Below are 54752 nucleotides of genomic sequence, written 5' to 3'. Positions count from 1 at the left end.
TATTTGTTAAACCATTAGATACATCACATGAAAAAGACGTTTGATTTAATGCTTTTGCCATAATTGCATTTGAACGAGCATCATTTGTATTATTCGGCTGCCCATCAGATAAAATATATACCCCCTGCCCATCACACGTCGCAGCTGTTGTTGGTAAAGGACTATTGTAAACAGTCTGTCCAGCATTTTTACTCGTACTGATAGACTTTGCAAAACCAGAATCAGTGGCAGCGCTAATAATATCACTAGTGCCTTGATTTTTTTGATAAAGTCTTTTATTCCATCCTCCCTCACTATATGCTTTTAAATAAGTATATCCTGCAGGTACTGGCTGATATACAAATGCCCCCCAACTACTTAGACATGTTTCACCTTCAGCTTTATCACACAATCTATAAGCAGTATAAGAATTATTTGATGCTGAATACCAAGCTTCAATTAAGGGCTTATTTACAAAATTGTAGACTGGATTTGTCGTTGTTGTACCTAATAAATAAGCAGCAGCTTCAGCATAAGCATGTGAAGTTGGTGTTGACGAACCTGCAGATAATGCAGCAATCGCTTTTTTCAAATCTTTACGGTGGTTTGAGTTAATAGCCCCTAGTTCTTTTGCTGGAACTTTAATTACTCCTGATACATCATCTTCCGCAGAGTAATATCCCAAGCCAATATAGACTTTTTCTAATTTGGGATCTGTACTATTTAATAAGTCAAACATCCCATCTTTTAAACGTGTCATCCGATCAGAATAGAGTTTTGGATTACCATTCTTCTTACAGTAAATACGTTTATATGAGATATCAGGAAAAATTAGGTCGGTTTTTGTTTCTGTACTAAACTTGGTTCGATTTACAGAATTACCATTCTCATCCAAACCACTACTACAAGTTTGATAGGTAAATAAGTCTGGATAATCCGCAACAATGGAATGGTTTGCAGCATTATCTCGAATCACCCCCATACTTCCTGAACGGTCTAGCATCATAATTAATGTTTTTTGCCCTGCTGTACCAGGACCTGCGTAAATCTGTAAATCTGATGCTTGTACTTGCAGTAAAGACGGGGCTGTAAATAAAATACCACTACTCATCATCGCTTTTAATAAGTGGCTTAAATATGTTCTTTTCATTTTCATTCTCCATCTTACGATTATTGAGAAAATAAGTTGAATTAAAATTAGGTTTAATCAGGTTTAGCTTCTTCAATCAGTGTATTTGCTAATGTAAATTCTTGCGTTTGCGCGACCACAGGAATTCCATAATCTGATATACAATCTTTTAAAGTTCTTAATGTTGGATGCTCAGTATTGTCATTTAATCTTGGTTTTGATGTACTTAAACATTCACTTTGGACCGTGCTGATTGAGGCTGTCGAATATGCAGGTAACATTGCGGTTGTAGTAACCCTTATACGTTGACTCCCTGTAAGTTTTGCCCCTAAATGAGCTGCCCCACTTGAATCTGTCCCTTCAGGTAAATATTCACCTTTTTCTGTATCACCAGCACTATCAGTAATTAATGACACTGCTACTTGAGTTACTACACCTGCTCGTGCACTTCCAAAATCAGCATTTAAATCACAAAAAGTATTATTAGTACCTGATATTAAGCGCATAACATCACTCGTGATCGCTGTTCCTGTAGTGCTATAAGGTGAAATCTCTGCAACATTATTGATAGGTGCAAAATTTTTCTGTGATTGAGGGCGATAACAAAATACATATTCTCGATCTGGTAAATTATTATTAATGACTAAACCAACGACATTATCTAAACGTCGTAACTCTATAGGTGACTTATTACGAATAATATATAAAGGTAAATCTGCTGACTGAGTCATTAATTGACGCACTTGACTATTACTTGCTATTCTTAGATTCATTACAGAATACTTTACTGCCAATGCACCGATTCCTGTGACTAAAAGTAAAATAATCAAAATTGTAATAAGTGTCATACCTTTTTGTTGTGCTAATGATTGGGTAATTTTCATCATTTATCTCCCAAAGCATTACGCAAAGCAATTGTAGTAACATATACATTGCGTACAAATTTATTCGTTACACCTGTTGTAGCTGGTGTATTTAAAGTGACTGTTCTTCCTAAAATTTCATATGTAGATAATGTAATAGGTGCTGTTCTAACTTCATTTTGTGACCGAATTAAAACAGCCATTTTAATCATTTCAATCGAAGGAACTTCCTGAGCAGGAATTGCATTTCTTGCTGCAGTCACTGCTGCTGTATATTCATCTACTGTATAATAACGATAATTGTTGCCTGTACGTGCGCCTAATAAAAAACCAAAATAATCAACATTAGGAATAATAATTTCACCAGTAATATTCGGCGCAAATCGTGTTAAAAACCTAGGATTTGAATTTGGATTATTTAAAGGTGAATTTGCTACACATGCTAAACCTAAGCTTGTAATATTTGTATCATGGTTAGTTTTATTATTTTCTGCACGTAAAAAATATCTTTGTACAACTCGATCCCCTTTTTGAACATTTTCGCCTACGCAATTTTGCATATCTGTTGGTGCAATAAATTGTATTGTTAACTGATCACTGGCTAAATTTACATTACTTAAACCACTAGATCTCGTTACAATAGTATTTGCAAAAGCAGTCGTAGCATTTGCATCTCCCATAGCTAAATTAATATTCGTTTGAGTTGGCAGTCCTGTTGTCAGAACAATTCCACCCATTGGAGTTTGGTCATTTAAACTGCGATTTTCAACATTACCATAATTAGCCAATCTCACTTGACTAGCTATATAATCTAAACCAAAAATCCCCCCATCCTGAACTTGTGAAACTCCTTCTTGTAAGCGAGAGTTTTTCAAACTGTTTAAAAAAATAGCTAAACCAGCCGCTACAATTAATAAACCTAATGCAATACCAATCATCAACTCAATTAGTGTAAAACCTTTTTGTTTTTTAGTTATCATTTAATAGCTCTCCATCATCAAACAGTTTGAAGAAGCAACATATATACCTGTATTACTCATACAGTTTGCTACGTTTAAGCTTGCTACAGTTCCAGTCAGCGATGTATTGTTCCAAACACTAAAAATACATAATCGTTTATCTGCTACAGGTGTACTTGCAGAAATTCCTGGGCAAATTGCCACACCAAGACTCAAACCTTGTATTGCCGCTTGTCGAGCTATTGCATAAGATTCAAAAGTTGCAAGCTGTGCTGGCGTACAAACTGTAGTATTACAATTAATTGTTGCTGTTGGCTTTGAAGATGCCAAAAGATAAGTATTTATATTAGTTGCATAATTTGCTTTAGCTGTATTGTTTACACGAATACTTTCTGATAACGATTGCATGAAATGTACAGCTTGGGTTTTAAAAACTGAATCTTGAGAAGCTTCAATAGCTCTAACTTGCAATGCGACAAAACCCAAAACAGCAATAACCAAAATAAATAAAGCGACCATTACTTCAATTAACCCTGCCCCTTTTTGTATTTGTAAGTTCATCAACATGTCCCCTCAGCAAGTATAGTAATCGTTCCCAAACGACTCAGTTGTAAACGCCTAGAAATCCCCAAATCTGAATGACAAATAGAAAAAACCATCGTAGTCTGATTAAAACTTTTCACGTTTCCCATTGGTTCAAAAACAATATTCGTTACACTCCCATTTTCTAGGACGACATTGCTTGTCTTAGATCTCCAATTCAGCACAGTTTCTGTATTCGCAGCAGTAGAATTAAGGTTTAACTCCACCTCTTGTCTTATATTAACTGCCTGACTTCTTGCATTTATCATTGCGATAGAAAGTTCCCTAAATGCAGTATCTAGTTGTCGCTGGTTAATGGTATTGATAAAAGACGGAGCTGCCATGGCGGCAATAACTCCAAAAACTGCAATCGTCACCATGAGTTCAATCAGTGTGAAGCCCCTATTTTTTTTATTCATTTTGGTTCCTAAAACAAAACCTATTTATTAATATTCTATTAACAATTTATACAAAACCAATACATAGTAGATAAGAGGCATAAAAAAACCGATAACTGATTAACAGTTATCGGCATAAAATGTTAAGAAATATTTAAGCTTGCGTGACTTGTATTCTTAATTCTTTAGGTAAGCTAAAAGTTATATTTTCTTCACGTCCATCTAATTCTTGTGGTGCTTCTGCTCCCCAATCCTGTAAACGCTGTATCACTTGCTTAATTAGAATCTCTGGTGCAGATGCCCCTGCGGTTACACCAATTTTTTCAACATCCGTAAACCATTCTTTTTGTAATTCATCTGCATTGTCAACTAAATACGCATGTTTACCCATACGTTCTGCTAACTCACGTAAACGATTAGAGTTTGATGAGTTTGGTGACCCTACAACAAGAACAATGTCACATTGCGTTGCTAAATCTCTCACTGCATCTTGACGATTTTGAGTTGCATAACAAATATCGTCTTTACGCGGTCCCTGAATCTTTGGAAACTTCTGACGCAAAGCATCAATAACTTTCGCTGTATCATCAATGGACAACGTTGTTTGTGTGACAAAAGCAACCTTTTCAATATCATTAATTTTTAAAGAATCAACATCTTCTTCATCTTCAACTAAATAAATTTGACCACCATTTTTAGTGTCATATTGCCCCATTGTACCTTCAACTTCTGGATGACCTTCATGTCCAATTAAAATGGCTTCGATGCCCTCACGAGCATATTTGGTCACTTCAATATGAACTTTAGTAACCAAAGGACAAGTAGCATCAAATACTTTTAAGCCACGACGTTCAGCTTCTTGTTGTACTTGTTTTGAAACACCATGCGCGCTAAAAATTACAATATTATCATCAGGCACTTCATCAAGCTCATCAACAAAAATTGCACCACGTTGACGTAAATCATCAACTACAAATTTATTATGTACCACTTCATGACGAACATAAATGGGAGGATTAAAACACTCAAGTGCGCGATTGACGATTGCAATTGCACGGTCTACGCCTGCACAAAAACCACGTGGATTAGCCAATACAATTTTCATAACACCCTCAAGGCTCACTTAAATTTATTTAGAAAATGACAAACAATCTATAAAAGCTATTTTGTTTGTTCGCACTCTACTCTAAAATAGAGAAGATATTTTATCATATCAGGAAAAATATCATGTCGGGTCTATTGTTTGTCGTTTCTGCTGCATCAGGAACAGGCAAAACATCTCTCGTTAAAGCCCTGCTAGAACGTGTAAGTAATTTACATGTTTCTGTTTCTCATACTACACGTGGTCAACGTGTTGGTGAACTTGAAGGCGTTCACTATCATTTCACCACAAAAGAAATTTTTCTTGAACAAGTGAATCAAGGTGGATTCATTGAATTTGCTGAGGTTTTTGGTAATTATTATGGTACTTCACAAAGTACTGTAAGAGAACAATTAGCGAAAGGACATGATGTTTTACTCGAAATTGATTGGCAAGGCGCTGAACAAGTTCGCAAACTTTTCCCTGAATCTAAACAAATCTTTATTTTACCACCTACCCAGTTTGATTTACGCCAACGCTTATCAAATCGTGGTACAGATTCTGTTGAAGTGATTGAACATCGTTTAAGTTGTGCTGTTGAAGACATGCAACAATATGTCAATTTTGACTATATCATTATTAATGATGATTTTAATAAAGCATTGCATGACTTAGAATCTGTGATTAATGCAAATCGCTTAAAACTCAGCCAACAAGCAAACAGACATCAACTTTTAATTCAAAAATTAATTACGCCTCAAGACAAAGGAAGCGATGATTAAACTTGAGTATAAAGTTAAAGCATTTTATACTGCACAGTCTATTTAAAAATTTACATTCATACGAGAACTCTTATGGCACGCGTAACCGTTGAAGATTGTTTAGACCATGTAGACAACCGCTTTGAGCTTGTACTAGTGGCAAGCAAACGCGCGCGTCAATTGGCACGTCAAGGCATTGAACCAACTGTAGAGTGGGACAATGATAAACCAACTGTTGTTGCACTACGTGAAATTGCAGTCGGTCATGTAACCAAAGATATCTTGAAACAACGTGATCAAGATTACCAAACTTCAAGTCTTGACCTTGCGCTTTCAGTAAACAATTTAAATTTGGACGGTTTTTCTTTTCAATAAGTTGAACTTTCTTAAAAAGCCTAGTATTTACTAGGCTTTTTTATTGCAATTTATTTAGATAATCAATCGACAAAATTCAAAATATTTGTTAAAAAAATAGATACTTTTTAATTTTAAAATTGACAATTCATTCAATATGCTTTTCATTAGGGCATTAGTGAAATCTTTTTTAATTTTGTAACTCGGAAAATAGGTGTTCTATGCCAGGCCAAGAGGTCAGCCAAGCCAAGCGACAGCTCAATATTATTATCGACGCTTACTTAAAACCAAGCGAAGTCGAGCAAGTGCTTGCGGCATGTGATTATGCAGATATTGCACATGATGGCGTAACACGTAAAAGTGGTGAACCCTACATTTTGCACCCTATTGCTGTGAGCTGTATCTTAGCGCACATGCGAATGGATGCAGAAACATTGATGGCTGCCTTATTGCATGACGTCATTGAGGATACTGATTTTAGTAAAGACGATATCACTGATAAATTTGGTCGTATTGTGGCTGAGCTTGTAGATGGAGTGACTAAACTCAGCCATTCTAGTGATAAAGAATACAATAAAGCCGCTTCATTTCGAAAAATTCTACAAGCGACTCTACAAGACCCACGTGTCATTATTATTAAGCTTGCTGACCGTTATCATAATATGACAACTTTGGGCTCTCTACGCCCTGATAAACGTGCTCGTATTGCTCAAGAAACCTTTGATGTTTTTGTACCTATGGCACGTTTAGTCGGTATGAATGAAATGGCAGATAACCTTGAGCATCTGTGTTATCAAAACCTTGATTTAGATATGTATAATGATGTGCAAGAATCTTTGCTATCAACCAAACCTGAACGATGTCAATATCAGACTGTTTGGGAACAAAATCTTGCAGACTTATTACATACTTACAGTATTGAAGGTCGCATTAAAAAGAAAAATAACAATATTGAATTACTTCGTCACTTTGTAAAAAATGAAATTGATTTACAAGAACTTACCCATAGCCATGCCTTCGAAATTATTTTAAAAACGATTGCTGACTGTGACCGTTTAGTTGAAGCTTTACGTGAAAATTTCCAAGTTCTGCATTATGAAGATCACATTCGTTATCCACTGCCTGGTGGAAATCAATCCTTAATGATTCGCCTTAAAGGTGAAAAAACCACATTATCTTTAACCATTCAAACCGAGTTAATGCGTAAAGCTGCTCGCTTTGGCGTAGTCTTGGGTGAAAATGCGCCTCAAGCCTGCCGCTCAGCAATTCAAGCCTCCATGAAAAATTTAAATATTTTAGTGGATGGTGACTGTGCTAAAACGACCTTTAATGATCTGTTAGATTATTTACATCAAGAGAAAATTTGGGTCTACACACCACATGGTCAACTTCATGAACTTCCTCAGGGAGCAACAGCCGTAGATTTTGCCTATTCTGCAAGCTTGTTTTTAGGTAATCATGCTGTAGGTGCTAAAATTAATGGTGAAATCAAACCACTTTCCACTCCCCTACAAAGTGGTCAAGTCATTGAAGTAATTACCGATGTATTAGCAACGCCAAATCCTGATTGGCTAAGCTTCATCAATACACAAAAAGCACGCCGCGCGATTCAAAATATTTTAAAAGATCAAGATATTGAAGAACAACGTTTAGTTGGGCAACAAGCCTTAAATCGTGCTTTAAAATTATTTAATTTATCAGTAAAAGATTTATCTGAGTCTGATTGGGCTGATTTATTACAATGGCGACATGTCAGCACCAAAGAAGCACTATTTGAACAAATCGCTGTTGGTGATTTACTGCCACAACTGGTTGCTAACCATTTATTTGCGCAAGACCAAGATGAAAATAATGCGTCACAACGTTTGATTCAAGGCACAGAAGGCGTTGATGTAAAATATGCACATTGTTGTAACCCTGTTCTTGGTGACCCAATTCAAGGGCATATTTCACGTCGTGGCTTAATTGTGCATCGCGCACGTTGTCACAATTTACTGCATGAACAACATTTGCATCCTGAAAATATTATGCCTTTGCATTGGAATTCAGAAACTGAAGATGATATTAACTTTAGTGCATATTTAAGTATTGATTTAGTGCTCAGTGATGAACAGATTTCTGAACTTATTTATTTATGTCGTAAATTAAAAACAGGTGTTGAGTCTGTACAAAGCCGTGATGACAAAACTTTTGTTAACATTGTGGTGAAAGATCGTAAACAAATTGCACAAATCATTCGTGAGCTACGCATGCTTTTTGGTTTCCCTCGCGTAACACGTCTTGCTATGCCCATTGCAATAACACCTGTTTCCAAAGCGTGTTAATCAGATAAACCGATATGTCTTTGGAGAATACAATTCATCCGATATGATGAATCTAATTGAAAAATAGGAGAAATTGATGTCCCGCCAAGTGATTCATACCGAAAATGCCCCAGCCGCAATTGGTACTTATTCTCAAGCAATTTTAGTTGGAAATACGCTATATCTTTCGGGTCAAATTGGTTTAGATCCGTATAGTATGGAATTGGTCGAAGGCATTGAAGCTCAAATTCGTCGTGTTTTTGATAACTTAAAAGCTGTATGTGAAGCAGCGGGTGGTTCTCTAGCAGATATTGTAAAACTGAATATTTTCTTAACCGATTTATCTCACTTCCAACTTGTAAACCAAATTATGGGTGAATATTTTGCTCAACCTTATCCTGCTCGTGCAGCTTTAGGTGTTGCTAGTTTACCAAAATCGGCTTTAGTTGAAATGGATGGTATTGTTGTAATAAACCAATAACATTATATTTATTCAATACTTATTTTAATTATAAAATACCACCGATCAGGTGGTGTTTTTTTATCCAAAAATACGATAAATAATTTTTAGCTATTTAAATGAATTTCATTGACAAACGATAACAATTATCAATAATATCTATTATCGCATTTAACACTGTGGTTCATTCTCATGTACGTTTGCTTGTGTCGTGGTATTACAGATCAAGATATTAAAGATGCCATGGCTGATGGCGCTGAAAGCTATCGTGAAATTCGTGACTTACTCGACTTGGGTACATGTTGCGGACGTTGTGCCCCTGAAGCAAAAAGTATCATTAATGAAGAACTGGCTTTAATTGCAGCACGTCTTTCTGTTGCTGCTTAGCATCTTAAACTCACACCAGATAACAATAATACTCTATGATCCTAACAGATCATCTTCCTCTCCCGCTTCGACTCAAGGCGGGTTTCTTTTATCTAATGATCTAATCTTATTTTTAAAGATCGCTGTTCAGCAAAAAATATTGCTTAAGATGAAATGATCTTTTCTCATGATTTTGATTGCGATTTTCATTTGCCGTTCAATAAAGCCCTCGAAACTTTTGATAAATTTGATTAATATAAATTATGGATTGCCTTGAAATAATTTAAGGCACACGTTTTAAATGGAGCATTCACCATGAAAGGCAATCGTGACGTTATTAATCAACTTAACCAAGTGCTTTATCATCACTTAACAGCAATTAATCAATATTTTTTACACTCACGTATGTTTAATGATTGGGGTATTGAGCAATTAGGTTCAGCAGAATATAAAGAATCTATTCGCCAAATGAAACATGCAGATAAAATCATTGAACGTATCTTATTTTTAGAAGGCTTACCAAATTTACAACATTTAGGTAAATTATATATTGGTCAACATACGCTAGAAGTTCTCAATTGTGATGTTCGTAAAGTGAAAGAAAATATTGAGGCTTTACAAAAAACCGTTGCGCTTGCTGAACAGCATCTAGATTATGTAACACGTGATCTTGCCCAAGAAATTTTAGAAAAAGAAGAAGAGTATTGGGATTGGTTAACCACACAAATTGATTTAACAGATAGTGTTGGTATTGAAAATTATATTCAAAGCCAGCTCTAACCAAGACTTAAATAAAAATCCCTTTATCGATGTAAAGGGATTTTCTTATTATTATTGCTCAGATTTAGGGAGTAAATCCTGATAAGCATGTTTCTCTAGGTGTAATTCACCTAAGATCCAAAGCTGATGTTCTGCTTCTGCCTGCTTGCCATTAAAAGCTAAAACTTGAGCATATTTAAATAAATCATATTTAGAAGCTAAATTTGCCACCATACGATCAATATGCTGTAACTGCTCATCAGACAACTTAGTAAATGGATTTAATCCAATCCACCAAATACGTTCTTTAAATTGTGATAATAACCAAATCTGTTGATTCATTACGTCTTGCTGTGTGGCTGTTAATGGTTTTTTGATATTTACAAACACACTTTGTTGACGATATAACTGATAATCTCGATACACCACCGCACATAAAACAATGCAGATCAGCACTAAACCCAATGTAACTGCTGGTTTTAAATTTTTACTTGGTAAATAAGAATATTGTGCCTGAATAATACCAAGCAAGAGTCCCATAGGTAATAAAAAATACGCATAATGAATTGGATATTCTAAAAATGCATGAATTAAAATTGCACAAACCATTAAAGTTGCAACTAAAGAAATAGGTTCTTTAATGCCTTTATTTAACCAATATAACCAACCTGCAACATATAAAACAATCAACCCACCAATTGGAATACCATTCCAGATTAATAAATCCAAAATGACATTATGTGCAGTCTTATACCATTCCCAATTTGGTCTTAAATCAAAAGCTGCAATTTGTGCCATACCTGTTTGATTCCAACCATAACCAAACCATGGCTGCTGTTGAATGGCTACCCAAGCTTGCGACCACATATCTAAGCGCTTATAACCTGAAGAAGCTCGCTCCACAACAGTTGCAGTATCTACAACACTTTGTGTTGAAATTTCATTCATTAAATGATTTAAATAAGGCAAATAACCAATCGCAGCAACAAAAATACCAACCCACATTAATAATTTTACAAAATTAAATCTTTTCGGTTTATTAAATTGTTTAATCGCTAAATAAATTAAAACAAATATACATACGACCCAAGAAGTACGTGATTGAGTCAAGGCAATTGTAAAAAGTAGAACCAAGCTTGAAGGTACAAGAACAAAATTCGAGATCAAGCGTTTTTCATAAAAATATAAACAGGCGAAAACACCCATTGTTAAAAAAGTCGCTAAGTTATTGGGTTGGGCAAAGTTAGCATAAGGACGATTTCCTTTTAAAAAATTCATGAATGGTGCAAAGTATGAATTTATCCCAAGCCATTGGAAAATCGCAATCACGCTTGAAAGCAAAGCCACAATCAAAATCACAATACTTATCGCTGTAAAGGTTTTTTCTCGATGTACTTTTTCTAATGATAAGTTATAACCCACCACAACCATCAGCCAGAACATCAACAGATATGCTGTACATAACAAAGCATTACTAAAATAAAAAATCTGCCCAAAACCATATTGAATTATTGGAATCAAGAGAATAGGAAGTGCTAAAAGCTGTGGTTTTGGAATTTTTAAATCTTTTTTCACAAACATACATAACAATGTAATGCCTGATAAAAAAGCCAAAACTTCACTACCAAAAGTTGTCCATGGCAGTTTATGAAATGGCAAGAGATATGCCAATGCTAAAAAAAATGCGGAGAGTATAGGTAAAATTGCTTTCATTGAAAAATGCGCAAAAAAAAACTGAGTGAATTATACACTCAGTCTTTCATTAATCTTTAGGTGTTCTGCTACTTCCAAGGACGAAGGTCAACAATTTTAACCACTTCACCTTTTTCCTTGTTAATTAATACCACCATATCAACTGCGTTGGCTCTTAAAGGTAGCCAAGCATCGGCTTGGGGGTATAACTCTATTACTTTTTTAACTTTAATAGCTTCATTAAAAGCCTTCAAACCATCTAAAGCTTGAGCTTTTTCTTGCATTTTTAACTTTGCTGTTTCTAACGGTCTATATAATTCCACTCTCTGAGATGGAGAAACGCCTTTTTCTAACTCATCAAATAAAATTTGATTTCTAGCCTTTATGTCATCCAACGGAATTTGGGCATTTACATACTGAGGCCCAAATAAGCTAAATTTATTATAGTCTGAATCTTTGTTAGAAGAGTTGATATTTTCAATATCATTTACACGAATCAGATCAAATCGATCAATATTATAAACAATCCATATTGGACGACCTTCTGAAACTTTATAAACTCCATATATTAAAGCAGATATTTGAATTAAGATAATTATTGCAAGGTCAAATTTAAGACTCTTTTTATCTTTTTTATAAATAATCAATGTCAGTAAAGGACCTAAAATAATGTCTATTCCAACCATCAGTAAAAATATTTTAGTAATACCAGTTGCTTTATATAAAGGCTCTGGATACCAGATAAAATAAATGATTGCTAAACAAGTTAATGCTATAAAAATACTTACAATTAAATGTACTAAAAATGCTTTTATTTTATCTTTTAATAACATAACTACCTCAAAGCATAAATAAAACAAAAGTCGCATAAAGCGACTTTTGTTTAAGAACAGTACATAATTTAATTAGATTTTGCAACTAGCTGGTAAATAACGGCTTTCAACATTTGTTGCATTTGACGGTGCTGTTGCCATTGTCAAATTCGAAGGAGCTGTAGCAGTACCACAAACCCAAGTTATATTTTTAGCATTATCAACACCTGGTCTTAGAGTTAAGAACTTACCATCAACGTCAGCATTGGCTTTTTGTGGTGCTGTTTTACTATAACTAACAACAATATTACCATTATCAACTGCAACTTGACTTACATAATTGCCCCTATTATCTGTCGCTGCAGCACCTACAGTACAGTTAGCAGGGGCAGGAGTAACACCACATACTGCCTCAGCATTATCAACAGGCCAAACACCTTTAGTAGAATAAAAATCACCTACTGCAGTTTTTAATCCAGATGAAAGTGATAATCCTTCACTTACCTGTGTACGCACTGTATAATCTTGATAAGCAGGAATCGCAATTGCAGCAAGAATACCGATAATCGCAACAACGATCATTAACTCGATAAGAGTAAAACCCTTTTGAGCGTTCATAACATTTCTCCAATATTTTAATTTTTTATAAATTAGTGCAGTTAAGTTTTTATTTGGAAGTTAAAAAACGCTAACTGCTTAACACTTTTTTATTTTCATTGAATCTGTTGTTTTTTACAACAACTAAATTAGCTTATGTTTTTTTAAGTTATTTTATGTAAAAAAGTGACATTTTCCGTCACTTTAATACTTTAGTTTAAGATGATTGGTGAGTTTGGTAGCTCATTAAACTCATCTAAACCTATTTGCTCATAATACAAATTCAATATTTTACCAATATTTAATACACCATTTACAACAGCTTGCCTATGGCGTTTATTTTTTAATTCCAGAACAATTTGGTCACATACATCTTGCCAAAACTTTTGTTCTGTGGCTTTTTTTAAACCTCTATCTATCACGATTTCAACTTTTTGCTCACATAAATTAAGATAAAGCAAAACTCCACTATTTTTTTCTGTATCCCAAACACCTAGTTCAGCAAATAACTGTTGAGCACGTAAGTATGTATTTTGATAATAAGCTTGATTGCTTGGAATATGCCCTTCAATAACAACTTGAATTTCTCCAATATGCCCTTGCTCTGCTTGTTTCACGGCTTCTGCAATCGCAAATTGATCTTGTTTAGAAAAATAGCGTTTTGATGCAGGCATATAAAAAAAATGTTTTAACCAGCGTGAAAAGCTTGGTGTCACTTGCTGCTGTAATTTAGGTTGTGTCAAAATTGTTGTTGTATCTGTTTTTGTTACCATGAGCCTGAAGCACCTCCACCGCCAAATCCACCGCCACCACCACTATATCCACCACCGCCACCGAAACCACCACCACTACTTCCTCCTCGCCCGCCACCAGAAAGAAACATTTGAAAAATCAGTTGTGCTAAAGAAGTAATTAATAAGAAAAATATACCAAAACCTAAGACCAAACTCATTAAAATACCAGAGCCGTAGATTAAACCCGCCGCAAAAGCAGTCACGCCCGCTACAGAAGCACTTAAACGATTACCAATAATAAATGAAGTAAAGATACCCACAATAAGAATGATGATTGCGGTTGTCATTGTACGGTCTTTAGCTTCTTGCTCTTGAATGGCTTGGTCTTGACGAGCTTTTAACTCATCAGCAGCTTGTTTGGCAATTTCAGGGTCAAGATTTAGAATTCGCTCAATTTCCATCACACCAGCTTGTATGCCTTGACCATATTGCCCTGATTTAAAGTACGGTGTGATTTGATTACGAATAATTCGGCTCACCATAATGTCAGGCAATACACCTTCTAAACCATAACCTGTCGCAATATGAATTTTTCGATCATTGACTGCAACTGCGATCAATAAACCATTATCTTGTTTCGCTGAGCCTAATTTCCATTGCTCCGCAGTACGCATAGCAAAGTCAAAAATGCCTTCAGCCCCTGTCGTTGGCACAATAATCACACCAATTTGAGCTTTACCTTGATTATAAATATTGCGAATTTTTGCTTCTAAATTTTGTTTTTCATTTGCAGACAAAACTTTTGCCTGATCAATAACAGGCTCATTTAAACTGGGTAATTGGCGTATTTTCCCATCTGCCAAATCATTTTTTACCGAAGAAGCTGTCTGATTTGATGTTGATATAACTTCAGGTGAATCATCTTGTGCATTGGTATTATTTTGAATCACTTTGGCGACAACAACAGCATCATCTAACGAATCTGTTGCTGTAGCAGTTTCAGCCCATGCAAATGATTGAAATGTAAGTACTAACGTACAAATCATTAACATGAAGACGGTTTTCATTTTTCGACCGATCCATTGACTCATTTCAAGCATATAGCATCCTCACAAAGTGTTCAATTTAACTTAGTTGAAATTGACAGTCGGTGCTTTTGCAGCGCCTGCTTCTGCACTAAAGTTTGGCTTAGTTTTCATTCCAATCACTTTTGCAGTCATCGCTTGTGGGAATTGGCGTACATACGTATTGTAATCTTGTACAGTTTCTACATAGCGTGTACGTGCTGTACTAATACGATTTTCAGTCCCTTCTAGCTGTACTTGTAAATCTTTAAATTGCTCATTGGCTTTTAGATCTGGATATTTTTCTTGTACCATTAATAAACGTGATAAAGCACTACTCATTTGTGCTTGTGCTTCTTGATATTTTTTAAACAGTTCAGGATTTTCCAATACTTCTTTATCAACTTTTAGACCAGCAACATTAGCACGTGCTTGGGTTACCTCAGTTAATACTTGTTCTTCGTGCTTAGCATAACCTTTTACAACATTTACAAGGTTAGGGACTAAATCTGCACGACGTTGGTATTGGTTTTCAACCTCAGACCATGCGGCTGTTACAGATTCGTCTTTAGCTTGTAGTGTGTTATAACCACAGCCTGAAAAAGCTAAAGTACTGGTTAATGTCAATGCAAGTGCGACCTTTTTCATTGAATTCATCATTTAAAACCTCAAGTATTTATTTGTATTTGTTGATATAAACTTATTCTAAACATATTTTGAAAATAGAATTGTTTATTTTCTTTACAACACATCATATTTACGTGCAGTAGCACATCAATCTAATGATTTAAAATATAAATATTCATGAATTTTTTAAATGAAAACCACCATTGTTGAAGTTGAAACCAGATTGAATTATTTACATAATTAATGCGTTTATCGAGAAATTCTTGATCACTAAATTGTAATTTTTTTTGCAGAAGAATACATAAAAATAGGAACTTCACTATCACGTTTAACTTGTACAACTTCTATATTCCCCAGATTAAACATAATTTGTGCTGTCACTGGATACAAAATAAGAAAAGGTTTTTTATTTTCATTCTCTAATTGTTCGTCAATTTTTGTGGAATTATAAGTTGTCTATAAGAAAAAGCCACCCGAAGGTGACTTTCTTGAACATCATTTATTCATCATCTTTTTTTGCTTCATCAGTAGGAGGTAAATCCTTCACTGCTTCGGCAATAAGACCAAACATATAGTTACCATATGCATTGGTTTTGTCATAATGGAAACGTAAACGCGGTGTTACACGCGTTTTAATACGATGACCAAGCTCATGACGCAAGAAACCTGATGCTTTATTAAGCACCTCTAACGTTTCTTTATTTGCAGCTTCACTTTGCTCATCGCCTAATTCACGTCCCATTACAGTCACATAAACTTCGGCATACCCTAAATCTGGGCTTACCTTAACCGCAGAGATGGTTACAATACCACCTAAGCGTGGATCTTTCAGCTCCTGACGAATCAGTTCAGACAACTCACGCTGAACTGTATCTGCCATACGTTTAAGACGCTGACTACCCGCCATTAAAGACTCCGTTTAATCAATTGAACATCATAAACTTCGATTTTGTCTTTTGCTTTGATATCTTTATAGCCTTTAACTGCAAGACCACATTCCATACCTGCACGGACTTCTTCAACAACTTCTTTGAAGCGACGAAGTGATTCGAGTTCACCTTGGAAAACAACAACATCTTCACGTAATACACGAATTGGTTTATTACGATGTAATACGCCTTCAAGTACCATACAACCTGCTGCTGCACCAAATTTACTTGAGTGGAAGACTTCACGAACTTCAGCCACACCCAAGATCGTTTCACGATGTTCTGGTGCAAGTTTACCGCTCATTGCAGCTTTCACATCATCAATCAATTGGTAAATGATTGAGTAGTAACGAATATCAATGCCATCAGCATCCGCTTTTTGACGCGCTGTATTATCAGCACGAACGTTAAAGCCGAGTAATACTGCTTCTGAAGATTCAGCAAGGATTACGTCAGATTCAGTAATCGCACCAACACCTGAACTAATTACACGTACTTTCACTTCGTCTGTAGACAATTCAGAAAGTGCAACAATCAAGGCTTCCAAAGTACCACGTACATCTGTTTTCAAGACAACATTAACAATAGGCACATCTTTTTTGCCCATTGATGCCATCAAGTTTTCAAGACGCATTGCAGATTGACGCTCAAGACGTTTTTGACGCTCACGATCTAGACGAGCTTCAGCAACTTCACGTGCTTTCTTCTCATCATCTACGACAAGAACTTCATCACCCGCCATTGGCGCTTCAGGAAGACCTAAAATTTCGACTGGAATTGAAGGACCTGCTGATTTGATACGCTGACCATTTTCGTCTGTCATTGCACGGACACGACCATAAGACGCACCAGCAAGTACTAAATCACCAACATTCAATGTACCATTTTGTACAAGAATAGAAGTTACTGCACCACGACCTTTATCAACACGTGCTTCAATTACCACACCTTGTGCTGCACCTTCTTCAGATGCTTTCAATTCTAACAATTCAGCTTGAATTGAAATAAGGTCTAGAAGCTCATCAATACCTTGACCTGAGTGTGCTGAAACCAATGCAACTGGTACATCACCACCCCATTTTTCAGGTACGATTTCTTTGGTTGTTAATTCGTTTAATACGCGATCTGGATCAGCAGACTCTTTATCCATTTTGTTGATCGCAACAATAATTGGAGTTCCTGCTGCACGTGCATGATCAATTGCTTCGGCAGTTTGTGGCATTACACCATCATCTGCTGCAACAACCAATACCACGATGTCTGTTGCTTTTGCACCGCGTGAACGCATCGCTGTAAATGCTGCATGTCCTGGTGTATCTAAGAAAGTAATAATACCTTTCTCAGTTTTCACATGGTAAGCACCAATGTGCTGAGTAATACCACCAGCCTCGCCTTGAGCAACTTTCGCACGACGAATACGGTCAAGTAATGATGTTTTACCATGGTCAACGTGACCCATAATAGTAACAACAGGCGGACGAGTTGTTTGAACACCACGTGCTTCTTCTGCTGCTTCAAGTAAATTATCTTCAGCTTGAGTATCAGAAACTAATACTGGGTTGTGCCCCATTTCTTCTACAACAAGTGCTGCAATTTCTTGATCAATCGCTTGGTTTTGTGTAACTAACTCACCCATTTTCATGAGTGATTTGATTACTTCGCGCACTTTAACTGCCATTTTTGCAGCCAAGTCAGCAACAACAATTGTTTCACCAATTTCAACATCATAAACTTGCTTTTTAACAGGTTTTTCAAAACCATGTTTATTTGCTTGGCTTGTTTTTAAGCCACGTTTATGTGGATTATGGCTGAAAGATTGCTCTTCTTGACCACGACGACCACCTTTCTTTTGACCACGTGGATTATTCGTGTTTGTACCACGTTTAATTTCACGGTCTTCTTTTGCAAAAGAGTCTTCGTATGCTTGACCAACTAGACCAGCAGCTAATGGTGAATCATCCACAACACGAATCGTTGCTGTTGTATCCTCATTTGAATACTTAGATGCCATTTTACGCATCTGTTCAAGCGTACGTTGTTGTGCATCCTCAGCAGCTTTACGACGTGCACTTTCCTCTACTGCTTTTAATTTAGCAGCTTCAGCTTCACGCGCTTTTTTCTGTTCAGGTGTTTCAATTGTTTTTACAGTTGCTTTAGTAATTGGTTTATTCGTAGATTTACGCTTCACCACTACTGCAGCTTTTGGTGTTTCTTTTGCAGCTGTTTGCTGTTTTGCAGCAGCACGCATTTTTTCCAAGTTTGCTTTTGCAGAGCTTTCAGCCTCTTTTGGCGCAGCGTCTACTTTTGCTTTTTGTTCATTGCGTACTTTTGCTTCAGCTTCTGCTTTCGCAAGTGCTTCGGCTTTAATTTGTTCTGGATCTGGCTTGGTAAATGTATGCTTCTTACGCACTTCTACATTAATCGTTTTTGCCTTACCCGATGTACTTGCTACTTTAGCGGTACTAGTCGTTTTACGTTTCAACGTGATTTTTCCTGCCTGACCCACATCTTGACCATGAGATTTTTTCAAATGGTTGACAAGGGTATCTTGCTGTTCTGTCGTAATCTTATCTTCAGCTTTCTTTTGTGGTAATCCAGCTTCACGCACCTGATCAAGGAGCTTTTCTACAGGAAGTCCTACACTGACCGCTAACTCGTTAATTGACTTATCCGTCATGTATTACCTCCTAGTTAAACCATGATTCACGCGCTTTCATAATGAGTTGACCCGCTTTCTCAACATTTAAACCTTCAATATCTGCGATATCGTCAGTTGCTTGATCAGCTAAATCATCCACTGTAATAACACCACGAGCCGCTAAAGCATATGCAATTTCAGAAGTCATACTTTCCATTTCTAGAAGTTCTTGACTTGGCTCTTGAATATTTTCTTGCTGCTTTAAAGCATCTGCTAAGGCTACTTCTTTCGCACGACCTTGTAACATTTCAACAAGTTCAGCATCTAGCTCAATTTCGTCAAATGTTTCCACTGGCACATAAGCAATTTCTTCTAGAGAAGTAAAGCCCATTTCAACCAATGCCATTGCAAGATCTTCTTCAATATCAAGACGTGTAACAAACATATCTAAATATTGTTGTGCTTCATTTTGTTGACGAGCACGATATTCATCCTCAAGCATCATATTGAGCTTATAACCTGTAAGCTCAGACGCTAAACGAACATTTTGACCTTGTGAACCAATTGCTCGCGCTAATTGATCACTAGTAGCAAAAATAATATCAGCAGTACGTTCTTCTTCATCAATCACAATACCCGATACATCTGCTGGCTCTAAAGCACTTGCAATATATTGAGCAGGATCATCAGACCACACGACAACATCAATTCGTTCGCCATTCAATTCTGATTGTACTGCTTGAATACGTGTACCACGCATACCAATACAAGCACCAACAGGATCAATACGATGATCGTTCGTTTTCACTGCAATTTTAGCACGAACACCAGGTTGGCGCGCGGCTGCTTTAATTTCAATGATTTCTTCAGAAATTTCAGGAATTTCTTTTTTCATCAATGCGATCAACATTTCAGGCTTAGCGCGTGACAATAATAATTGCGCACCTCGACCTTCTTTATTTACGCTATATAAAATCGCATTCATACGTTGTTTAGGACGAAGAATTTCTTTATGAATCATTTCTTCGCGCGCTAAATACGCTTCTGCATTATCACCTAAGTCAATAATAAAGCCATCTTTGGTTTGTTTTTTCACTTCACCATAGATCAGCTCACCAACTTTAGATTCATAAGCTTCAGCAATCAATGCACGTTCCGCTTCACGGATTTTTTGCACAATGACTTGTTTTGCAATTTGTGCAGCAATACGTCCAAACTCAATTGAAGGTACTTCAAGCTCACGGATGTCACCGATTGACCATTTTGCAGGATCTACATCTGAGATTGCATCTTGGCAAGCAGGCATTTCATGATCTTCATCAGCAACGACTTCCCATTGACGGAAAGTACTGTACTCACCTGTTTTACGATCAATTTCTACGCGTAACTGTGCTTCTTCAGAATTTGTGCCTTCGTAGAATTTTTTCTTTGTTGCTGCAACAAGAGCTTGCTCAAGCGCTTCAAAGATTGCTTCACGACTAACACCTTTTTCATTACTAACCGTCTCTGCAACGGTAAGAATTTCACGGCCCATAAGTCACCTACTATTCAAATTCTTATTCGTTAAAATTAATTTAGTCTTGATAGATTAAATTGGCTTTGTCGATATTGTTGCTGTCAATTTCCAATACTTGTTGTTTTTCAACTTCAACTTGAATCATTTCATTTTCAAGATCAACAGCAACAAGTTTTGCTTGGAATTTACGACGGTTTTCAACGGCTGCGATTAAGCGAAGTGCAACTTGTTGACCAACATATTGAGACATTTGTTTCAATTCAAAAAAAGGACGATCCCAACCTGGAGATGATACTTCTAATGCATACTCACCCGAAATTGGGTCATGCACATCAAGTATTGCACCGACTTGCTGAGTCACACGTACACAGTCTTGTACGCCTACGCCTTGACCTGACTCTACCTCACCATCTTCATTGATGATAGGCTCAGCATTTTTATCTACTTCTTTATCGATATAAATACGCAATAAAGAACGCTTACCTTGAGGTAAAAATTCAATACCCCAAAGTTCTACATCACAAGCTTGCACTGCAGGAACAATTAAATCTTGAAGTGCTTGAGTTTTATTTGATAGCTTCATTTACTCTCGTCATTTTGTGCGATTATGATCTTAATAGATCACCACAGACCCATACACACTATAGTAGTAGTGAAACATGACACTTTAACTTTGCCTATACGGCTCATATCGACACTACACGATAGCCAATAAAAAAGGGCGAAATTCGCCCCTATTATTACACAGAAAACTAAAAGTCCACTGTGCAAAAAGGCCCACCTATCTGTGAGCCCTCTTTAGAAACTTGGTAGCGGGAGCTGGATTTGAACCAACGACCTTCGGGTTATGAGCCCGACGAGCTACCAGACTGCTCCATCCCGCATCAATGCTGCAAAATTATATACAAAAAATAAAAAAACTTCAAGAGTAGATTCATTTTTCGCCTTAATCAAGTTGCAATCTCGATTAAGATTGGTAGCGGGAGCTGGATTTGAACCAACGACCTTCGGGTTATGAGCCCGACGAGCTACCAGACTGCTCCATCCCGCATCAACATCGTAAATATTTATCTCAACTTAACTTTCTAAGCTGTTTATTTTAGTTTACTTCTAAAATAAAGTTGATTGGTAGCGGGAGCTGGATTTGAACCAACGACCTTCGGGTTATGAGCCCGACGAGCTACCAGACTGCTCCATCCCGCATCAACATCGCAAATATTTATCTCAACTTAACTCTCTAAGTTGTTTATTTTAGTTTGCTTCTAAAATAAAATTGATTGGTAGCGGGAGCTGGATTTGAACCAACGACCTTCGGGTTATGAGCCCGACGAGCTACCAGACTGCTCCATCCCGCATCAACAGATTTTGCTGCAAACACCAAATTTATAGATTCTGGATATAAATTTGGTGCGGAAGGGGGGACTTGAACCCCCACGCCCGAAAGCACTACCACCTCAAGGTAGCGTGTCTACCAATTCCACCACCACCGCAGCTGTGACGCATTCTAGTAGCTTGTGTCACAAATTGAAAGGTTTAATTGCAAATTTTACATTTATTTTGGTGCAGCTGGCGAAGTTTCACCCGTATTCTGCTGTAAAGGGGCTGCTGGCTGCGATGTGCTTTGTACAGTTTTCAAACCATAAGCATCTGTGGTCTGTTTTTTTGCAAATACTGCCAAACTAATACTGGTCACAAAAAATAAGGCAGTTAAAATTGCAGTTAAACGTGTCAAAAAGTTTGCTGAACCTGATGCACCAAATACAGTTGCTGCGCCACCACCACCAAAAGAAGCGCCAGCGTCTGCACCTTTACCGTGTTGTACAAGAATCAGTACAATCATCAATACGGCTAAAATGATATGTACCACCAGCACAAAATTATGCATGCTGAACTCCTATTATTTTGATTTTGCAAATGCTTGAGCAATTTGATAGAAAGACTCAGCATTCAAAGAGGCACCACCAACAAGTGCGCCATTAATATCTGCGCATGCTGCTAACTCAGCTGCATTTTCAGGTTTTACACTACCACCATATAAGATTGCAATCTCTGCACCTAATGGTGTGATTTGTGATAAACCTTCACGAATTTTCGCATGCATGGTCTGAGCATCTTCAGGAGAGGCTGTTTTACCTGTACCAATCGCCCAAATCGGCTCATAAGCAACAATAATATTGTTCCATTGTTCTGCTTTTACAAGCGCTGCAATATCACAAATTTGTTGTAAAACGACTTGCTCTGCTTGCCCAGCTTCACGTTGTTCTAAGCTTTCACCCACACAGTAGATAATTTTCATTTCTGCATTGAGTGCATTTTTTACTTTTTCTTGAATGACATTCACATTGTCACCAAAAATTTCACGGCGCTCAGAATGACCAATTAAAACATAGTCAATATGACTATCTTTAAGTAACTCAGCACTGACCTCACCTGTATATGCACCTGTACCTGCTATACGCGAAAGATCTTGTGCAACACTTAAAATTTCACAAGAAGCATCTAGTAATTGTTGCTGAACAGAAAGTAATGCAATAGAAATCGGGGCGATGCCTATACGACATTGCTGTTCAGAAATAGGATTTTGCTTTAATTGTTGCTTTAAGTCTTGGATGAGTTGCTGCGAATTCGCTTGCATTGGGTTCATTTTCCAATTGCCGACAACCCAAGGAATAATCGTCGAACCCGACATACACTTAACCCTATTCTCGAAAAATGCCCACATTCTACACGGATTTTTAAGTATTTATGCTTTTTTCTTTCTTGGCTTGTTTTAATTTTTTGGCTTTCATCTTGCATAATTCTGACATTTTTGTAACAAAACGACCAGTGACCATTGAATTGGGTGATTTATTTGCATTTTACAACCAAAAAAGTAGATCAAGCGCTTTAGCTTCTGAGCATCTTTGGTTAATATAATTATTATTCAAAATACTTTAGATCACATTTCAAATTTTTTATACAACGGTTTTGGTATGGGGATACTAAAAACCTAGATAAATCAATTTAAAATGTAAAAATATTGAACTATCGACAACAAAGACCAAAGCAAAGAAGTCTAAGATAGACAGTATTTTTTAATGCTAAGTATTTAAATTATAAAATGAATAAATTAAAGGTGTATTGGGGATGGTACAACAGCAAGGCTCACCGAAGTTTTCGGGGTTTATTCGTCGCTTAGTAGATGATGGGGCAATTTCTGCACAACAAATGCAGTCTGCCTTAGATAATGCTAAGAAAAATAAGCTCAATATCGTGGCTTATCTCATTGAGCACGCAAATTTAAAGCCTTTGATGATTGCAGAAACAATTGCTTTAGAGTTTGCTGAGCCATTATTTGACTTAGATAGCTTTGATTCCACTCAATTTTCAAAAGATTTGATTGAAAGTAGTCTTTTGCATAAACATTTGATGGTTCCGCTCGTACAACGTGGAAATGTCTTATACATTGCAATCAGTGACCCAACCAATATTGAAGCATTAGATGCAGCTCGCTTAAATAGCCGCTTAAATATTGAAGTTGTTATTGTTGAACATAATAAGTTAGTTAACTGTTTAGAAAAGCATTTTACTGAACAAGTAAATTTCGATTTTGGTGGTGATGACATTGACGTTGATATTATTTCAACAGATGAAGTCAATACCACTGAAGAGCAAGATGATAATCAGTCAGGTGAAGAAGCACCGATTGTCAAATACATCAATAAACTTCTTGTAGATGCTATTCGTATGGGTGCATCAGATTTACACTTTGAACCATATGAAAAATCATATCGGGTACGCTATCGTGTCGATGGTGTATTAAGAAGTATTACAAATCCCCCACTACAACTTGCAACCCGACTTGCTTCTCGTTTAAAAGTCATGTCACAAATGGACATTTCTGAAAAACGTATTCCCCAAGATGGTCGTATTAAGCTCAAACTGTCTAAAACCAAAGCCATTGATTTCCGTGTAAACTCTCTTCCAACCCTTTTTGGTGAAAAGCTTGTACTGCGTATTCTTGACCCTTCCAGTGCAATGTTAGGTATTGATGCTTTAGGATACGAAGAAGAACAAAAAGCTTTGTTTATGGAGGCTTTAGATAAACCTCAAGGCATGTTACTGATTACAGGACCCACAGGTTCGGGTAAAACAGTTTCGCTATATACGGGTTTAAATATTTTAAATACAGAAAATTCTAATATCTCTACAGCCGAAGACCCTGTTGAGATTAACTTAGAAGGTATTAACCAAGTTAACGTGAACCCTAAAGTCGGACTTTCTTTTTCTGTCGCACTCAAATCATTTTTACGTCAGGATCCTGACATTATCATGGTCGGGGAGATTCGAGACCTAGAGACAGCCGAAATTGCGATTAAAGCCGCACAAACAGGTCACATGGTTATGTCTACATTACATACCAATAGCGCACCTGAAACATTAACCCGTTTAAGAAATATGGGCGTGCCTTCTTTTAACATTGCAACATCAGTCAATTTAGTCATTGCGCAACGACTCGCTCGCCGCTTATGCTCACATTGTAAAACAACTGTAGAAATTCCCAAAAATAGCCTGTTAGAAATGGGATTCACTGAACAAGATTTATCCAATCCAGATTTTCAAATCTTCCAGCCTGTCGGTTGTCCTGAATGTCGAGAAGGATATAAAGGTCGAGTCGGTGTCTATGAGGTTATGAAAGTTACACCTGAAATTTCAAAAATTATTATGGAAGATGGCAATGCACTTGAAATTGCAGAAGCATCGAACAGATTGGGGTTTAATAATTTGCGACGTTCAGGCTTAATCAAAGTCATGAATGGCTTAACATCACTACAAGAAATCAATCGCGTAACTAGCGAATAAACAAATTAAAAAAAGGAATATCGTTATGGCGATCAAGAAAGCTCAAATGATGCCAACATTCATTTATGACGGGGTTGACCGTAAAGGGGTCAAAGTTAAAGGAGAGTTGCCTGCTCGCAATATGGCATTGGCTAAAGTTACCTTAAGAAAACAAGGCATTAACATTAAAACGATTCGAGAAAAAAAGAAAAATATTCTCGAAGGTTTAATGAAGAAAAAAGTGAGTACTTTAGACATCACGATTTTTACACGACAACTTGCAACCATGATGAAAGCGGGTGTACCGCTGGTACAAAGTTTTGAAATTGTTGCTGAAGGTCTAGATAACCCTGCCATGCGTGAAGTTGTACTTGGAATTAAAGGTGAAGTTGAAGGCGGAAATACTTTCGCAGGTGCACTCAAGAAATATCCCCAACATTTTGACCGTTTATTTTGCTCCTTAGTTGAGTCAGGTGAACAATCGGGTGCTTTAGAAACGATGCTAGATCGTGTTGCAATTTATAAAGAAAAAAGTGAACTTTTAAAACAAAAAATTAAAAAAGCCATGAAATATCCAATAGCAGTCATTGTCGTTGCAATTGTGGTAACCATGATTCTAATGGTGAAGGTTGTTCCTGTCTTCCAAGATCTATTCTCTTCCTTTGGTGCTGACTTACCTGCCTTTACCCAAATGGTCGTAAATATGTCCAAATGGATGCAAAGTTATTGGTTTGTCTTACTTATTGGCATTGCTGTAGCCATTACCGCTTTCTTAGAAACCAAAAAACGAAGTAAAAAATTCCGTGACTTTTTAGACAAAGCCGCACTTAAAGCCCCTATTTTTGGCGATTTAGTTTATAAGGCAATTATTGCGCGTTATAGCCGTACACTCGCAACAACCTTTGCAGCGGGTGTTCCATTAATTGATGCTCTCGAGTCTACAGCAGGTGCAACGAATAATGTCGTCTATGAAGAAGCTGTAATGAAAATTCGTGATGATGTCGCAACAGGTCAACAATTACAGTTTGCTATGCGTTTAACCAACAAATTCCCATCTATGGCAATCCAAATGGTAGCAATTGGTGAGGAATCAGGTTCTCTAGATGCCATGCTGGATAAAGTTGCAACACACTTTGAAAATGAAGTAGATAATGCTGTCGATGGACTCACTTCTATGATGGAGCCTTTAATTATGGCTGTACTCGGTGTACTTGTTGGTGGACTGGTCATTGCAATGTATCTACCAATTTTCCAAATGGGCTCAGTAGTCTAATGACCGAAATACTTAACTATTTTATTTCAACACCGAGTGCCCTTTATATTGCTATTGGTCTACTCGGTTTATGTATTGGTAGTTTTTTAAATGTTGTCATTTATAGAACACCCAAAATGATGGAGCAAGAGTGGCATCAAGAATGTCAATTTTTGCTTCATCCTGAACAACCGATCATTGATCAAAGTAAATTAACATTAAGTACACCTGCTTCTACTTGCCCAAAATGTAAATCACCAATCCATTGGTATCAAAATATTCCTGTTATAAGTTGGTTATTTCTAAAAGGTAAATGTGGTAATTGCCAAAACCCAATCAGTTTTCGCTACCCATTTATTGAGTTATTGACTGCTGCATGTTCTTTAATTGTCGTTGCAGTTTATGGACCTACACTTGCTATGTTGTTTGGTCTTATACTGACTTGGGTACTTATTGCTTTAACCTTTATTGATTTTGACACTCAACTATTGCCTGATCGTTTTACCTTACCTCTTGCAGCACTTGGCTTAGGTATTAACAGTTTCGCAATTTATACCTCAGCAAATTCTGCGATTTGGGGATATATCATTGGCTTTTTATGCTTATGGATCGTTTACTATCTCTTTAAAATCATTACTGGTAAAGAAGGCATGGGCTATGGTGATTTCAAATTACTCGCTGCTCTAGGCGCATGGATGGGTCCTCTCATGCTCCCACTCATTGTTTTATTGTCTTCCTTAGTTGGTGCAATCATTGGTATTATTTTACTCAAAGTTCGCAAAGAAAATCAGCCTTTCGCTTTTGGTCCTTACATTGCTATTGCAGGTTGGATTGCTTTTTTATGGGGCGAACAAATTATGAAAATTTACCTCGGTCAATCATAACAGGATTTAATAATGACATTTATTTTGGGCTTAACAGGTGGTATTGGTAGCGGAAAAACAGCAGCAACTCAATGGTTTGAGTCTCAAGGCATTCAAGTCGTTGATGCAGATCTTGTTGCCCGTGAAATTGTTGCTCAAGGTGAACCTGCCTTACAAAAAATTGCTGAAACTTTTGGTACTTGGGTATTACTCGAAAATGGTGAACTCAACCGTAGAGCCTTACGTGACCACATCTTCAAAGACCCTCAAGCACGCCAACAGCTTGAAGCCATTACACACCCTGCTATTCGACACTCAATCATTGAGCAACTGAAAGCAGCAACAAGCCCTTATGTCATTTTAGTATCTCCACTGCTATTTGAAACTAATCAACATGAATTAACTCAACATACATTATTGATTGATGCAACAGAAGAGTTACAAATTGCAAGAGCGTCACAACGTGATGGTCAAGATATTGAACAGATTAAAAAAATTATTGAAGCACAAATGCCTCGAACACAAAAGCATACGATTGCAGATGATATTGTAATGAATGATGGGCAGCTAGAACATTTGTATGCAAAACTAAAACCTTTACACCAAAGCTATTTAAAACTCGCACAACACATTGAGTAATTAAAAATCAGGAAAAAGTGAACATCTTTTAATGATCACTTTCACGATAATTAAACGCTATTGTTCATTTTTTTGCTGATCTAATTTTACTTGTAAAGTATCTTTACGCCCCAGCCAACGCCAAGGTTGTAGTGCGCCAATTCCCATACCAACTAGACCACACAACATAGCCAAACTTAAAGGCTCATTTAACAATGGCACAGCAATAATTGCAGCAATAAAAGGAGCCAGTGTCACAATACTTCCTGTTTGAAATGCACCCAAACGTTTAATCGCTTCTACATAGCTTAAAGTTGCAATAATAACGACAAAAATACCATGAAAAATAGTCTGAATCGCCAAATGAGAAAAACTCGCTTGATCTAAATGTTTCGGTAAAAACAATAAATAAATAGGAATGTAAATAATCGCAGACCAAATTGCGACGCCTGCCATACTGTGCCATGCAGACAATTTCCATTGCTTTAATAAAACTGTAAAAATGCCCCACCAAATTGCACTTAGAAAAAATAATCCATCACCAAAACCAAAAGCAACCCCTGTTTCTTGATACATTAGCGCACTCATTAAAACCACTGCACTGATCATAATGACAAGACTAATCCATGTATTGCGGTCAAAAGGCTGCTGAAACAAAAAGAATGCCGCTATCGCTGTGGTTAAGGGAATACAGCCATTTAAAAAAATAGCTGCATGTGCCGCAGGGACATAATGAAAAGCGCTATAGGAAGTTAAGCAGTAAATCACACCACCCAACATTGCCAAGATAAAAGGCTCTTTCTTCCACAAAAATGCGGTGTCTTTTTTGATAATCAAAATAGGCATTAAAATACAAAATGCCAAAGAAAAACGTAAAGCTGTAATATCCCAAGGGCTAATATGCCAAAGTGCATTTAGCCTTGATGTAATCGTGAAACCTCCCCATATACACATCGTGATTGCTACAAAAACATAGCCTTGCGTGCGGGAGGTCATCATGATCTTTCTCGGATAAAATTAAAAAATAGTAAAATTAATGACTTTGGCGTTGACGACATGCCTCATAAAGCGCCATGCCTGTCGCTACACTCACATTTAAACTCTGTAAGTTACCTGACATTGGAATATAAACTGTTTGATCACATTGTGACTGTGTAATAGGACGCAAACCTGTATCCTCTGCTCCCATCACGACACAAACAGGTGTTCCTGTAAATTCAAATTGTTGAATAGGCAAGGCTTTTTCATCAAGCATCGTACCTACAACACGAACATTAAATTCTTGTTTGATTTGCCCTAAAGTACGTGCCAAATTGGTGACTTGAATAAATTTTACTTTTTCAGCACCACCTGCCGCAACTTTTCGTGCTGTTGGTGTCAAGCTTGCCGCACGATCACGTGGCACGATCACGGCTGCAACACCCATCGCTGCCGCAGTACGAATACATGCACCTAAATTATGCGGATCAGTAATATGATCTAAAGCAAGCAACAACGGTTGCTGTTCACCTTGTAACAACTGCTCTAAATCTTTTTCATTCAATACTGGATGTGGGCGTACTGCTGCCACAACACCTTGATGAAATGGCAATCCTGCTAACTTTTCCAAACTATCACGACTGGCTTTTTGAACACTAATACCAAAAGGTTCAGCCATTTGTAAAATATGTTGTAAGCGTTGGTCTTCTCGACCTTTTAAAGTAAAAAGAGTTAAAACACGTTCTGGTTCTAACTCCAATAATGACTCAACTGAATGCACGCCATAATAATATTCGGGCTTCGCCATGAACGACCTCAAGTGACTTATCAAAATAGAAAAGAAAAATCCTGCAAAGCCAACTTTACAGGATTTCATTGAATATCTAGTTTAACCGATTTAAGCTCAAATTGCCTTGCTTATCTGCATTGCACTTTGTTGAATTTAGCCTTCTAAATGGCAAACATAATCGAGCACATCATCTGTCTCAATTTTAAAACGGCTATTGCCTGGTACATAAAATGATTGTCCAGCACGGAAAAGCTCGCTTTCTTCATTGTCTGCGATTTTGACACGGCATTCACCTGAAATAATCTCCATACGCTCAGGCACATGAGTTTCAAAGGTAAGCGCTTCTTCAGTTGGTAAAATTACCCCTAAAGTTTTTTTCGTTCCGTCTTCAAACTGTACTGTGTGGCTAATACATAAACCACCAAAATAAACGTTTGATTTTTTTATCACTGATACATGATCAAACTGAGTAGGCATGCGTATCTCCAGATAATGCACACTAAAATTTATAGTCGTTGCGCTAGTTTAATTGTACTGGTCAAACTAATCAATCTATTGTTTAAGCAAAATAAATGAAGTAAAAATGTGCTATTTTACAGAAAATGAAATTATCAGTCAGATCATTATTTTTTCTTTTAAATTAAGCTAAAATATCTAAAATTCATCACCCTTTAGAATTTGTTCTGACTTGTGACTAAAACAAAATTTGACTATCTTAGAACCGAACTTTCCGCAGCTTGGATGCGTGTATGCTGACACATTTAAATCTACTTAACTTTGCTCTGGCAGATCACCTTGCGATTGATATCGAACAAGGTTTTAATGTTTTAACAGGTGAAACTGGTGCTGGTAAATCGTTACTTTTAGATGCATTATCAGCATGCTTAGGAGAACGCACTGACACCAATTATGTACGCTATGGTACTGAAAAATCAGATGTTACTGCTATTTTTAGTTACCAAGCTGACAGCCCTGAAGCGCTCTGGCTCAAAACACATGAACTTGATGACGAATCTGGTGAAATTCATCTACGTCGTGTGATTTTTGCGACAGGTCGTAGCAAAGCATGGATTAATGGTCGCCCAAGCAGCTTGTCTGAACTAAAAGAAATTGGACGCTTATTAGTCCAGCTTTATAGTCAGCATAGTCAGCAACAACTGTTAGAACCGCCTTATCCTAAACATTGGCTTGACCGTTATAGCGACTTTCATCTACCTGCTCAAGCGGTGCGAGATGCCTATAGCATTTGGCAAAAAAACATTAAAATGCATCAGGCTGCTTTAGATGCCCAAGCCACACGCTTACAACGCATTGAAACTTTAGAGCGGCAACTTGAAGAACTCGAAGAAGTCATTTCTATTGATTATAAAGAGATTGAGCAAGAATTTGATCGTCTGAGTCATCATGAGCATATTATGCAAGACTGTAGTTATAGCTTAAATGTTTTGGATGACTCTGAACAAAATATTACGCAAGAATTATCGTCTTTATTGCGTCGTATTGAATCGCATGCAGGACGCAGTGAACAACTCTCTGAAATTTATAATTCGATGTTAAATGCGCAAAGTGAACTTGAAGATGCCACAGCAAATTTACGTCAATTTATTGATCGTCAAAGTTTTGACCCTGAACGTATGGAGCAACTAAATGCTCAATTGGAAATTTTCCATCGTTTAGCACGCAAATATCGTACTCAACCTGAGTTACTCAAAATCGAATTTGACGAATGGCAACAAGAGTTACAAAAATTACATCAACTTGAAGACCCCGAAACTTTAGCGGAGCAAGTGGAATTATCACAGCAAGATTTTTTAAATAAAGCCCAACATCTTGACCAAATTCGTCGTGAAGCAGCACCACCACTGGCAAAACAATTAACAGAACAAGTTAAACAATTGGCATTACCAGAAGCTTATTTTGAGTTCCGTTTTGATCCGCTTGAACAAGCATCGGCTGAAGGCTTAAGCTTTATTCAGTTACTTTTTACAGCAAATAAAGGTATACCCGCACAACCTTTAGCACGTGTCGCATCTGGAGGTGAACTATCTCGTATCGCCTTGATTATGCAAGTCATGAATGCTGAAAAAACCGAATCTGAAGTTTTAGTATTTGATGAAATTGATGTTGGAATCAGTGGTGGAACAGCTGAAATTGTTGGGCGTTTGTTGGCGAGTTTAGGGCAGCATGTACAAATTTTATGTATTACCCATCAAGCTCAAGTTGCAGCTCAGTCTGATCAACATTTATTAGTCAAAAAGCTTCAGACAGACCCTGCAAGCAGTACGATCATTGAACTTGAAGAAGAACAATTAGTTTTAGAACTAGCTCGTATGACGGGTGGTGTAGAAATTAATGAAACGACTTTGCAGCATGCCAAACAATTACGTCAGCTTAAGTTTCAACATAGCTAATCCATGTATAGCCCTGTAAATAAATAAAAAACCAGTGAATAATTCACTGGTTTTTTATACTTAAATGTACATGATGAATGAGTAAAACTACCATTTAATTGGCTGCTCACTTGAACCTGGTGTCATGTCATATGTTGGTGTAAAGGTTGCACTCTGATTGCCATAAGATGTATTGGGTTGCAATTTTAAGCCCACCAAAATTTCCTGACTTAAATTTTGTGCTAATGTTTCTGCGCTACTGTCATTTAAAGTATTGTTTAAAATATTCTGTACTGAGTTTTTAGGTAATGCTCGGTTAAATGTTCCTGAAGCCACAACTTTACTACTATTCGCTTCAATCACACGCCATGTTAAACGAACTTGTTCAGAACCTTGATTTAAACCGTACATTTGCTGTGAGTTTGCAGCAGAAAGATCATTGATTCGTCCAACTAACAAATAGTCTGCACCTACTTTTTGCCCAATACGTGCCATTTCATGCGGTGCACCATCCCATTGTAAAAATGCATTTTCATATTGCATTTCATCAATATAATGACGATCTAATAAACTTAACTGTCCAGATTGAGCAATATAATTTCCTAAAGCATCTGCAAGTTCTTCACTAAACTCACCTGCAGAATCTGCCTGTGCGGAGCGATTATTTTTTTCATAAAACTGAAAAGGCAATACAGCAATACGTCTTAAATGTTGATCTTGTACTGTAGATTGATATTGCACAACATGCGCACGGACACGTGCACGATAATTATTTTTAGAACCACTTACACTTAAAACTTGAAATTTTGTAACAGAACCAGAACCTACGCTGTCTACACCAAACACAGGTGAAACTTTGCCTGAATAGTTCCAGTTATTGCCATTCATCGACATATTCACTGTTTCTTCAAGATCAGCACGTGGAGAAACTGTTGCACCATTCACAGATTGTACAGCCACAAGTAATGCCTCAGAAATAGCTTGATGTTGTGTTGCTCCACTGCCTGAAGCCTCTTTGACAACTTCTTTTAATGCTGCAAATGCCGAAGAACTCAAGCATGCTGCAAATAATGCAGAAAATATAATTTTTTTCATCATTCTCGTGATCTCATGCAACTGCCCAATTACAGTTGCACTTTGAGTAAATTACAAACCAAAAGCAGAGCGTTTAGACGATTTACGAATTTCTTTTTCACTCGTCCATTCCACAATACCTGTTTGAACATTTTGTAGTTTTAAAGTGAATTTATAGTACACATCACTCTTATTGCCAGCGTTTTTCACGATGCTTGATAAGTTACCATTCAGCATATATTCAGCACCAATATGACCACCTGCTTTCACAGAAGTTGCTTGGTTCACCAAACCGCTATTTTTTTGATATGCCAATTGTTCTGCCATCGCATTTGCAGAAGTCATATCAACAAAACGGAATTTACCTGAATTAATTAATTTATTTTGAATTGTATCTGTGATTGATTCGGTATCAATATGTTCTTGAGTTTTATTACGAATACGTTCAACAAACATGACTGGACGACGATTTTGTGTCAATTGTACAACAACAGGGAAAGTCAACATATCGTCAACCATCTTATCTGCAATCATTTGCAAATCAGTTGAACCAAAGTCTTTTGTTAAAGACTCAACGGCTTGCGCATCGCCATAACTAACATTTGTACTCGCACAACCTGTTAAAACAGAAGCTGCAAAAAGTGAAGCAACAACGAATTTCATTTTCATGAATTTTTTACCCTTTTTAATCATTTTTTAAATAAACAACAATATCGACAGCAGATGGGTTTGGTGCAACAGATTGCACTGTTTTGACTTCACGCCCTGTGAGTTGAATCGGTTTCCAACGTGACCCTTCTGGATTAATTTCCATGCCTTGTGCGTCAACCCAAACAATTTTGTACTCAAAAGAGCGACTGACAAACCAACGATCTTTAATAGCAAGTGATACTTTTTTTAAGTCGCCCACATAAACCATGTTGATACGATCAACACCAACTTTAGTGCTTAATATCGGGTTATTACTGATTGTTTTTACACTATAACTACCATCCGCAGCAGTTTGCGTCGAAAGCGAGTTAGGTGCTGTACACCCTATCATTGTTGCAGTGAGCATGCTTGCAAAAACAAGTTTCAAAGCTGTTTTCATATATTTTCTCAGTTTTTAAAATGAATGGTTAATCGCACTAACACTAGTTGAAATCTTATTATTGACATCATTGACATAAACAAATACGGTTTGATTCGCTGTCGCATTGACCTGAATCGTGTCACTTACAGTACCATTACCAGAGATTTGTAAATGATGTGTTCCAGGTTTAACTTCAAAACGTGCAATTTGTGTATTACTTGGCAATGTTGACCATGCTCTTAGATCTGCACGTTCAGTTGCGACATTCATCAAGTTACCTGCAAGTTGACCTAAAGCGCCTAAATGCTGTCCTAATTGTTGTTGAGCAACAAATTTTGTAGTCGCCCGAACAATTTGACCAGATACATTACCCACAGTGCGTTCTTTTAATTCTTTGACTGCCAATGCGCCAATGTCATTGAGTACAAAACTTTGTTGAGTTGTACGATCACCTAAACGCACATTTAAACTTTTTGGTATGGTATATGTACTTGGTTCATAAGTCGCAAAAGCAATATTAACAATGCCATTAGGTACAGGAATCGCCAGTTTATTTTCAATTTTTTTCGGCACAATTCCTTGTTCAATAAAAACAACCACAGGCACAGTATCTTTATTTTTACTGGTCATACGATCTAGACGTTGTACATCTTTTGCAATATTACTATCTGCTTGTAGCTCATAGGCTTTTTTATAATCGACCAAAGCATCATTATATTCACCTAAAGCTTCCCACAGATTTGCAGCCATATAAAACGCATAGGCATTTTGATAGGTATTTTTAATACGTCCTGCAATTGGGTCTAAACCTGCAAAAGCTTCATCTAAATTATTAACTGCTTGAGGATTTTCTTGTTTAGCCTTTTCTTTTTCAGACTTTTTTTGTAGCTCTTTTTCATGTTCAATTTCAATTTCACGCTGAATACGCTGTGCAACACGCATTTCTACACTTGCAGCTTCGGCATTGTTTAATTGAATATAATTTTTTGCCTGAGAAATATGAGCCAGTACCTGCTCATAAGGTGGTACATGATAAGGAACAATAGAATCATTACTCAACATTGAAAGCGCTTTAAAACCTAAGCGAGAGGCGCTGACAGTAGCACGATTGTTTTGTTTATCGAGTAATTCAAAGGCTTTTTTATATAACTGACTACTTTCTTCGTACTGTTGATTGACCTGTAAAATACGTGCTTTTTCTAAATGATATAAAATAGCGTCTTTTGAATCCATTTTTTTATCAATATTCGTTGCAAATGCTGTTGGCATCGTTGCATTTAAACTACTTCTAAATGCTGAGCCCTCATCCTCATAATTTCCAAAAATTCCTGCTTGTGAATTTACTGAAACAGCCAATAAAATAACTAGAAATTTATTATTCAAACGCTTCATAAAGTTAGATTTTAGAATTTTAGTACATGAATCATACAAATTTAAGTGATTTGTTTCAATAAATAAACGAAAAATACTGAATATTTACTTATTTTATTCATTAAAAAAGCTAAATCAAAATACGATTATGATTTAAAAAAACAAACTTATATCTCTTTTTTATTAAGATAAGATGCAAAATACAGCATAAATCATGTACATTTAAAATATTGTCATTTGTTTATATTTTAAACGCAACCTTAACCAAAATGTACCATTCTTGACTTAAAACTGTAAAAATATACTGCTTTAGCATGAAAGATTGACCTATTACAACATAAATAAGTTATGGTATTTTAAAGTAATTTAATTTAAAAATTGAGAAATAAGGAGCGGCTTTTTCAGTGACTAAACAATACTTAAAACATCGTTGTCTGATTGCGCCACCTGACTTGGCTGATCATTTTTTTTCGAATACAGTCATTTATCTGGCTAGACATGATGAAGATGGCGCACAAGGCTTGATCATTAACCGTCCAACAGGTTTACAAATTAAAGAATTACTTAGTGATTTAGAAATTGAAGCAGATCATGTTCATCCACATGAAGTTTTACAAGGTGGACCTTTACGACCTGAAGCAGGCTTTGTTTTACATACAGGTCAGCCGACGTGGCATTCTTCTATTGCGGTAGGTGAAAATATTTGTATCACCACAAGTAAAGATATTTTGGATGCAATTGCACATAATGAAGGCGTTGGACGTTATCAAATTGCCTTGGGCTACGCCAGTTGGGAGAAAAATCAATTAGAGAATGAAATCTCTCGTGGTGATTGGCTCATTTGTGATTCAGATATGGATTTGATTTTTAATTTACCCTATGACGAGCGTTGGGATGCCGCATACCGTAAAATAGGAATCGATCGTACTTGGTTATCTTCTGAGATTGGACATGCCTGATTTATCCCAACCACAACTAATTCTTGCTTTTGATTTTGGTACTCAAAAAATGGGGATGGCTGTAGGCTCCTCATTGATTGAGAGTGCTACCCCACTCAGTTTATTTGCAATGAAAGATGGTATTCCCAATTGGGATGAGCTTTTAAAGATTGTGAAACAACATCAACCCAATTTATTTTTAGTGGGTTTGCCTTTAAATATGGATGATTCTGAATCAGAATTATCTGCACGTGCACGTAAGTTTGCGCGTCGCTTGCGTCATCAAACCAATATCGAAACCCTCATGGTCGATGAACGTTTGACCACACGTGAAGCACGAGATGAATTAGAACATTATCAAACCCAAGGTCGTGCAAAAAAACTGGCTGCTGATAGTGTTGCTGCGGCTTTATTTATTGAAAGTTGGTATCGTCACCCTGAAGGTCTTACGCCTTAATTTTTCACCGATTTATCAAATGAAAATTTTATAAGCTGATTGAGTCTTTTTATCTTCATTTTATTAAATTTTAAGATTTTTCATAAAAAATTGGGCGATTAATTTAATCGCCCAATGTATTTGAATCATCAATAATTCAAATTATTTTTTAGCAGCTTCGATTGACTTCAATACTTCAGCTTTAGCAACTTCAGAACCTTCCCAACCTGTCAATTTAACCCATTTACCAGGCTCTAAATCTTTGTAGTGTTGGAAGAAATGTTCAATTTGGTTGATCAACAATGGTGGAAGATCTGTATATTCTTGAACATCTTTATAAAGCGGTGTTAATTTTTCATGCGGAACTGCAACCAGTTTAGCATCGATACCACCGTCATCTTCCATGTTCAATTTACCAACTGGGCGGCAACGAATCACAGAACCATGTACTAAAGGATGTGGAGTTACAACCAATACGTCTAATGGGTCACCATCTTCAGATAAAGTATTTGGTACATAACCGTAGTTTGCAGGGTAGAACATTGCAGTACCCATAAAACGGTCTACAAACAACGCATCAGAATCTTTATCTACTTCGTATTTGATTGGAGATGCATTTGCAGGAATTTCAATAATTACATAGATGTCGTTAGGTGCATCTTTGCCTGCTGGGATATTGCTATAGCTCATAGGATACTCTTTTTAGTGAAAACCAATAAAAAATCTGGTCGATTATAACGCTAATTTAGCGAACAGGGAGCCATTATACAATTTGCAGCATAAAATTGGATATGCCGCTCATTGTAAATTTTATTAGAGCATTCGAATAATCGTGATCAACAAAATAATTGGGCATGCCATTGATAAAAACCAGATAATTGAACGTAATGTTGCTAAATTGAGTAAATAGCAAATCGCATAGATCATTCTTAATACTATATAAGCACTACCCATCATCATCGTAAAATACTGCGGTACAACCATATATTCTGCCATCAAAATCGCAGCAATAAATAAAGGTAAGCTTTCAAAACTATTTTGCTGTACAGCATTTGCCCGCGCAGCCAAGCCTGTTGTTTTTGCTAAAAATTCACGTGGATCTTGGTTATCTCTTATCCGAAAACCACCCGCAACTTTGGCAATAATAGTAAATACATAAGGCAATAAGCAGGCAATTAAAATTAGATATATGATGCCATCTATCCCAGACATGAATTTATTCTCATGAAATTTCTAAGTTAGACATCATAGCACGGCAATGTTGTTATAATTTTCAAGAAATATAGAGTTTTGCAAAAATTGTGTAATGGAGAAAACATGAAACCTTCAGATCAACAAGATCTATTGAATGTATTAGAGCAACAGAGGCAACAGCTCCAACATATTGATCGTGTTTTAAAAATTGTATTACCGATTGCCGCATTTTTACTCTGTGTTATTTGTGCAAATTTTAATTGGCAATCGACTTTAGGTACATTTATTATTTTGCTCATCGCATTTTATGCGGTCGGCATTGCTCGAATGAATCTGTATCTCTGGCTATTTATCGTTGCTATTTATTGTTTAATTGATATTTATTTTACATACGCAGGTCTACCACCTTCTGCGATTGGTCGACAAATGGGTACGATGCTTACCTTTACCGCTATTGTGGGTTATAGCCGTCCCTATATTGACCAATGGTATTTAAAAAGTCAGGGAAAAAGTTAAAACAGACTTTTTCTAAATAAAAAAGCGCCAAAACGGCGCTTTTTTATTCAAATTTAGATTATTTACGCAAATCTTTACGTAAGATTTTACCTACGTTTGATTTTGGTAATTCATCCATAAACTCAACATAACGAGGACGCTTATAACCTGTTAAGTTTTCTTTTGCATATGCTAAAACTTCTTCAGTGGTTAAAGATGGATCTTTTTTCACTACAAAAAGCTTAGGTACTTCACCTGATTTTTCATCAGCAACACCAATTGCAGCAACTTCCAATACTTTTGGATGCTGTGCAATCACTTCTTCAATTTCAGATGGATAAACGTTAAAGCCTGAAACTAAAATCATATCTTTTTTACGATCTACAATTTTAAAGTAACCACGCTCATTCATGATCCCAATATCACCTGTACGGAAATAACCATCAGCAGTCATCACTTTTGCAGTTTCGTCAGGGCGGTTCCAATAACCCTTCATCACCTGTGGACCACGAATCGAAATTTCACCTTGCTCACCTTGAGCCAAATGATTGCCATCATCATCTAAGATTGCAACATCCGTTAATGGCAATGGAATACCAATTGTGCCACTAAATTCTTTAGTTGCTGGTGGGTTTGCTGTTGCAACAGGCGATGTCTCAGATAAACCATAACCTTCAATAATGATGGTATTGGTGATTTTTTTCCATGCTTCTGCTGTAGATGGTAATACTGCCATACCACCACCCATTGCCATTTTAAGTTTGCTATGGTCAAGTTGCTTAAATTCTTCATTATGTACTAAAGCATTAAACAAAGTATTTACAGCAGGGAAGAATGTCGGTTGGTATTTGCGTAATTCTTTCATGACCGCAGGCAAATCACGCGGATTAGGAATTAGAATATTGGCTTGACCTTTATACATACCATAAAGAGCACACACCATGAATGCAAAGATATGATAGAGCGGTAAAGCACAGAAAATACGATCGTCTTTAGCACCGTCACCTTTACCAAATTTACTTTGGAAAATAGCATCACTTTGTAATAAGTTCGCTACAAGATTACGATGTGTTAATTCTGCACCTTTAGATACCCCTGTTGTTCCACCTGTATATTGTAGAACGGCTGTATCACTTAATGTCATCGTTGGGCGCTTGTAGTTATTTGCACTCACTTTTGACATAGCCGCATTAAATTTAATGTGACCTGGAATATTCCAAGCAGGAATTTGTTTACGAACAGAACGCAGTACAAAATTAACCAATGTACCTTTGAGTGTTCCTAACATATCACCTACAGACGCGACAATGACATGCTTAACAGGTGTTTTACCAATAATTGCTTGATAAACAGTGGCAAAGTTTTCAATGATTACTAATGCTTCAACACCTGCATCATTGAGTTGATGCTCAAGCTCACGTGCAGTATAAAGTGGGTTAACGTTCACTAAAACCAAGCCAGCTCTGAACACACCTAATGCAACCACAGGATACTGTAGTACGTTTGGCATCATCACAGCAACACGACTGCCTTTTGCCAAACCTAAACTTTGAAGATATGTGGCAAATTTGCGACTAGCAAGTTCTAATTCACTAAAAGATAATGCTTTATCCATAAAGATAAATGCATCTCGTGAACCAAATTTTTGGAAATTACGCTCAAAAATATCAATAAGCGATGTATTTTCCTGTGGCAATTCTACAGTCTCAGGAATGCCTGTTTTTTGATATTCTGCGTACCAAATCTTTTCCATTGCCATATTCTCCAATTAGTAATCCTTAGTTTTAAGCTGTTTTTTTCAACATTAAGCATAGTTTTTTGGCTTGTTGTGCTTAATATTGCATCCATTTTCACGAACACCTTTCATATATAACGTATTTCGATCAATGGATGCTAGTTTTATCTTTGAATGAACAGTCTATTTGCTTTTTGATATCCACGTGGTAAGAGTTGCCCCTTCGACGCACGCTTGCCGATGTACTTCTGTAAATCTTCACCTTTTATTTTTAATTGCTTCTGCCCCGCAAGCAATTGAATTGTATCATCTAAATTAAAAGTAAGTAGACTTTGAATCTGATCATCAGCTTCAAGTTGTATCAACTTATTTCCTTTACCTTTGTTTAAAATTGGCAATTCTGACAAATCAATAAGAAGTACACGTCCTGCTGAGCTGAGTATAGCTAAATGCGTATGATTTTCAATCACTATCAACGGCATTGCGTGAGCATTTTCAGCAACATTTAGGAAGGATTTACCTGCTTTAGCATTGGTATCTAATTGTTTTGCTTGTGTTTTAAAACCATAACCATTTGAACTTATAGCAATAATTTCTTTTTCATCTTCCTCAACTAAAATTTGGATAAAACCAACACCATTGGCAGGTGCAAGTTTTGAACTCAAAGGTTCACCAAAACCACGTGCCGAAGGTAAGCTATTAATTGCTAAGGCATAGCTGCGCCCCGTTTCATCTAAAATATAGGCTTTTTGATTAGACTTACCTTGCGCTGAACTTAAGTACTGATCCCCTGCACGGAAATTCAGCTTTTCTACATCGATGTCGTGCCCTTTAGCTGAACGAATCCAACCTGCTTCTGACAAAATAACGGTTACAGGTTCTGCTGGCATTAAATCTTGTTCACTAATGGCATGGGCATCTGAGCGTTGTACCACTGGAGAACGGCGATCATCACCAAACTTTTTCGCATCGTCTTTGAGTTCAGAAATGATTAGAGATTTTAAAGATTCTGGATTTGCCAATTGCTCACGAATCACCACTGCTTTCGCTTCAAGTTCTTCTTGCTCACGACGCATTTCCATTTCTTCAAGTTTTGCCAAATGACGTAACTTGAGTTCTAAAATCGCTTCTGCTTGGATTTCATCAATATTAAAACGTGACATCAACTCAGGTTTAGGTTGATCTTCTTCACGAATAATTTGAATCACTTCATCAATATTAAGGAAAGCAATGATCAAACCGCTAAGGATGTGCAAACGCTTTTCAATCTTGTTGAGATGATATTGCAGACGGCGTGTGACCGTTTGTTTACGAATTTCAATCCATTCCAATAAAATTTTACGAATAGATTTGACTTGCGGACGAGCATCTGCACCGATCATGTTCATATTGACACGATAACTTGACTCTAAATCTGTCGTCGCAAATAGATGACTCATCACCGCTTCAGCATCAATTCGATTAGAGCGTAATACAATCACTAAACGGGTTGGATTTCTATGATCTGACTCATCACGTAAATCACTAACAAAAGGCAATTTTTTCGCCTGCATTTGGTCTGCAATCTGGGTAATGACTTTTGATCCTGAAACCTGATAAGGCAATTCAGTGATCACAATTTCATTTTTTTCTACCGTATAAATGGCACGCATACGGTAACTACCACGCCCTGTGGTTTGTATTTTCAACAATTCTTCAGGTGGGGTAATAATTTCTGCTTTGGTTGGTAAATCAGGTGCAGGAATGTATTCTGCAACTTTTTCATCGGTTAAGTTTGGATTACGAATTAAGGCAATCGTGCCTTTAACCACTTCACGCAGATTATGCGGTGGAATATCCGTTGCCATTCCCACTGCAATGCCTGTCGTACCATTCAACAAAATATTGGGTACACGTGCAGGCAAAGTGACAGGCTCTTTCATCGAACCATCGAAGTTATCTTGCCAGTCACACGTGCCTTGACCCAATTCAGACAGCAATAAATCACTGTACTGTGAGAGTTTTGCTTCGGTATAACGCATTGCTGCGAATGACTTAGGATCGTCAGGTGAGCCCCAGTTGCCCTGACCTTCAATAAATGGGTAGCGATAACTGAAGGGTTGTGCCATCAACACCATCGCTTCATAACAAGCATAGTCACCATGCGGATGGTATTTACCCAATACATCACCGACGGTACGTGCCGATTTTTTCGGCTTACCACTTGGTTTTAAACCCAATTCACTCATCGCATAGACAATACGACGCTGTACGGGTTTTAGACCATCACTGATATGTGGCAATGCACGATCCATAATCACGTACATGGCATAGTTAAGGTAAGCTTGTTCGGTAAATTCTGCTACGGAACGGTTTTCTGTCGCATGATGCGCAAGGCTTGTCATAACAACCTTTAATCCTAAATAAATGCGTTCTAAAAATTTATATCTCTATGTTCTTATGCTAAGTCGCATACTGAGACGACACAAGGGGCAGTCTTGTAACTCTGCGACAATTTGCGTCTTCTTATAATTCCAGCGTTGTAAAATTATCCATTTTTAGGAAAATGAGCAACTGATTATTTTACAGAAGCACTCATCAACAGTGGAACTTGTCGATAATTTTTACCCTGATCAACTTCTAAATATTTTGTACTAAAAGTCACACAGATATTTTGCCCTTGATTGAATGCCTGTAAAACATCAAATCTATGCTCTGACTTAAATTTATAAAACAGGGTGTCTGCCCGAAAGCGGTGTGTGAGAAAATCATATTTCTTACCATCTGCATCAACCGTAAAATAATGACTTTCTCCTCGCAAAGCCTTTTCGTATTTAGAATATATTCCCAAATATCTACCGCAAATTTGGCGATACTGCTTTTCCTGCAATGAAGAATTTATCTTTGCAATGACTTCGCGATCTGCCTTTTGTGGAGAGAAATAAACACTATAAAGCCCAACCAATACTACAACCAAAAGTATCATTAAATTTTTTATAATTTTCATTCCACTACCCATTTTTTATTTTTAAAATCACATAAACGATTCAAATATATCTTAAATTTTCTTATATTTAGCTCAACACTGTATCATCATTTCAATATAAAAAAAAACCAAATATGGGGAGAGAAATCACTCCCCCCATATTTTCAAATCTTTTAAACCATTAAAGTCCAATCTCTTCCAAAGTCTTACCTTTGGTTTCTTCACCCAAAACCAAAATCACCGCAGCCACACCTAAAAGCACGGCGGTAAACATCATAAAGACTGAGCTAAAACCATTTGTAGCCACCATCATATGTGTGACAACCAAAGGTGCCACAATCCCGCCCATACGCCCAATCGCAGATGCCCATCCTGAACCAAATGCACGAATATTGGTTGGATATTGCTCAGGTGTGTAAGTATATAAAACACCCCAAGCGCCCAAATTAAAGAACGACATCAAACAACCCCACAGCATAATCATACTGACCGAAGTGGCTTGCCCAAAGAAATAAGCCGACACAGCACACATGCCAATAAAACCTGCTAATGTCGCTTTACGTCCTAACTTTTCCACCAACCAAGCAGCCGCCACATAACCCGGTAGTTGTGCCAAAATCATACCCAACACATATTCAAAAGACTGAACAATGCTATAGCCTTGTTTGACCAATAAACTCGGTAGCCACGTAAAAATGCCATAGTAGGAAAATACAATACCAAACCAAATCAGCCACAACATTAGGGTGCGTTTCGCAAAAGGATTTGACCAAAGCTGTGAAAATGAAATATTTTGTTTTTCTGCAACAGGTTTTACTTCAATAGTTTCAATCACTTCAACGCCACATTGACGTTCTAACTTTTGTACCAAAGCATGTGCTTCTTCGATTCGTCCACGATTGATCAAATACGGTACAGATTCAGGGACTTTTTTCAAAATCATAAACACATAAATTGCAGGCAAACCACCAATCAAAAATGCAATGTGCCAACCATAATCAGGAATCACAAAATAGGAAATCAATGCAGCAACAAGCCAACCTAAGCCCCAAAAGCTTTCGAGTAAAACAATGAAACGACCACGCACCTGTGCAGGAATGTATTCACTGACCAACGTCACAGCCACAGGCAACTGCCCACCTAAGCCTAAACCAACAATAAAGCGAAACACCAATAACCATGTCAGGTTTGGCGCAACCGCACATAAAGCAGTCGCAATACTATAGGTCACTAAAGTAATGGCAAATACGGTTCGACGACCAATCCGATCTGCTAAACCACCTGAAAATACAGCACCAATCGCCATACCAACGAAACCAATCGACACCACCCAGCCTTTTTCAGATGGTGTCATTTGCCACTCTTCTGCCATTTTGGTCAGGATAAAAGAAATCAATCCCGTATCCATAGCATCGAACATCCAACCAAGTCCGATGACCCATAGCAAGGTATAGTGAAATTTTCCAATCGGTAGGCGTTGTACGCGTGAAACTAAATCCATAAGAGTGCTCTACATGAATGATCTGTGTCGGTGAACGTTGGAGATACTGCTTTCACAACAGGATTTAAATTGTATTCATTGGAAATCTTTTATTCATTGACCATTTTAGAACAATATTTATTTTGAAAAAAGGAATTCCTTGTCCCTTTAGGGTGAGGAGTATACTCCGCAAGAGGATGAGGAAAATCATTCAAAGAACCTCTCCCTAGCCCTCTCCTTTAAAAAGAGAGGGAACTTCCAAAACAAATCAAATATTGTCTGGAAATCTCAACCAAAAAACATATAATTCAAATATTTATTTAAAAATTAAAGCTTTTAAACAGTTTCATCTTTGGAAGAGGCAGATTGTTCATCATCATCTTTATAGATAAATTTCGGCATTTCCAAACCAAAATAAATCGCAATACAGCGTAGTGAAAAACCAAAAACCAAAGTCGAAATCACAGTCACTTCCAATGACAAACCGACATCCATACAGAACCAATAGAAGATCACCGCAACAAAAGAAATCGAGGCATAAAGTTCACGGCGGAATACTAACGGTACGTCATTACACAGAATATCACGCAAAATACCGCCCGAAACTCCTGTCAACACGCCTGCAACCGCAGACACCACAAATCCGTGTCCCATATCTAAAGCGATTTGACAGCCAATAATGGTAAAGCCAATCAATCCCAATGCATCCAGCAACAGGAAAATGGAATGTAAATGTTTCATCCATTTTGCGATCAGAATTGTAACAAAGGCTGCACAACAGGTGAGCACCAAATATTCAGGATGCTTGACCCATGTCAATGGATAGTGCCCTAACAGTACATCTCGCACTGAACCCCCACCCAAAGCGGTTACGCAGGCGATCAGCACCACACCAAACCAGTCCATACTACGTCGACCTGCCGACAGTGCACCTGTCATAGCTTCAGCCGTAATTGCAATAATATAGATGACTAACAGCAACATTGCCCTTCTTCCACTGAGGGTTATCGATGCGCGCTATTCTAAGGTAAATTGCATGAAAAGTTATAAAAATTCAGCGCAACATTGCTTAAATTTTTTAGCTGAACCACAAATACATGGCTGTTTCATGGTGATCTGCTGATCTGTAGTTGGATCAAGGAAATACCAAGCACCATCATGCTTAACAAAATGTGAAACTTCATGGTGAATTTGCTCTTTGTGAGCTTGATCATTGGCATCTGCATAATGTGCTTTAAACTCAACTTGGGCATGGTTTTTACCCAGTTTTTCTTTGGCTTGCAGCACGTCCAGTTTTAACCACGTATTGGCTTTGCTCCACTCTGCAATAGCATTGACATCTAAAGCTTGTTGTTGCCCCAATGCAGTGGTTTTGACAATGTAATCAATCTCTTGTGTTGCAAATGCACTATAGCGTGAACGCATGAGTTGTTCTGCACTTTCGGCTTTTTTCTGTCCTAGATGTAAAGGCTGACAGCATTCGCTATATAGAGGTGAACCACAGGGGCAAGTCAAGTTAGACATACAAAATCCAAAATAATTTTCGATGATTTTATCAAAACCTAATACTTTTTTAGATAATTTATCAAAATCTTCATATAAATTATTACGCCCTACTTGAAGGGAATAACAGCAACCATTAGAAACGTATTTATGTGATGTATCTTGTTATTATTTTTAGGTACTTAAGCATCCATCAAATATTTGATCAATAATGACGACTTAAGCACCTGATGATTGTCATTTCCAAGCCAATGCTTTTAAGACATTTTAAAAATCACATCAATTTTTCTGAAATAAATACACCTGAAAACTCGCAGTCAAACTGATCTTTTCAAGCTGCTCAAGCGCTTGGCGTTTTTCAGGCTTGGCTTTATAGGCATAAGGCGTCATTGCAATTAAATTTTTCAATTGTATCTGATCCAACTCAAACGTAGATTCCACAATCGGTTGCTCAACCAAAGTGAAATGTGCTTGTAACTGTTCCACAAACTTATGCGGATCATGGGCATTCACTTCATCAAACAACGCTTCACGCATTGCATATAAATGATTTGGTGCAGGTGTGACCACCATTAAATAGCCTTCTGGTTTTAATACACGCAAAATTTCTTCTTGTGGAATTGGGCTAAACAAACTGGTACATAGGTCGATTGAATGATCTAATACAGGCAAAGTTGCGCCAGTACCGACGACCCAATCCACTTCTTTATTGAGTTTAGCTGCAACTTGAACTGCATTTTTGGCAATGTCCACACCCACACATTGCATGACTTCCTGTTGCATCGCATCGGTGTAATAGCCTTCACCACAACCGATATCGAGTAAGTTTTCAATACGTAAAGCACGGATCTTATTTACGACACTTTGTTGTAGTGGTGCATAAAAACCACCACTTAAAAATGCACGACGGGCTTGAACAGACTCAGGTGTATCGCCCGGATTTTTGCTGTGTTTATGCTGAACCACATGCAAATTGACATAGCCTTGTTTAGCAACATCATAGCTATGATTATTTATACAGCGCCATGTGCGTTCAGTTAAGCTGAGTGCTTCACGGCACACGGGACACATCAACACATTCCTGATTTGTTTCAAAACCTTCTCCAAACTCATTTTAAAGCTATAAAAAAAGTCGGCAGATGCCGACTCTCTTCAACAACTTTTGCTTAACGCAATTTTAAAGTCATTAGACCTAAAACTACCAGCATAATTGTAATAATCCAGAAACGGATCACGACTTGGGTTTCACGCCAGCCTTTTTTCTCATAATGGTGATGCAAAGGTGCCATTAAAAACACACGTTTATTACGCATACGTAATGAACCAATTTGTAGGAATACCGAAATTGCTTCTACGACAAATACACCGCCCATGATCGCAAATACGATTTCTTGGCGAACCATGACTGCAATTGTACCAAGCATCGCACCGAGTGATAATGCGCCAACATCACCCATAAACACCTGTGCAGGATGTGCGTTATACCAAAGGAAAGCCAAACCCGCACCAATCATTGCCGCACAGATAATCACAAGTTCTGAGGTATATTTTACATAAGGAATATGTAAATAATTGGCAAAACGAATATCACCTGCCAAGTAAGCAAACACACCCAAACCTGCCGCAACCAGTACGATCGGCATGATCGCTAACCCATCTAAACCATCGGTTAGGTTGACTGCATTTGATCCACCATTAATCACTAAATAAGTGAAAATAATGAAGCCAATACCTAGTGGAATTGATGATAAAGGAATGCTGAGGTTTTTAAAGAATGGAATCAGTAAATCCAACATATTCGCTGCATGTACAGGATTTTCCTGTTGCGTTGAAATGATATATAAAGCAATACCTGCACCTAATGAACCTACCGATGTCCAGAAAAACTTTTTCTTTGCAGGTAGACCAGCATTGTCTTTATAACGCACTTTGATCCAGTCATCTGCCCAACCCACAGCACCAAAAATCACCATGACTGCCAAGACAATCCAGACATAAGGATTGGATAAATCTGCCCAAAGTAAAGTACTAATCCCAATGGACAATAGGATTAAAATCCCCCCCATTGTAGGTGTACCCATTTTCTTCGCATGATTTTCTGGTGCAAAAGAACTGACTGCTTGACCATATTTTAAAGCTTGTAGTTTACGGATCATCACAGGACCTAAAGCCCAACCAATTGCAAGTGCAGTTAAGACACTAAGCAAGGCACGTAATGACAAATACCGAACCACTTGAAAGGCATTCTCATAGCCTGCCAAATGTTGAAACAACCAAAACAGCATTAAACTTTCTCCATCAAGTCAGTCATCAACGTTTCCATGTGGGTAAAACGAGAACCTTTAAACAGGAAACTCATGGACTGCGGTTGATGTGTCTCAATTAAACTCATTAAAAGGGGTAATGCTTGCGCTTGCGTTAAAAACGCCTGCAATTTTTTACCATATTGCGTGCTACGTGCACCCTCTTGGATTGCAGGTGAAAACTCACCCACTGCAACCACAAAGTTAATTCCTTTAACCGAAACAAGGTCACGACCCAACATATAATGTTGTTGTGCAGCCGTAGCCCCTAATTCTCCAATATCTCCAATCACCATGACTTTGATGCCATCTTGCTGTGCCAAGACCTCAGCCGCAGCACGCATTGAAGTCGGGTTAGCATTATAAGTGTCATCAATAAACAAGTAATTGTCTTTCTGAATGAAATTTAGCCGACCTTTTGCACCTTGTGCTTGCTCAAGTCCGATAACAATATCATCCAAAGCTACACCAATTGCCAAAGCAAAAGCAGTCGCAGCCTCGGCATTGTGTACATTATGCTCACCTGCAAACGGCAGATTCACTGTTCGTGTGCCTTGAGGTGTGTTGAGTGTAAATGTGGCTGCTTGAGCATGTAATTGCACATCAGTTGCAAAAACTTCACCGCCCTGACCAAAGCTAAGCACCTGTTCAGTTTTTACAGCTTGGCGAATGTGATCGCTAAAGTCATCCTGCGCAGGAACAATTGAAGTGCCTGCTAAATCTATATGGGCATAAATTTCAGACTTGGCACGGCAAATACCATCACGACCGCCAAACTCGCCCAAATGTGCAGTACCAATATTTAAAATACCTGCAACATGTGGTTGCACAAGCTTCGAGGTATAATCAATTTCACCTTGATGGCTTGCACCGAGTTCCATCACAGCATACTGATGCTCAGCACGAAGCTCTAAAAGCATCATCGGCACACCCAGATCATTATTCAAATTACCACGGGTAATTAAGGTCGGTGCCAGACGTGAAAGAATACTGCCCAACATTTCTTTGGTGGTGGTTTTACCACTACTGCCCGTTAATGCAATCACTTTCAACTGTGTGTGCTGAGCACGACGAAATGCACCTAAATGCCCCAAAGCCAAGCGTGTATCTGTAACCACAAGCTGACAAATATTGGCTTCGACAGGTTGGCTGACAATGGCAACCTGACAACCATTTTGTGCTACTTGTGCCACAAAGTTGTGTGCATCAAAACGCTCACCTTTAAGCGCAAGAAATGCATCACCTGATTCGGCATCACGCGAATCTGTCAAAATACGTTTTATTTCACCTTGGGGTGCTTTGTCTAAATACCAATAACCTTGAGTCGCTTCAGCAAGCTCAGCTGCTGACCATGGCTCTAAAGGTACAGTACTGGTGGTCGAGGTGTGCATCTCTATTCCTACTGAACTGGAGAATTTGTTTTATGGCGGTGCATATCTACTGCAGACTGCACTTCAATGACATCATCAAACCAATGACGTACGCCATCAATTTCCTGATAATCTTCATGCCCTTTTCCTGCAATCACAACAATGTCGCCTGATTGGGCATGTTTTACCGCATATTTAATCGCTTCACGACGATCACGGATTTCATGAACATCATGCTGACTAAAGTCAACATCACGTTTCATATCTGCAAAAATTTGTTCAGGATCTTCAGTACGCGGATTATCTGATGTGATGATGATCGGATTGGCTTGTTCCAAAGCAGCTTTGGTCATCAATGGACGCTTGCCACGATCACGATCGCCGCCACAACCAAACACTGCCCATAACTGATTTTCAACATGACGTTTCAGTGTCTTTAACACCTGTGTCAGCGCATCAGGTGTATGTGCATAATCCACCACAAACAAACGATCTGCATCACGAATTACCTGCATACGTCCAGGCGCACCTTTGAGCTTGGGTACATCTGCAATCAACTGTTTCAGATCAAAACCTGCCTGCTCTGCCACAATCAGACTGGCAACTAGATTTTCAATATTAAAATGTCCAAGCAAAGGACTATTCACCGTAAATTCGCCTTTGCTTGTCTTTAAATGAAAAGATGCCCCTTCCAGACTGTACTTAATACCAAAAACCTGATAATCGGCAGCTTTAGAAGTAGAATAAGTCAATACTTTAGGATGTGATAAATTACTGCTTGCTGCATTGAGCATCACATCTGCATGCGCATCATCCATATTGATGACAGCCACTTTTAAAGTAGCAAACTTAAACAATAATGACTTGGCTTCAGCATAAGCCTCAAGCGTTCCATGATAATCAAGATGATCACGACTCAAATTGCTATATGCAGCAATTTCAATCTCACAGCCATTTAAACGCCCTTGCTCCAAACCATGTGAACTGGCTTCCAAAGACACAAATTCTGCACCATTTTTTGCAAATTGATGCAACGAATTTTGCATTTGCAATGCATCGAGTGTGGTGTGTGAAGATGCCTCAAGATTCGGTAAAATGCCGTTGCCTGTCGTTCCCATCACGGCACACTTTTTGCCTTGCAACATCAACAATTCTGCAACCAAACGAGAAATTGTGGTTTTACCATTGGTTCCAGTCACAGCTAAAATATGCGCTGTCTGTAAAGGCTGTGTTGCTTGTAAATACTGTTTTTGCCACTGCCCCATACGCTGACGCACATCAGGACAAATCCATGCATTTTCAATCCCAAGATCAGTCTCACTGATCACCGCCAAAGCACCATTTTGTAAAGCAGACTGTGCAAATTGGAGCGTTTTTTCAGGCTGAGAATAACTGGTTAAAGCAATGAAAATTTGCCCTTGCTGAATCTCACGGCTGTCTAGACTAAATCCATGAAAAGGCTCAGACATCCAAGCTTTTGGGTTTTCAACATCATTAATGTCTTGGAAATGAATCATCATTCACCTATTTGGATGGATTTACAGAATCTAAAGGTTTATCAAGAGGCACGTTCAATAAACGCAAAGACTCTTGCATAATTTTTGCAAAAACAGGGGCTGCAACGAGACCACCATAATATTGCCCACGTGGGTTTTCTACGACGACAATAATTGCTAAACGTGGGTCGCTAATTGGTGCAACCCCTGCAAATAAAGCACGGTATTCCGTATTTGAATAACCACGATGATCAGGACGTAATTTATGTGCTGTTCCTGTTTTACCGCCAACACGATAACCTGGAATATTGGCTTGTTTTGCTGTACCACCAGGCATGGTGACTTGCTCTAACATTAACAACACATCATCAGCGATTTTTGGCTCAAGCACTTGTTTGCCTTGAGGTTGATCATCCAACTTATATAAACTCAATGGATATTCAACACCATGATTTGCCAACATGGCATAACCTTGTGCCAACTGTAAAATTGTTGCATTTAGACCATAGCCATAAGCCATAGTTCCAATTTGTGAAGAGTTTAATTTACTTGGCGGTAATACTAAACCACCACTTTCACCAGGGAATTTTACTGCTGAGCGCTGACCAAAGCCGACCTTTCTAAAGAAACTTGGTAATGCTTCTTTCGGTAAAGATAATGCAATTTTTGCTGACCCGACGTTAGATGACTTAATAATCACCCCTGTTACTGTCAGTGAACCATAGTTGTGTGTATCACGAATGGTATGTGAGCCTAAACGCATTGAACCTGGGCTGGTATTAACAATAGAATTTGGTGTGTATTTGCCACTTTCCAAACCTGCCGCAACTGTAAATGGCTTCATGGTTGAACCTGGTTCAAACATATCAATTGCACCACGGTTACGCATAGCATCTTTGTTTTTTAATCCATTTTTATCATTTGGATTATAAGATGGCCAACTGCCCATCGCTAAGATTTCACCTGTTTTTACATCGACTGCGATTGCAGAAGCTGAACGTGCATTATTGGCTACACCAACGGCTGTCAATTCACGATACATAATATATTGTAAACGCGAGTCAATACTCAGCGTGATATTTTCACCTGGGTTAACTTCTTTGACCACTTCAGGAATCGTAATACGATTACCATGTTTATCACGGGAAATCTTTTGTTCACCATCTTCACCTGCCAGACGCGTATTAAGCTGCATTTCTAGCCCCTCAATACCCGTGCCTTCACTATTGGTCAGTCCAATAATCTGCGCATTCGGTTGAGGTTGTGGATAATAACGCTTATAGGTTTTTTCCGAATAAACGCCAGCAAATTTACGCTCAGTAATTAAGTCAGCTTGAGGTGGTGGAACTTCTTTTTTTAATACCAAATAACGAGAACGCGGACGCTCTGCCAATTTTTTCTTTAAATCAGCACGATCAATGCCGACTGCATCAGCAAGTTCATCTAAATTTAAATTTTCATCAGGTAATTGACGTTTTAATTTACGGCTTTCAGGTGTTTTTTTCAGTTCTTCTGTGACTTTTTCAAACTGCGCTTTAGTCTCAAAATACTCACGTGGATCAATCACCACTTTCATAATTGGCGTACTAATTGCTAAAGGCACACCATGACGATCACTGATCACGCCACGCATCGCCTTCAACTTTTCTGTTCTTAAAATATTGGCATTCGCTTTATTTTGTAAAAAGTCTTTATTAATGACTTGCACATAAAAAGCTCGACCAACCAACATAATAAAACACAGTAAGACCACAGCCCACATCAAATAATAACGCCACATGTCTACAGCAACAGAAGGCTTAGCTGAAATAGACTGCTGTTTTTTTCTCGGCTGACGTGTTTGCTTGCTTTGCTTATCTACCATAACAGCTTGCCTATTTCTTCTGCTCAGTTTCGGACGGTAATGAAATCACGACGGTTTGCGCAGCAGCAGGAGAATACATTCTAAGTTGAGTCACTGCACGTGTACCAATTTGTGCTGTTGCACCAAAGGTTTGTTGTTCAATCAACAAACGTCCCCACTCTGCATTAATCGTTTCCCTTTCACGCATATAACCATTCAATTCACGAAAATCATGACGATAAGCAAATACTTGCAGTACAACCATAAATGCACTCACTAATACAGCAATCACTAAAATTGTGTATAGAATCGTTTTTTTAACTGCAAGTCGATGGCTTTGCTCTTCTACAATTTCTTCTTTCATTCTGCGCCTTTATGTTCTAAGCGTTCTGCAACTCGAAGCCAAGCACTACGTGAACGAGGATTTTCTTTCACCTCTGCATCACTTGCACGAATTCGGTCAACCTTTTTCAATCTACGTGTATCTTGCACTTTTTGTGGTAAACCCCAGCCATTATCTTCTGCTAATGTTGATTCTTTTTGAATAAATTGCTTAATAATTCGATCTTCTAAAGAATGAAAACTAATCACGGCTAAACGTGCATGATCTTTTAACAAATCTACCGCTTGGGGTAAGAATAAATGTACATCTTCTAATTCTTTATTGATTTCAATACGAATCGCCTGAAAAGTACGTGTTGCAGCGTGTTTATTTTTTTCCCACTTTGGATGAGCAACTTTTACAATTTCAGCCAATTGTCCTGTTGTTTCAATATAACCTGCATTTTTAATTGCTCTTGCAATACGACGACTATAACGTTCTTCGCCATATTGAAAAATAATATTGGCTAAATGCTCTTCCTCAACGTCAACCAACCATTCAGCAGCAGTTTGTCCTTGAGAGTTATCCATACGCATATCTAGGGGTCCATCTTTCATAAAACTAAAGCCACGATCTGCTTGATCTAACTGTGGCGATGACACCCCTAAATCTGCCATAACACCATCCACTTGATAAATATCAAGTTGATTCAGTTCTTGTTGTAAATCTGCAAAGCTGGCATGAATAATTTTAAAACGTGGATCTTCTTTTTCAAGTTGATATGCAACTTCTAAAGCTTGTGGGTCTTTATCAAAGGCATAAACACGTGCATTTTCATCT

Annotated in this window: 53 protein-coding genes, 5 tRNA genes and 1 pseudogene (1 of these 59 only partly in view); 14 read left to right on the top strand and 45 right to left on the bottom strand. The window is 37.6% G+C overall.

Annotated elements, in window-relative coordinates; translation table 11 throughout:
• The 6 genes and pseudogenes from C9E89_RS05560 to ispH all read right to left on the bottom strand — a co-directional run.
• Nucleotides 1–1129, bottom strand: a pseudogene (locus tag C9E89_RS05560) (hypothetical protein); the annotation flags it as partial.
• A 53-nt stretch (nt 1130–1182) separates the two neighbouring features.
• On the bottom strand, nt 1183–1992 hold the full coding sequence (locus tag C9E89_RS05555; protein ID WP_171405076.1) for a PilX N-terminal domain-containing pilus assembly protein: 810 nt from the start codon (nt 1990–1992) through the stop codon (nt 1183–1185).
• Nucleotides 1992–2951, bottom strand: coding sequence for a PilW family protein (locus C9E89_RS05550; RefSeq protein ID WP_107007123.1), 960 nt, complete (start codon nt 2949–2951; stop codon nt 1992–1994). The genes C9E89_RS05555 and C9E89_RS05550 overlap by 1 nt, the downstream gene beginning before the upstream one ends.
• Complete coding sequence (gene pilV / locus C9E89_RS05545) at nt 2952–3491, bottom strand: type IV pilus modification protein PilV (protein WP_171405075.1); 540 nt, start codon at nt 3489–3491, stop codon at nt 2952–2954.
• On the bottom strand, nt 3491–3931 hold the full coding sequence (locus C9E89_RS05540) for a pilus assembly FimT family protein (RefSeq protein WP_107007125.1): 441 nt from the start codon (nt 3929–3931) through the stop codon (nt 3491–3493). Before C9E89_RS05540 ends, pilV begins: the two co-directional genes overlap by 1 nt.
• Nucleotides 3932–4064: 133 nt before the next feature.
• The gene (gene ispH / locus C9E89_RS05535; protein ID WP_107007126.1) at nt 4065–5015 is read right to left on the bottom strand and encodes a 4-hydroxy-3-methylbut-2-enyl diphosphate reductase; all 951 of its coding nucleotides are present in this window, start codon (nt 5013–5015) and stop codon (nt 4065–4067) included.
• A gap of 122 nt (nt 5016–5137) precedes the next feature.
• Between ispH and gmk the strand changes: the two genes are divergently transcribed.
• From gmk to bfr, 6 genes are all read left to right on the top strand, one after another.
• Complete coding sequence (gmk, locus tag C9E89_RS05530; protein ID WP_107007127.1) at nt 5138–5773, top strand: guanylate kinase; 636 nt, start codon at nt 5138–5140, stop codon at nt 5771–5773.
• A gap of 72 nt (nt 5774–5845) precedes the next feature.
• A complete protein-coding gene (gene rpoZ, locus C9E89_RS05525; RefSeq protein ID WP_107007128.1) occupies nt 5846–6127 on the top strand; it encodes a DNA-directed RNA polymerase subunit omega in 282 nt (93 codons plus the stop codon).
• Between the two features lie 200 nt (nt 6128–6327).
• Nucleotides 6328–8430: a RelA/SpoT family protein gene (locus C9E89_RS05520; protein WP_107007129.1), complete on the top strand. Its 2103-nt coding sequence runs from the start codon at nt 6328–6330 to the stop codon at nt 8428–8430.
• A gap of 76 nt (nt 8431–8506) precedes the next feature.
• Nucleotides 8507–8890 carry a RidA family protein gene (locus tag C9E89_RS05515; protein ID WP_107007130.1) on the top strand — a complete coding sequence of 128 codons (384 nt, stop codon included), beginning with the start codon at nt 8507–8509 and terminating at the stop codon, nt 8888–8890.
• A gap of 171 nt (nt 8891–9061) precedes the next feature.
• Nucleotides 9062–9256 (top strand): bacterioferritin-associated ferredoxin, encoded by a 195-nt coding sequence (locus tag C9E89_RS05510; RefSeq protein ID WP_107007131.1) that lies wholly within the window; start codon nt 9062–9064, stop codon nt 9254–9256.
• A 294-nt stretch (nt 9257–9550) separates the two neighbouring features.
• Nucleotides 9551–10015 carry a heteropolymeric bacterioferritin subunit Bfr gene (bfr, locus tag C9E89_RS05505; protein ID WP_107007132.1) on the top strand — a complete coding sequence of 155 codons (465 nt, stop codon included), beginning with the start codon at nt 9551–9553 and terminating at the stop codon, nt 10013–10015.
• 51 nt (nt 10016–10066) lie between these two features.
• Here the strand turns inward: bfr and C9E89_RS05500 are convergent, their stop codons facing one another.
• The 17 genes from C9E89_RS05500 to tpiA form a co-directional block, all read right to left on the bottom strand.
• Nucleotides 10067–11707 (bottom strand): PglL family O-oligosaccharyltransferase, encoded by a 1641-nt coding sequence (locus tag C9E89_RS05500; RefSeq protein ID WP_107007133.1) that lies wholly within the window; start codon nt 11705–11707, stop codon nt 10067–10069.
• Between the two features lie 68 nt (nt 11708–11775).
• On the bottom strand, nt 11776–12519 hold the full coding sequence (gene tfpZ, locus C9E89_RS05495; RefSeq protein ID WP_107007134.1) for a TfpX/TfpZ family type IV pilin accessory protein: 744 nt from the start codon (nt 12517–12519) through the stop codon (nt 11776–11778).
• 72 nt (nt 12520–12591) lie between these two features.
• On the bottom strand, nt 12592–13116 hold the full coding sequence (locus tag C9E89_RS05490) for a pilin (RefSeq protein ID WP_107007135.1): 525 nt from the start codon (nt 13114–13116) through the stop codon (nt 12592–12594).
• Nucleotides 13117–13307: 191 nt separating this feature from the next.
• Entirely contained in the window at nt 13308–13868 is a 561-nt protein-coding gene (locus C9E89_RS05485) for a TPM domain-containing protein (RefSeq protein WP_107007136.1), read from the bottom strand.
• A complete protein-coding gene (locus tag C9E89_RS05480; RefSeq protein ID WP_378227136.1) occupies nt 13862–14929 on the bottom strand; it encodes a TPM domain-containing protein in 1068 nt (355 codons plus the stop codon). Before C9E89_RS05480 ends, C9E89_RS05485 begins: the two co-directional genes overlap by 7 nt.
• Nucleotides 14930–14959: 30 nt before the next feature.
• Nucleotides 14960–15550: a LemA family protein gene (locus C9E89_RS05475; protein WP_107007271.1), complete on the bottom strand. Its 591-nt coding sequence runs from the start codon at nt 15548–15550 to the stop codon at nt 14960–14962.
• A gap of 469 nt (nt 15551–16019) precedes the next feature.
• Nucleotides 16020–16427: a ribosome-binding factor A gene (locus tag C9E89_RS05470; protein ID WP_107007137.1), complete on the bottom strand. Its 408-nt coding sequence runs from the start codon at nt 16425–16427 to the stop codon at nt 16020–16022.
• Nucleotides 16427–19126, bottom strand: a complete 2700-nt coding sequence (gene infB / locus C9E89_RS05465; protein ID WP_107007138.1) for a translation initiation factor IF-2 — start codon at nt 19124–19126, stop codon at nt 16427–16429. The genes C9E89_RS05470 and infB overlap by 1 nt, the downstream gene beginning before the upstream one ends.
• Before the next feature lie 10 nt (nt 19127–19136).
• Nucleotides 19137–20621, bottom strand: a complete 1485-nt coding sequence (gene nusA / locus C9E89_RS05460) for a transcription termination factor NusA (RefSeq protein WP_107007139.1) — start codon at nt 20619–20621, stop codon at nt 19137–19139.
• Nucleotides 20622–20661: 40 nt separating this feature from the next.
• Entirely contained in the window at nt 20662–21186 is a 525-nt protein-coding gene (gene rimP, locus C9E89_RS05455) for a ribosome maturation factor RimP (protein ID WP_107007140.1), read from the bottom strand.
• 224 nt (nt 21187–21410) lie between these two features.
• A tRNA-Met gene (locus tag C9E89_RS05450) sits at nt 21411–21487 on the bottom strand.
• Nucleotides 21488–21577: 90 nt separating this feature from the next.
• A tRNA-Met gene (locus C9E89_RS05445) sits at nt 21578–21654 on the bottom strand.
• Between the two features lie 75 nt (nt 21655–21729).
• Nucleotides 21730–21806: transfer RNA gene (locus tag C9E89_RS05440), tRNA-Met, on the bottom strand.
• 75 nt (nt 21807–21881) lie between these two features.
• Nucleotides 21882–21958, bottom strand: a tRNA-Met gene (locus tag C9E89_RS05435).
• Between the two features lie 50 nt (nt 21959–22008).
• Nucleotides 22009–22093 (bottom strand) — tRNA-Leu (locus C9E89_RS05430).
• A 62-nt stretch (nt 22094–22155) separates the two neighbouring features.
• Nucleotides 22156–22488 carry a preprotein translocase subunit SecG gene (secG, locus tag C9E89_RS05425; RefSeq protein WP_107007141.1) on the bottom strand — a complete coding sequence of 111 codons (333 nt, stop codon included), beginning with the start codon at nt 22486–22488 and terminating at the stop codon, nt 22156–22158.
• A gap of 12 nt (nt 22489–22500) precedes the next feature.
• Nucleotides 22501–23292 (bottom strand): triose-phosphate isomerase, encoded by a 792-nt coding sequence (gene tpiA / locus C9E89_RS05420; RefSeq protein ID WP_107007142.1) that lies wholly within the window; start codon nt 23290–23292, stop codon nt 22501–22503.
• 437 nt (nt 23293–23729) lie between these two features.
• Here tpiA and pilB point away from each other — a divergent pair, with 437 nt between their 5' ends.
• The 4 genes from pilB to coaE are packed head-to-tail and all read left to right on the top strand — an operon-like array spanning nt 23730 to nt 28178.
• Nucleotides 23730–25445 carry a type IV-A pilus assembly ATPase PilB gene (pilB, locus tag C9E89_RS05415; protein WP_107007143.1) on the top strand — a complete coding sequence of 572 codons (1716 nt, stop codon included), beginning with the start codon at nt 23730–23732 and terminating at the stop codon, nt 25443–25445.
• Nucleotides 25446–25470: 25 nt separating this feature from the next.
• Entirely contained in the window at nt 25471–26697 is a 1227-nt protein-coding gene (locus C9E89_RS05410; protein WP_107007144.1) for a type II secretion system F family protein, read from the top strand.
• Complete coding sequence (locus tag C9E89_RS24015; RefSeq protein ID WP_107007145.1) at nt 26697–27560, top strand: prepilin peptidase; 864 nt, start codon at nt 26697–26699, stop codon at nt 27558–27560. Before C9E89_RS05410 ends, C9E89_RS24015 begins: the two co-directional genes overlap by 1 nt.
• Nucleotides 27561–27572: 12 nt before the next feature.
• Nucleotides 27573–28178 carry a dephospho-CoA kinase gene (coaE, locus tag C9E89_RS05400; RefSeq protein ID WP_107007146.1) on the top strand — a complete coding sequence of 202 codons (606 nt, stop codon included), beginning with the start codon at nt 27573–27575 and terminating at the stop codon, nt 28176–28178.
• 57 nt (nt 28179–28235) lie between these two features.
• On the opposite strand, the gene C9E89_RS05395 is transcribed toward coaE, so the two are convergent.
• From C9E89_RS05395 to ppnP, 3 genes are all read right to left on the bottom strand, one after another.
• Nucleotides 28236–29153, bottom strand: coding sequence for a DMT family transporter (locus C9E89_RS05395; RefSeq protein ID WP_107007147.1), 918 nt, complete (start codon nt 29151–29153; stop codon nt 28236–28238).
• Nucleotides 29154–29190: 37 nt separating this feature from the next.
• Nucleotides 29191–29943, bottom strand: coding sequence for a 23S rRNA (guanosine(2251)-2'-O)-methyltransferase RlmB (rlmB, locus tag C9E89_RS05390; protein ID WP_107007148.1), 753 nt, complete (start codon nt 29941–29943; stop codon nt 29191–29193).
• 135 nt (nt 29944–30078) lie between these two features.
• Nucleotides 30079–30402 carry a pyrimidine/purine nucleoside phosphorylase gene (gene ppnP, locus C9E89_RS05385; RefSeq protein ID WP_107007149.1) on the bottom strand — a complete coding sequence of 108 codons (324 nt, stop codon included), beginning with the start codon at nt 30400–30402 and terminating at the stop codon, nt 30079–30081.
• Nucleotides 30403–30674: 272 nt separating this feature from the next.
• Between ppnP and recN the strand changes: the two genes are divergently transcribed.
• Complete coding sequence (recN, locus tag C9E89_RS05380; RefSeq protein ID WP_107007150.1) at nt 30675–32336, top strand: DNA repair protein RecN; 1662 nt, start codon at nt 30675–30677, stop codon at nt 32334–32336.
• Nucleotides 32337–32423: 87 nt separating this feature from the next.
• Here the strand turns inward: recN and C9E89_RS05375 are convergent, their stop codons facing one another.
• Genes C9E89_RS05375 through C9E89_RS05360 form a run of 4 tightly spaced genes read right to left on the bottom strand, consistent with a single transcriptional unit; the run spans nt 32424 to nt 35853 of the window.
• Nucleotides 32424–33410, bottom strand: coding sequence for a CsgG/HfaB family protein (locus tag C9E89_RS05375; protein WP_107007272.1), 987 nt, complete (start codon nt 33408–33410; stop codon nt 32424–32426).
• 51 nt (nt 33411–33461) lie between these two features.
• The gene (gene lpoB, locus C9E89_RS05370) at nt 33462–34058 is read right to left on the bottom strand and encodes a penicillin-binding protein activator LpoB (protein ID WP_107007273.1); all 597 of its coding nucleotides are present in this window, start codon (nt 34056–34058) and stop codon (nt 33462–33464) included.
• 16 nt (nt 34059–34074) lie between these two features.
• On the bottom strand, nt 34075–34479 hold the full coding sequence (locus C9E89_RS05365; protein ID WP_107007151.1) for a DUF1425 domain-containing protein: 405 nt from the start codon (nt 34477–34479) through the stop codon (nt 34075–34077).
• A gap of 15 nt (nt 34480–34494) precedes the next feature.
• Nucleotides 34495–35853 (bottom strand): COG3014 family protein, encoded by a 1359-nt coding sequence (locus C9E89_RS05360; protein ID WP_107007152.1) that lies wholly within the window; start codon nt 35851–35853, stop codon nt 34495–34497.
• Nucleotides 35854–36236: 383 nt separating this feature from the next.
• Here C9E89_RS05360 and C9E89_RS05355 point away from each other — a divergent pair, with 383 nt between their 5' ends.
• Together C9E89_RS05355 and ruvX are read left to right on the top strand one after the other, a co-directional pair.
• Nucleotides 36237–36791, top strand: coding sequence for a YqgE/AlgH family protein (locus C9E89_RS05355; protein ID WP_107007153.1), 555 nt, complete (start codon nt 36237–36239; stop codon nt 36789–36791).
• The gene (gene ruvX, locus C9E89_RS05350) at nt 36784–37227 is read left to right on the top strand and encodes a Holliday junction resolvase RuvX (protein WP_107007154.1); all 444 of its coding nucleotides are present in this window, start codon (nt 36784–36786) and stop codon (nt 37225–37227) included. Before C9E89_RS05355 ends, ruvX begins: the two co-directional genes overlap by 8 nt.
• A gap of 141 nt (nt 37228–37368) precedes the next feature.
• On the opposite strand, the gene ppa is transcribed toward ruvX, so the two are convergent.
• Complete coding sequence (ppa, locus tag C9E89_RS05345; protein WP_065993797.1) at nt 37369–37896, bottom strand: inorganic diphosphatase; 528 nt, start codon at nt 37894–37896, stop codon at nt 37369–37371.
• Nucleotides 37897–38019: 123 nt separating this feature from the next.
• Nucleotides 38020–38418: an MAPEG family protein gene (locus tag C9E89_RS05340; protein WP_107007155.1), complete on the bottom strand. Its 399-nt coding sequence runs from the start codon at nt 38416–38418 to the stop codon at nt 38020–38022.
• 105 nt (nt 38419–38523) lie between these two features.
• Between C9E89_RS05340 and C9E89_RS05335 the strand changes: the two genes are divergently transcribed.
• Nucleotides 38524–38916: a hypothetical protein gene (locus tag C9E89_RS05335; protein WP_107007156.1), complete on the top strand. Its 393-nt coding sequence runs from the start codon at nt 38524–38526 to the stop codon at nt 38914–38916.
• Nucleotides 38917–38974: 58 nt separating this feature from the next.
• On the opposite strand, the gene C9E89_RS05330 is transcribed toward C9E89_RS05335, so the two are convergent.
• The 13 genes from C9E89_RS05330 to rsmH all read right to left on the bottom strand — a co-directional run.
• Entirely contained in the window at nt 38975–40648 is a 1674-nt protein-coding gene (locus tag C9E89_RS05330) for an AMP-binding protein (RefSeq protein ID WP_107007157.1), read from the bottom strand.
• Between the two features lie 146 nt (nt 40649–40794).
• On the bottom strand, nt 40795–43014 hold the full coding sequence (gene parC, locus C9E89_RS05325) for a DNA topoisomerase IV subunit A (RefSeq protein ID WP_107007158.1): 2220 nt from the start codon (nt 43012–43014) through the stop codon (nt 40795–40797).
• A gap of 173 nt (nt 43015–43187) precedes the next feature.
• On the bottom strand, nt 43188–43616 hold the full coding sequence (locus C9E89_RS05320) for a hypothetical protein (protein WP_107007159.1): 429 nt from the start codon (nt 43614–43616) through the stop codon (nt 43188–43190).
• Nucleotides 43617–43776: 160 nt separating this feature from the next.
• On the bottom strand, nt 43777–45096 hold the full coding sequence (gene niaP, locus C9E89_RS05315) for a niacin transporter NiaP (RefSeq protein WP_107007160.1): 1320 nt from the start codon (nt 45094–45096) through the stop codon (nt 43777–43779).
• A gap of 315 nt (nt 45097–45411) precedes the next feature.
• Complete coding sequence (locus C9E89_RS05310) at nt 45412–46059, bottom strand: trimeric intracellular cation channel family protein (protein ID WP_107007161.1); 648 nt, start codon at nt 46057–46059, stop codon at nt 45412–45414.
• A gap of 60 nt (nt 46060–46119) precedes the next feature.
• Nucleotides 46120–46599: a YchJ family protein gene (locus C9E89_RS05305; protein ID WP_107007162.1), complete on the bottom strand. Its 480-nt coding sequence runs from the start codon at nt 46597–46599 to the stop codon at nt 46120–46122.
• Between the two features lie 258 nt (nt 46600–46857).
• The gene (locus C9E89_RS05300) at nt 46858–47691 is read right to left on the bottom strand and encodes a putative RNA methyltransferase (RefSeq protein ID WP_213069628.1); all 834 of its coding nucleotides are present in this window, start codon (nt 47689–47691) and stop codon (nt 46858–46860) included.
• A gap of 53 nt (nt 47692–47744) precedes the next feature.
• The gene (mraY, locus tag C9E89_RS05295; RefSeq protein ID WP_107007164.1) at nt 47745–48863 is read right to left on the bottom strand and encodes a phospho-N-acetylmuramoyl-pentapeptide-transferase; all 1119 of its coding nucleotides are present in this window, start codon (nt 48861–48863) and stop codon (nt 47745–47747) included.
• The gene (locus C9E89_RS05290) at nt 48863–50272 is read right to left on the bottom strand and encodes a UDP-N-acetylmuramoyl-tripeptide--D-alanyl-D-alanine ligase (RefSeq protein ID WP_107007165.1); all 1410 of its coding nucleotides are present in this window, start codon (nt 50270–50272) and stop codon (nt 48863–48865) included. Before C9E89_RS05290 ends, mraY begins: the two co-directional genes overlap by 1 nt.
• Nucleotides 50273–50280: 8 nt before the next feature.
• Nucleotides 50281–51771 (bottom strand): UDP-N-acetylmuramoyl-L-alanyl-D-glutamate--2,6-diaminopimelate ligase, encoded by a 1491-nt coding sequence (locus tag C9E89_RS05285; RefSeq protein WP_107007166.1) that lies wholly within the window; start codon nt 51769–51771, stop codon nt 50281–50283.
• A gap of 4 nt (nt 51772–51775) precedes the next feature.
• Complete coding sequence (gene ftsI / locus C9E89_RS05280) at nt 51776–53611, bottom strand: penicillin-binding protein PBP3 (protein ID WP_107007167.1); 1836 nt, start codon at nt 53609–53611, stop codon at nt 51776–51778.
• Nucleotides 53612–53621: 10 nt separating this feature from the next.
• Nucleotides 53622–53954 (bottom strand): cell division protein FtsL, encoded by a 333-nt coding sequence (gene ftsL / locus C9E89_RS05275; RefSeq protein ID WP_107007168.1) that lies wholly within the window; start codon nt 53952–53954, stop codon nt 53622–53624.
• Nucleotides 53951–54752 carry the 3' portion of a 16S rRNA (cytosine(1402)-N(4))-methyltransferase RsmH gene (gene rsmH / locus C9E89_RS05270; protein WP_107007169.1) on the bottom strand. It continues 125 nt past the right edge of the window, so 802 of the gene's 927 nt are visible here — the last part of the coding sequence; the start codon falls outside the window, past its right edge; its stop codon occupies nt 53951–53953. The genes ftsL and rsmH overlap by 4 nt, the downstream gene beginning before the upstream one ends.

Origin of the sequence: Acinetobacter sichuanensis, from assembly GCF_003024515.2 — a bacterium.
GTDB lineage: Bacteria > Pseudomonadota > Gammaproteobacteria > Pseudomonadales > Moraxellaceae > Acinetobacter > Acinetobacter sichuanensis.
Note: the sequence above shows the minus strand (reverse complement) of the source record. Positions and strands in the feature narration are given on the sequence as shown.

Excerpts from the sequence above, each read along its gene's own strand:
- C9E89_RS05555 (WP_171405076.1), bottom strand. The coding sequence starts at position 1,992 with ATGAAAATTACCCAATCATTAGCACAACAAAAAGGTATGACACTTATT.
- C9E89_RS05550 (WP_107007123.1), bottom strand. The coding sequence starts at position 2,951 with ATGATAACTAAAAAACAAAAAGGTTTTACACTAATTGAGTTGATGATT.
- pilV (WP_171405075.1), bottom strand. The coding sequence starts at position 3,491 with ATGAACTTACAAATACAAAAAGGGGCAGGGTTAATTGAAGTAATGGTC.
- C9E89_RS05540 (WP_107007125.1), bottom strand. The coding sequence starts at position 3,931 with ATGAATAAAAAAAATAGGGGCTTCACACTGATTGAACTCATGGTGACG.
- ispH (WP_107007126.1), bottom strand. The coding sequence starts at position 5,015 with ATGAAAATTGTATTGGCTAATCCACGTGGTTTTTGTGCAGGCGTAGAC.
- gmk (WP_107007127.1), top strand. The coding sequence starts at position 5,138 with ATGTCGGGTCTATTGTTTGTCGTTTCTGCTGCATCAGGAACAGGCAAA.
- rpoZ (WP_107007128.1), top strand. The coding sequence starts at position 5,846 with ATGGCACGCGTAACCGTTGAAGATTGTTTAGACCATGTAGACAACCGC.
- C9E89_RS05520 (WP_107007129.1), top strand. The coding sequence starts at position 6,328 with ATGCCAGGCCAAGAGGTCAGCCAAGCCAAGCGACAGCTCAATATTATT.
- C9E89_RS05515 (WP_107007130.1), top strand. The coding sequence starts at position 8,507 with ATGTCCCGCCAAGTGATTCATACCGAAAATGCCCCAGCCGCAATTGGT.
- C9E89_RS05510 (WP_107007131.1), top strand. The coding sequence starts at position 9,062 with ATGTACGTTTGCTTGTGTCGTGGTATTACAGATCAAGATATTAAAGAT.
- bfr (WP_107007132.1), top strand. The coding sequence starts at position 9,551 with ATGAAAGGCAATCGTGACGTTATTAATCAACTTAACCAAGTGCTTTAT.
- C9E89_RS05500 (WP_107007133.1), bottom strand. The coding sequence starts at position 11,707 with ATGAAAGCAATTTTACCTATACTCTCCGCATTTTTTTTAGCATTGGCA.
- tfpZ (WP_107007134.1), bottom strand. The coding sequence starts at position 12,519 with ATGTTATTAAAAGATAAAATAAAAGCATTTTTAGTACATTTAATTGTA.
- C9E89_RS05490 (WP_107007135.1), bottom strand. The coding sequence starts at position 13,116 with ATGAACGCTCAAAAGGGTTTTACTCTTATCGAGTTAATGATCGTTGTT.
- C9E89_RS05485 (WP_107007136.1), bottom strand. The coding sequence starts at position 13,868 with ATGGTAACAAAAACAGATACAACAACAATTTTGACACAACCTAAATTA.
- C9E89_RS05480 (WP_378227136.1), bottom strand. The coding sequence starts at position 14,929 with ATGCTTGAAATGAGTCAATGGATCGGTCGAAAAATGAAAACCGTCTTC.
- C9E89_RS05475 (WP_107007271.1), bottom strand. The coding sequence starts at position 15,550 with ATGAATTCAATGAAAAAGGTCGCACTTGCATTGACATTAACCAGTACT.
- C9E89_RS05470 (WP_107007137.1), bottom strand. The coding sequence starts at position 16,427 with ATGGCGGGTAGTCAGCGTCTTAAACGTATGGCAGATACAGTTCAGCGT.
- infB (WP_107007138.1), bottom strand. The coding sequence starts at position 19,126 with ATGACGGATAAGTCAATTAACGAGTTAGCGGTCAGTGTAGGACTTCCT.
- nusA (WP_107007139.1), bottom strand. The coding sequence starts at position 20,621 with ATGGGCCGTGAAATTCTTACCGTTGCAGAGACGGTTAGTAATGAAAAA.
- rimP (WP_107007140.1), bottom strand. The coding sequence starts at position 21,186 with ATGAAGCTATCAAATAAAACTCAAGCACTTCAAGATTTAATTGTTCCT.
- secG (WP_107007141.1), bottom strand. The coding sequence starts at position 22,488 with ATGCATAATTTTGTGCTGGTGGTACATATCATTTTAGCCGTATTGATG.
- tpiA (WP_107007142.1), bottom strand. The coding sequence starts at position 23,292 with ATGTCGGGTTCGACGATTATTCCTTGGGTTGTCGGCAATTGGAAAATG.
- pilB (WP_107007143.1), top strand. The coding sequence starts at position 23,730 with ATGGTACAACAGCAAGGCTCACCGAAGTTTTCGGGGTTTATTCGTCGC.
- C9E89_RS05410 (WP_107007144.1), top strand. The coding sequence starts at position 25,471 with ATGGCGATCAAGAAAGCTCAAATGATGCCAACATTCATTTATGACGGG.
- C9E89_RS24015 (WP_107007145.1), top strand. The coding sequence starts at position 26,697 with ATGACCGAAATACTTAACTATTTTATTTCAACACCGAGTGCCCTTTAT.
- coaE (WP_107007146.1), top strand. The coding sequence starts at position 27,573 with ATGACATTTATTTTGGGCTTAACAGGTGGTATTGGTAGCGGAAAAACA.
- C9E89_RS05395 (WP_107007147.1), bottom strand. The coding sequence starts at position 29,153 with ATGACCTCCCGCACGCAAGGCTATGTTTTTGTAGCAATCACGATGTGT.
- rlmB (WP_107007148.1), bottom strand. The coding sequence starts at position 29,943 with ATGGCGAAGCCCGAATATTATTATGGCGTGCATTCAGTTGAGTCATTA.
- ppnP (WP_107007149.1), bottom strand. The coding sequence starts at position 30,402 with ATGCCTACTCAGTTTGATCATGTATCAGTGATAAAAAAATCAAACGTT.
- recN (WP_107007150.1), top strand. The coding sequence starts at position 30,675 with ATGCTGACACATTTAAATCTACTTAACTTTGCTCTGGCAGATCACCTT.
- C9E89_RS05375 (WP_107007272.1), bottom strand. The coding sequence starts at position 33,410 with ATGAAAAAAATTATATTTTCTGCATTATTTGCAGCATGCTTGAGTTCT.
- lpoB (WP_107007273.1), bottom strand. The coding sequence starts at position 34,058 with ATGAAAATGAAATTCGTTGTTGCTTCACTTTTTGCAGCTTCTGTTTTA.
- C9E89_RS05365 (WP_107007151.1), bottom strand. The coding sequence starts at position 34,479 with ATGAAAACAGCTTTGAAACTTGTTTTTGCAAGCATGCTCACTGCAACA.
- C9E89_RS05360 (WP_107007152.1), bottom strand. The coding sequence starts at position 35,853 with ATGAAGCGTTTGAATAATAAATTTCTAGTTATTTTATTGGCTGTTTCA.
- ruvX (WP_107007154.1), top strand. The coding sequence starts at position 36,784 with ATGCCTGATTTATCCCAACCACAACTAATTCTTGCTTTTGATTTTGGT.
- ppa (WP_065993797.1), bottom strand. The coding sequence starts at position 37,896 with ATGAGCTATAGCAATATCCCAGCAGGCAAAGATGCACCTAACGACATC.
- C9E89_RS05340 (WP_107007155.1), bottom strand. The coding sequence starts at position 38,418 with ATGTCTGGGATAGATGGCATCATATATCTAATTTTAATTGCCTGCTTA.
- C9E89_RS05335 (WP_107007156.1), top strand. The coding sequence starts at position 38,524 with ATGAAACCTTCAGATCAACAAGATCTATTGAATGTATTAGAGCAACAG.
- C9E89_RS05330 (WP_107007157.1), bottom strand. The coding sequence starts at position 40,648 with ATGGAAAAGATTTGGTACGCAGAATATCAAAAAACAGGCATTCCTGAG.
- parC (WP_107007158.1), bottom strand. The coding sequence starts at position 43,014 with ATGACAAGCCTTGCGCATCATGCGACAGAAAACCGTTCCGTAGCAGAA.
- C9E89_RS05320 (WP_107007159.1), bottom strand. The coding sequence starts at position 43,616 with ATGAAAATTATAAAAAATTTAATGATACTTTTGGTTGTAGTATTGGTT.
- niaP (WP_107007160.1), bottom strand. The coding sequence starts at position 45,096 with ATGGATTTAGTTTCACGCGTACAACGCCTACCGATTGGAAAATTTCAC.
- C9E89_RS05310 (WP_107007161.1), bottom strand. The coding sequence starts at position 46,059 with ATGTTGCTGTTAGTCATCTATATTATTGCAATTACGGCTGAAGCTATG.
- C9E89_RS05305 (WP_107007162.1), bottom strand. The coding sequence starts at position 46,599 with ATGTCTAACTTGACTTGCCCCTGTGGTTCACCTCTATATAGCGAATGC.
- C9E89_RS05300 (WP_213069628.1), bottom strand. The coding sequence starts at position 47,691 with ATGAGTTTGGAGAAGGTTTTGAAACAAATCAGGAATGTGTTGATGTGT.
- mraY (WP_107007164.1), bottom strand. The coding sequence starts at position 48,863 with ATGCTGTTTTGGTTGTTTCAACATTTGGCAGGCTATGAGAATGCCTTT.
- C9E89_RS05290 (WP_107007165.1), bottom strand. The coding sequence starts at position 50,272 with ATGCACACCTCGACCACCAGTACTGTACCTTTAGAGCCATGGTCAGCA.
- C9E89_RS05285 (WP_107007166.1), bottom strand. The coding sequence starts at position 51,771 with ATGATGATTCATTTCCAAGACATTAATGATGTTGAAAACCCAAAAGCT.
- ftsI (WP_107007167.1), bottom strand. The coding sequence starts at position 53,611 with ATGGTAGATAAGCAAAGCAAGCAAACACGTCAGCCGAGAAAAAAACAG.
- ftsL (WP_107007168.1), bottom strand. The coding sequence starts at position 53,954 with ATGAAAGAAGAAATTGTAGAAGAGCAAAGCCATCGACTTGCAGTTAAA.